The organism is Formivibrio sp. oc-25 (assembly GCF_055810895.1).
Window position 1 is genome coordinate 1 of the sequence record NZ_JBVVOL010000018.1, and the last position, 51,520, is coordinate 51,520.

Annotated in this window: 46 protein-coding genes, 1 tRNA gene and 1 pseudogene; 22 read left to right on the forward strand and 26 right to left on the reverse strand. The window is 57.7% G+C overall.

Features of this window, described 5'->3' with window-relative positions; genetic code table 11:
- Nucleotides 1-435 precede the first annotated feature (435 nt).
- The 4 genes from AC0KVQ_RS11870 to AC0KVQ_RS11885 all read right to left on the reverse strand — a co-directional run bounded on the left by AC0KVQ_RS11870 (nucleotide 436) and on the right by AC0KVQ_RS11885 (nucleotide 4,542).
- Entirely contained in the window at nucleotides 436-1,452 is a 1,017-nt protein-coding gene (locus AC0KVQ_RS11870) for a zinc-binding alcohol dehydrogenase family protein (protein ID WP_473421374.1), read from the reverse strand.
- A gap of 92 nt (nucleotides 1,453-1,544) precedes the next feature.
- On the reverse strand, nucleotides 1,545-2,822 hold the full coding sequence (locus AC0KVQ_RS11875) for a TRAP transporter large permease (RefSeq protein WP_473421375.1): 1,278 nt from the start codon (nucleotides 2,820-2,822) through the stop codon (nucleotides 1,545-1,547).
- Nucleotides 2,819-3,322, reverse strand: a complete 504-nt coding sequence (locus AC0KVQ_RS11880; RefSeq protein WP_473421376.1) for a TRAP transporter small permease — start codon at nucleotides 3,320-3,322, stop codon at nucleotides 2,819-2,821. The genes AC0KVQ_RS11875 and AC0KVQ_RS11880 overlap by 4 nt, the downstream gene beginning before the upstream one ends.
- Before the next feature lie 212 nt (nucleotides 3,323-3,534).
- Nucleotides 3,535-4,542, reverse strand: a complete 1,008-nt coding sequence (locus tag AC0KVQ_RS11885) for a C4-dicarboxylate TRAP transporter substrate-binding protein (protein WP_473421377.1) — start codon at nucleotides 4,540-4,542, stop codon at nucleotides 3,535-3,537.
- A gap of 478 nt (nucleotides 4,543-5,020) precedes the next feature.
- Between AC0KVQ_RS11885 and AC0KVQ_RS11890 the strand changes: the two genes are divergently transcribed.
- Entirely contained in the window at nucleotides 5,021-6,868 is a 1,848-nt protein-coding gene (locus AC0KVQ_RS11890) for a sigma 54-interacting transcriptional regulator (protein ID WP_473421378.1), read from the forward strand.
- A 55-nt stretch (nucleotides 6,869-6,923) separates the two neighbouring features.
- On the opposite strand, the gene uxaC is transcribed toward AC0KVQ_RS11890, so the two are convergent.
- Nucleotides 6,924-8,324 (reverse strand): glucuronate isomerase, encoded by a 1,401-nt coding sequence (uxaC, locus tag AC0KVQ_RS11895; RefSeq protein WP_473421379.1) that lies wholly within the window; start codon nucleotides 8,322-8,324, stop codon nucleotides 6,924-6,926.
- A 316-nt stretch (nucleotides 8,325-8,640) separates the two neighbouring features.
- On the opposite strand from uxaC, the gene glyA reads away from it, so the two are divergent.
- From glyA to AC0KVQ_RS11935, 8 genes are all read left to right on the forward strand, one after another.
- Nucleotides 8,641-9,888, forward strand: a complete 1,248-nt coding sequence (glyA, locus tag AC0KVQ_RS11900; protein ID WP_473421380.1) for a serine hydroxymethyltransferase — start codon at nucleotides 8,641-8,643, stop codon at nucleotides 9,886-9,888.
- Between the two features lie 123 nt (nucleotides 9,889-10,011).
- Entirely contained in the window at nucleotides 10,012-10,464 is a 453-nt protein-coding gene (nrdR, locus tag AC0KVQ_RS11905; RefSeq protein WP_473421381.1) for a transcriptional regulator NrdR, read from the forward strand.
- Between the two features lie 23 nt (nucleotides 10,465-10,487).
- Entirely contained in the window at nucleotides 10,488-11,606 is a 1,119-nt protein-coding gene (gene ribD, locus AC0KVQ_RS11910) for a bifunctional diaminohydroxyphosphoribosylaminopyrimidine deaminase/5-amino-6-(5-phosphoribosylamino)uracil reductase RibD (protein ID WP_473421382.1), read from the forward strand.
- A gap of 10 nt (nucleotides 11,607-11,616) precedes the next feature.
- Nucleotides 11,617-12,219 (forward strand): riboflavin synthase, encoded by a 603-nt coding sequence (locus AC0KVQ_RS11915; protein WP_473421383.1) that lies wholly within the window; start codon nucleotides 11,617-11,619, stop codon nucleotides 12,217-12,219.
- A 183-nt stretch (nucleotides 12,220-12,402) separates the two neighbouring features.
- The gene (locus AC0KVQ_RS11920; protein ID WP_473421384.1) at nucleotides 12,403-14,421 is read left to right on the forward strand and encodes a SpoIIE family protein phosphatase; all 2,019 of its coding nucleotides are present in this window, start codon (nucleotides 12,403-12,405) and stop codon (nucleotides 14,419-14,421) included.
- Nucleotides 14,408-14,956: a SiaB family protein kinase gene (locus AC0KVQ_RS11925; protein WP_473421385.1), complete on the forward strand. Its 549-nt coding sequence runs from the start codon at nucleotides 14,408-14,410 to the stop codon at nucleotides 14,954-14,956. Before AC0KVQ_RS11920 ends, AC0KVQ_RS11925 begins: the two co-directional genes overlap by 14 nt.
- Before the next feature lie 10 nt (nucleotides 14,957-14,966).
- Nucleotides 14,967-15,350 carry a biofilm regulation phosphoprotein SiaC gene (siaC, locus tag AC0KVQ_RS11930; RefSeq protein WP_473421386.1) on the forward strand — a complete coding sequence of 128 codons (384 nt, stop codon included), beginning with the start codon at nucleotides 14,967-14,969 and terminating at the stop codon, nucleotides 15,348-15,350.
- On the forward strand, nucleotides 15,343-16,059 hold the full coding sequence (locus AC0KVQ_RS11935; protein ID WP_473421387.1) for a diguanylate cyclase domain-containing protein: 717 nt from the start codon (nucleotides 15,343-15,345) through the stop codon (nucleotides 16,057-16,059). Before siaC ends, AC0KVQ_RS11935 begins: the two co-directional genes overlap by 8 nt.
- Nucleotides 16,060-16,063: 4 nt before the next feature.
- Here the strand turns inward: AC0KVQ_RS11935 and clsB are convergent, their stop codons facing one another.
- The 16 genes from clsB to norR form a co-directional block, all read right to left on the reverse strand.
- Nucleotides 16,064-17,233, reverse strand: a complete 1,170-nt coding sequence (gene clsB / locus AC0KVQ_RS11940) for a cardiolipin synthase ClsB (protein ID WP_473421388.1) — start codon at nucleotides 17,231-17,233, stop codon at nucleotides 16,064-16,066.
- Entirely contained in the window at nucleotides 17,233-17,994 is a 762-nt protein-coding gene (locus tag AC0KVQ_RS11945) for an endonuclease/exonuclease/phosphatase family protein (RefSeq protein ID WP_473421389.1), read from the reverse strand. The genes clsB and AC0KVQ_RS11945 overlap by 1 nt, the downstream gene beginning before the upstream one ends.
- Nucleotides 17,995-18,004: 10 nt before the next feature.
- Complete coding sequence (gene nudB, locus AC0KVQ_RS11950; RefSeq protein WP_473421390.1) at nucleotides 18,005-18,448, reverse strand: dihydroneopterin triphosphate diphosphatase; 444 nt, start codon at nucleotides 18,446-18,448, stop codon at nucleotides 18,005-18,007.
- Between the two features lie 76 nt (nucleotides 18,449-18,524).
- Nucleotides 18,525-19,190 (reverse strand): response regulator, encoded by a 666-nt coding sequence (locus AC0KVQ_RS11955; protein WP_473421391.1) that lies wholly within the window; start codon nucleotides 19,188-19,190, stop codon nucleotides 18,525-18,527.
- Nucleotides 19,190-21,115: a type IV pili methyl-accepting chemotaxis transducer N-terminal domain-containing protein gene (locus AC0KVQ_RS11960; RefSeq protein WP_473421392.1), complete on the reverse strand. Its 1,926-nt coding sequence runs from the start codon at nucleotides 21,113-21,115 to the stop codon at nucleotides 19,190-19,192. Before AC0KVQ_RS11960 ends, AC0KVQ_RS11955 begins: the two co-directional genes overlap by 1 nt.
- Nucleotides 21,116-21,154: 39 nt before the next feature.
- Nucleotides 21,155-22,138: a GTP 3',8-cyclase MoaA gene (moaA, locus tag AC0KVQ_RS11965; protein ID WP_473421393.1), complete on the reverse strand. Its 984-nt coding sequence runs from the start codon at nucleotides 22,136-22,138 to the stop codon at nucleotides 21,155-21,157.
- Between the two features lie 10 nt (nucleotides 22,139-22,148).
- Complete coding sequence (locus AC0KVQ_RS11970) at nucleotides 22,149-22,424, reverse strand: DUF2249 domain-containing protein (RefSeq protein ID WP_473421394.1); 276 nt, start codon at nucleotides 22,422-22,424, stop codon at nucleotides 22,149-22,151.
- Between the two features lie 154 nt (nucleotides 22,425-22,578).
- On the reverse strand, nucleotides 22,579-24,147 hold the full coding sequence (locus AC0KVQ_RS11975) for a diguanylate cyclase (RefSeq protein WP_473421395.1): 1,569 nt from the start codon (nucleotides 24,145-24,147) through the stop codon (nucleotides 22,579-22,581).
- 182 nt (nucleotides 24,148-24,329) lie between these two features.
- On the reverse strand, nucleotides 24,330-24,527 hold the full coding sequence (locus tag AC0KVQ_RS11980) for a DUF3079 domain-containing protein (protein ID WP_473421396.1): 198 nt from the start codon (nucleotides 24,525-24,527) through the stop codon (nucleotides 24,330-24,332).
- 171 nt (nucleotides 24,528-24,698) lie between these two features.
- Nucleotides 24,699-25,382, reverse strand: a complete 684-nt coding sequence (gene narI, locus AC0KVQ_RS11985) for a respiratory nitrate reductase subunit gamma (protein WP_473421397.1) — start codon at nucleotides 25,380-25,382, stop codon at nucleotides 24,699-24,701.
- A 23-nt stretch (nucleotides 25,383-25,405) separates the two neighbouring features.
- Nucleotides 25,406-26,050: a nitrate reductase molybdenum cofactor assembly chaperone gene (gene narJ / locus AC0KVQ_RS11990; RefSeq protein WP_473421417.1), complete on the reverse strand. Its 645-nt coding sequence runs from the start codon at nucleotides 26,048-26,050 to the stop codon at nucleotides 25,406-25,408.
- Nucleotides 26,050-27,600 carry a nitrate reductase subunit beta gene (gene narH, locus AC0KVQ_RS11995; RefSeq protein ID WP_473421398.1) on the reverse strand — a complete coding sequence of 517 codons (1,551 nt, stop codon included), beginning with the start codon at nucleotides 27,598-27,600 and terminating at the stop codon, nucleotides 26,050-26,052. Before narH ends, narJ begins: the two co-directional genes overlap by 1 nt.
- Before the next feature lie 135 nt (nucleotides 27,601-27,735).
- The gene (locus AC0KVQ_RS12000; RefSeq protein WP_473421399.1) at nucleotides 27,736-31,458 is read right to left on the reverse strand and encodes a nitrate reductase subunit alpha; all 3,723 of its coding nucleotides are present in this window, start codon (nucleotides 31,456-31,458) and stop codon (nucleotides 27,736-27,738) included.
- 185 nt (nucleotides 31,459-31,643) lie between these two features.
- Complete coding sequence (locus AC0KVQ_RS12005) at nucleotides 31,644-33,029, reverse strand: NarK family nitrate/nitrite MFS transporter (RefSeq protein ID WP_473421400.1); 1,386 nt, start codon at nucleotides 33,027-33,029, stop codon at nucleotides 31,644-31,646.
- 24 nt (nucleotides 33,030-33,053) lie between these two features.
- Entirely contained in the window at nucleotides 33,054-34,310 is a 1,257-nt protein-coding gene (locus AC0KVQ_RS12010; protein ID WP_473421401.1) for an MFS transporter, read from the reverse strand.
- A 310-nt stretch (nucleotides 34,311-34,620) separates the two neighbouring features.
- Complete coding sequence (gene norR, locus AC0KVQ_RS12015) at nucleotides 34,621-36,165, reverse strand: nitric oxide reductase transcriptional regulator NorR (RefSeq protein ID WP_473421402.1); 1,545 nt, start codon at nucleotides 36,163-36,165, stop codon at nucleotides 34,621-34,623.
- Between the two features lie 155 nt (nucleotides 36,166-36,320).
- On the opposite strand from norR, the gene ytfE reads away from it, so the two are divergent.
- The 7 genes and pseudogenes from ytfE to AC0KVQ_RS12050 all read left to right on the forward strand — a co-directional run bounded on the left by ytfE (nucleotide 36,321) and on the right by AC0KVQ_RS12050 (nucleotide 42,044).
- A complete protein-coding gene (gene ytfE, locus AC0KVQ_RS12020; protein ID WP_473421403.1) occupies nucleotides 36,321-36,998 on the forward strand; it encodes an iron-sulfur cluster repair protein YtfE in 678 nt (225 codons plus the stop codon).
- A 451-nt stretch (nucleotides 36,999-37,449) separates the two neighbouring features.
- Nucleotides 37,450-37,737 (forward strand): annotated as a pseudogene (locus AC0KVQ_RS12025) (methyl-accepting chemotaxis protein); the annotation flags it as partial.
- A gap of 21 nt (nucleotides 37,738-37,758) precedes the next feature.
- On the forward strand, nucleotides 37,759-38,133 hold the full coding sequence (locus tag AC0KVQ_RS12030) for a CZB domain-containing protein (protein WP_473421418.1): 375 nt from the start codon (nucleotides 37,759-37,761) through the stop codon (nucleotides 38,131-38,133).
- 370 nt (nucleotides 38,134-38,503) lie between these two features.
- A complete protein-coding gene (locus AC0KVQ_RS12035) occupies nucleotides 38,504-39,439 on the forward strand; it encodes a malate dehydrogenase (protein WP_473421404.1) in 936 nt (311 codons plus the stop codon).
- Between the two features lie 18 nt (nucleotides 39,440-39,457).
- Nucleotides 39,458-40,702 carry an aminotransferase class V-fold PLP-dependent enzyme gene (locus AC0KVQ_RS12040; protein WP_473421405.1) on the forward strand — a complete coding sequence of 415 codons (1,245 nt, stop codon included), beginning with the start codon at nucleotides 39,458-39,460 and terminating at the stop codon, nucleotides 40,700-40,702.
- Nucleotides 40,690-41,112 carry a SufE family protein gene (locus tag AC0KVQ_RS12045; RefSeq protein ID WP_473421406.1) on the forward strand — a complete coding sequence of 141 codons (423 nt, stop codon included), beginning with the start codon at nucleotides 40,690-40,692 and terminating at the stop codon, nucleotides 41,110-41,112. The genes AC0KVQ_RS12040 and AC0KVQ_RS12045 overlap by 13 nt, the downstream gene beginning before the upstream one ends.
- Before the next feature lie 77 nt (nucleotides 41,113-41,189).
- The gene (locus tag AC0KVQ_RS12050) at nucleotides 41,190-42,044 is read left to right on the forward strand and encodes an HDOD domain-containing protein (protein WP_473421407.1); all 855 of its coding nucleotides are present in this window, start codon (nucleotides 41,190-41,192) and stop codon (nucleotides 42,042-42,044) included.
- 60 nt (nucleotides 42,045-42,104) lie between these two features.
- On the opposite strand, the gene cysN is transcribed toward AC0KVQ_RS12050, so the two are convergent.
- The 4 genes from cysN to AC0KVQ_RS12070 form a co-directional block, all read right to left on the reverse strand.
- Complete coding sequence (cysN, locus tag AC0KVQ_RS12055; protein WP_473421408.1) at nucleotides 42,105-43,541, reverse strand: sulfate adenylyltransferase subunit CysN; 1,437 nt, start codon at nucleotides 43,539-43,541, stop codon at nucleotides 42,105-42,107.
- A gap of 5 nt (nucleotides 43,542-43,546) precedes the next feature.
- Nucleotides 43,547-43,678, reverse strand: coding sequence for a hypothetical protein (locus tag AC0KVQ_RS12060; protein ID WP_473421409.1), 132 nt, complete (start codon nucleotides 43,676-43,678; stop codon nucleotides 43,547-43,549).
- A 60-nt stretch (nucleotides 43,679-43,738) separates the two neighbouring features.
- Complete coding sequence (cysD, locus tag AC0KVQ_RS12065; protein ID WP_473421419.1) at nucleotides 43,739-44,659, reverse strand: sulfate adenylyltransferase subunit CysD; 921 nt, start codon at nucleotides 44,657-44,659, stop codon at nucleotides 43,739-43,741.
- A 178-nt stretch (nucleotides 44,660-44,837) separates the two neighbouring features.
- The gene (locus tag AC0KVQ_RS12070) at nucleotides 44,838-45,572 is read right to left on the reverse strand and encodes a c-type cytochrome (RefSeq protein WP_473421410.1); all 735 of its coding nucleotides are present in this window, start codon (nucleotides 45,570-45,572) and stop codon (nucleotides 44,838-44,840) included.
- Between the two features lie 127 nt (nucleotides 45,573-45,699).
- Between AC0KVQ_RS12070 and AC0KVQ_RS12075 the strand changes: the two genes are divergently transcribed.
- The 6 genes from AC0KVQ_RS12075 (at nucleotide 45,700) to AC0KVQ_RS12100 (ending at nucleotide 50,734) form a co-directional block, all read left to right on the forward strand.
- A tRNA-Arg gene (locus AC0KVQ_RS12075) sits at nucleotides 45,700-45,776 on the forward strand.
- 401 nt (nucleotides 45,777-46,177) lie between these two features.
- On the forward strand, nucleotides 46,178-46,741 hold the full coding sequence (locus AC0KVQ_RS12080) for a restriction endonuclease (protein ID WP_473421411.1): 564 nt from the start codon (nucleotides 46,178-46,180) through the stop codon (nucleotides 46,739-46,741).
- 217 nt (nucleotides 46,742-46,958) lie between these two features.
- Nucleotides 46,959-48,416 carry a sensor histidine kinase gene (locus AC0KVQ_RS12085; RefSeq protein WP_473421412.1) on the forward strand — a complete coding sequence of 486 codons (1,458 nt, stop codon included), beginning with the start codon at nucleotides 46,959-46,961 and terminating at the stop codon, nucleotides 48,414-48,416.
- Nucleotides 48,413-49,039, forward strand: a complete 627-nt coding sequence (locus AC0KVQ_RS12090) for a response regulator transcription factor (protein ID WP_473421413.1) — start codon at nucleotides 48,413-48,415, stop codon at nucleotides 49,037-49,039. Before AC0KVQ_RS12085 ends, AC0KVQ_RS12090 begins: the two co-directional genes overlap by 4 nt.
- Before the next feature lie 156 nt (nucleotides 49,040-49,195).
- Nucleotides 49,196-49,687 carry a GlcG/HbpS family heme-binding protein gene (locus tag AC0KVQ_RS12095; RefSeq protein ID WP_473421414.1) on the forward strand — a complete coding sequence of 164 codons (492 nt, stop codon included), beginning with the start codon at nucleotides 49,196-49,198 and terminating at the stop codon, nucleotides 49,685-49,687.
- A 333-nt stretch (nucleotides 49,688-50,020) separates the two neighbouring features.
- Nucleotides 50,021-50,734 (forward strand): ankyrin repeat domain-containing protein, encoded by a 714-nt coding sequence (locus AC0KVQ_RS12100; protein ID WP_473421415.1) that lies wholly within the window; start codon nucleotides 50,021-50,023, stop codon nucleotides 50,732-50,734.
- Nucleotides 50,735-50,745: 11 nt separating this feature from the next.
- Here AC0KVQ_RS12100 and AC0KVQ_RS12105 read toward each other — a convergent pair whose 3' ends face one another.
- Nucleotides 50,746-51,420 carry a hypothetical protein gene (locus AC0KVQ_RS12105; RefSeq protein WP_473421416.1) on the reverse strand — a complete coding sequence of 225 codons (675 nt, stop codon included), beginning with the start codon at nucleotides 51,418-51,420 and terminating at the stop codon, nucleotides 50,746-50,748.
- Nucleotides 51,421-51,520 lie beyond the last annotated feature (100 nt).

The following is a 51,520-nucleotide window of genomic DNA, read 5'->3' on the forward strand; positions in this document are numbered from 1 at the left end:
CAGTCCACGAAGCCGCGCAGGAAGTTGCCTTCGCCTATCTGCAGAATATTGATCGGGCCTGATGATAGCGGACCGTGTTCGACATTGAGCGTGGCCAGGGTTTCGCGGGTAAGTGCCTGCATGGGGTTCTCCGTAATTTCAAATCAGGTTATCGATCAAAAGAAAAAAGCGTTGATGAAAACCGCTTTCCCAGGGCAACTGGAGGAGGAGGACAGTTGCCAAGGGGAAGCAATCTCCAAGTTAGGCTATTTCACTAGGCGGCTGCACCTTCGCATCTGGCAGTCGCGCGGTGCTCGGAATCCTCATGTACTTACGTGTACATTCCGGTTCCTGCGCGCCGGCCTCCTGCCACCTGCTTTGGCTCGCTCGCCTATTGAAACAGCCTTTGGATTGAGTGATCCATCCATTCTGTCGAGACGCACTCAGATGGCGTGGTTACTCGAATACGCCAACCACTTTCAGGTATTTGTCCGGATGGTCGGAAATATCCTTGACCGTCACCGGCAGATCGAGGAACGGCACGGTCTTGGTCAAGAGTGCAGCGACGTTGACCTTGCCTTCAGCGATCAGACGCAGGCTTTCCGGGAACTGGCCGACGCTGTTGCGCGAACCACGGATGGTGAGTTCCTTCTTGGTGAACAGCGCGGTCGGCAGCGGAATGTCGTTCTTGGGCCAGCCCACCAGCGAGATATGGCCGGCGTACGAAACATAATCGATCGCGGCACGAATCGCCGGTGCGGCGCCGGAGGCCTCGATTACCACTTCAGCCATGCGGCCGCTGGTGATGCGCTTGATTTCTTCGACCACATCCACGGCGGTCGGATTGATGGTGTGCGTTACGCCGAGCTTGCGCGACAACTCCAGGCGTTCTTCCACCGGGTCGATCACGATAGGAATCGCGCCGATCACCAGCGCGTATTGCGCCGCCAGCAGACCAATCTGACCAGCACCGGTAATGGCAACGTGCTGGCCTGCCTTGGTTTCGGATTGCTTGATGGCGTGCATGGAAATCACCAGCGGCTCAGCCATCGGGATCAGATGCCAGGGCAGGTTTTCCGGCACCTTGTGCATCAGATGACGCGGGTGCGAAACGTATTCGGCCATGCCGCCTTCGATATGCACACCGCGCACGGTCAGGTTTTCACAGCAATTGGTGTGACCGATCGAGCAGGGGTAGCACTTGCCGCAGTACACGTACGGTTCGAGCAGGACGCGATCGCCCACCTTGAGTTCGGTTTCGTTTTCCGGCAGTTCCAGCACTTCGCCAGCGATTTCATGGCCAATCACGCGCGGGTAAGTCACCAGCGGGTTGACGCCGCGGTAGGCACCAATGTCGGAACCGCAGATGCCCATGCTGTGGACCTTGATCAGGACCTCGCCAGGCTTGCGTTCGGTTTTGGGAATTTCGGCGATCTTGATGTCGCCGGGCGATTGAAGCAGGACGGATTTCATCGCAGCTGACTCCTGTTGTGCATGTTTTAAGGTTGAGCGAGACCTGCCGGCCATCAATGGAGATGGCCGAGTCTCTTACAGGTTGTTGTTAGTTAGAAATTTGGCAGGAAGGTCGAGATCGCCGGAATGAAGGTCACCAGCATGAGGGTGGCCATCAAGGCCCAGAATGATGGCCACATTTCCTTGACGAATTCCCGTACCGACAGACCGGTGATCTGGGTCGAGATAAACATCACGGTACCCATTGGCGGTGTCAGGCAACCGATGGCCAAGTTAAGGATGATCACGATACCGAAGTGAATCGGATCGATACCCAGTTGACGCACTGTCGGCATCAACAATGGCACCAGTACGATAATGGCTGCATTGCCTTCGATGAACATCCCCAGAATCAGCAGGAAGACGTTCAGGATCATCAGGAACATCCATGGATTTTCCGAGAACATGATCAGGGCTTCAGCCACGCTTTGAGCCACTTGTTCCCAGGTCAGCAGCCAGGCAAAAGCCGAGCAGGCCATGATGATCAGCATGATGCCAGCAGTGGAGCGGACTGTTTCCAGCAAGGCTACCTTGATGTCGTTGAAGGTCATTTCCTTGTAGACGAACATGCCGACGATGATTGCGTAGACAACGGCCACGGCACCGGCTTCGGTCGGGGTGAACATGCCCATGCGGATACCGCCGATGATCACGACCACCAGCAACAGCCCCCAGAAGCATTCTTTAAATGCAACCAGGAATTCTTTCAGGGTAGGGCCGTGGGCGCGGGCGGGCTTGTAGCCACGCTTCTTGGAGACGATAGCGATTGAAACCAGCAGCATCACGCAGCAGAGCAAACCCGGAATCACGCCCGCCATGAACATCTTGCCGATGGATACATCTGCAACGTAACCGTAGATGATCAGAGCAATACCTGGCGGGATGATCGGGGTGATCAACGAACCGGCAGCCGTAATCGCAGCGGAGTAGGCCTTGTTATAGCCAAGGCGTTGCATTTCCGGCACCAGCATCTTGGTGAGCATGGCACAGTCGGCCAGGTTGGAAGCCGACATGCCGCCCATCATGGTACTGAGCAAAACGTTGGCGTGCGCCAGACCGCCGGCAAAGTGCCCCATCAGTACTTCTGCCAGCTTCAGCATGCGGCGGGTAATACCGGTGTGGTTCAGCAAGTGGCCCAACATCACGAAGAACGGGATCGCGAGCAGGGTGATATTTTCACCCGCACCGATCACGCGCTGTACCGCGATCATCGGCGAAACATCGGCGACCAAAAAGAAATAGGAAAGAATGGCCGTCAGAACACTGATGAATACGGGCAGATTGATGGCAAAACCTGCCAGCAAAACGCCACAGGCGATGGCTACGTTCATTGTTGCACCTCGTGCGATTTGCAGTCGTTCTTGATGGCACGAATATCCTTGTAGATATTGCGAACCACATGCAGTGCCATCCAGCAGGCACCTACCGGTACAGCGATATCGATGTACTTGTAGCTGATTTGCAGGATCGGGGTGATCTTGTCGGTAGCGCCCATCGCCAGTTGGTACCCTAGCACCGCAAAGGCGATCAGCACTGCAATCGTTACAAGGTCGTTGAATAATTGGATGACATGCTGAACTTTGCGCGGTAGATAGACCACGAACGCATCAATCGATACATGTCCACGATTCTTCATGGCCGATGCGGCACCGAGCATGATGGCCCACAGGAACAGGGCCACCAGAATTTCTTCGATCCATTGCAACGGATCATTCAGCGCATAGCGCATGAATACAGCAACAACGGTGATGCCCATGATGGCCAGCATGCAGCCTTTGGCCATCCAGTCATCGAGCGTGTCGAGCACCTTGAACAAGGTATGGGCTGACATATTTTTTCCCTCGTTGGTCAGGCATTCCGCTCAGATCAAAAACTGGTTCGCTGTCTTGTTGCGAGATCCAGCCAAGGATTTTCGCCACAGACTTTGAACAAGCCCTAAGAACAAAGCGGAAGGTAACCAGTAAATTTTCTTTTTTGAGACTGCTGCTGGATTAAGCCAGCCCGTAACCTGCAATGCGTCACAGGCTGGCAATCGTCAGCGACTTACTTCAGATAGCCTTGAACCTTCTCATACAGGCCTGGAGTCCATTCCGGGAACTGCTTGTAGGTGCCTGCAGCAGCTTGGCGGAACAGGTTGCGATCGACTTCGACCACGGTCACGCCTTCCTTCTTCATCTTCTCGATGGTGTCGGCTTCGGCCTTGGCCACGCTGTTGGTCATGAAATCGCCTGCCTCGTTACCGGCATCCACCAGTGCCTTCTGGATGTTGGCAGGCAGCTTGGCAAAGTACGATTGACCAATTACCCACTGGCTAACGTTGTCGAGGTGACCAGTCTTGATCAGGTACTTGGCCGGTTCGTGGTGCTTGAGGCCATACAGCACGGTGATCGGGTTTTCAGCGCCATCGATCGCACCTTGCGTAAGGGCCGGATACACTTCAGCCAGCGGCATCGGCGTCGGGGTGGCGCCCATCTGCTTCATGGCTTCAATCTGGATACGGTTGTTCGGCACGCGAATCTTCACGCCCTTCAGATCTGCCGGGGTCTTGACCGGCTTGCGCACCACCATGTGACGAACGCCATACAGCCAGTTGGACGTCACGATATGCAGACCCTTGGCATCGAGCTTGGTCGACAGATCCTTGAACCAGTCGGTCTTGGTCAGCTTGAAGATATCCTTGTAGTCCTTGCCCAGGTACGGCCCCATCAGGATGCCGAAATCAGGAACGTAGTCAGCAAAGAAGCCACCGTCGGCGATGGTGATGATGTTGCTGCCGAGCTTCATTTGCTCGATCACATCCTTCTTCGAACCCAGCATCGAGCTCGGGAACAGTTGCAGCTCACCGGCACCGTTGGTTTTTTGCTTGAACAGGCGCGCCCATTCCTTGACGGCCAGATCGAGCGGTTCACCCGGGTTATTTTCGTAAGCGATCTTGATCTTGACGACATCGGCAGCCTGAACCAGGCCGCCACAAGCCAACATGGCTGCGGCAACACCGGTGAGGCACATGCGGGAGATGAAAGTGCGCTTGCTCATTGCGGTATTAGGCATAACTTTTCCCTCTTCCTTATTGAGTGTGAGTAGATTTTGATGAACACCTGCTTGCCAATCTGGCCTGCTTGTCAGATGGCTTTTGCCAATATAGATCGGGCGATCAGATTGTGCCGGGCGTTCATTCGGGCCATTTCAGGTAACCAATCTGGCCTGACTACGTATAAGCAATTGGTATGCCAGCTCTAAAATCTCGATTTTCCGTAGCTTGATCCTGATATTTATTTCATATTTGAAATTATTTTATTTCAATAATGAAATTTGAAACGAAGTGGTTAGCGGCTACCTGTGGATTTGCCGAGAGTTGCTGTGTACTATGCCGAGGAAAGCAACATGACCATTATTGTGAGATGGGATGAAAGCGGTATTCGCTGATATGCCAAATCTGTGGGTGTGTCGGATTCGCGTATGACTGTGTTATGTATGATTGTCGGGCGTGCGGGCGATGCATCGCCCTGGTAAGCGGGAAGGATAAATAATGGCTTCGATACTTTTTCTGGCACCCTTTGGCGCATTGGCTGAGACTGCGCTGAAACTTGCCGAGGGCATGGGGATTGCGCTGGCGGTTGAAACCACAGATGACGCGCATGCCGTGGAAACTGTCAGCCGATATCCCGAAATTGAAGTGGTGGTCAGTCGCGGCGGGGTGGCCGAGCGCATCAAGGAAATGCCCCGTGTCAGCGTGGTGCAGGTCACCATGACCGTCGATGAATTCATGGAGGCGATCAGCCGCTTTGCACGTCTGGGGATGCGCAATATCGGCTTTGTCGGTCGGGCCAATATTTTCGGTGGGGCTTCCGGGGATTTTTGCATTGCCGAAACCAGCGTCTATTTCCGCTCCTGTGTCAAAGAGGAGGAAATCGAACCCAATATTCTGGCGCTCAAAGCCATCGGCGTAGAGGCCATCATTGGCTGTCGTTTGGGATTTGAGCAGGCGCAGAAACACGGCATCGTGGCTGAACGTCTGAACACCAGCGCCTTGTCGATCAAGAATGCGCTGGAAGAGGCAGTGCGGCTGGTGCGCGCCAAGGAGAGCGAGCGCTTGCAGGCAGCGCAGCTGATGGCGATCATCAATAACGTGGAAGAGGGCGTGATCGCCATCGGGCCTGATCACCGCGTCAATTTCTGCAACAACGTGGCACGCAAGATTTGTCCGCAGAAAAATGGCGAACTCGACGACGGCGTGATTGCCGAGCTGCTCTACCATGGGCGGCAGGAAAAAATTGCCAGTATCAATGGCAGCCATGTTTTGACCAAGTCCATCCCGCTGGATCTCAATGGCAAGCGTTTCGGCGAAGTCATCACTTTCCAGGAAACCAGCAGCATTCAGACGCACGAGCGCAAAATCCGTCTGTCGCTCTACCAGAAGGGCTTGTATGCCAAAAAGTTTTTCACCGACATCCTGGGTGAATCACCGGTCATGCAGTCCCTGACCGAAAAGGCGAAAAAATACGCAGCGCATGATTCCAACCTGCTGATTTATGGCGAAACAGGAACGGGCAAGGAGGTGCTGGCGCAGAGCGTGCACAATGCCAGCCGGCGTCGCAACGGGCCGTTTGTTTCGGTCAACACCGCATCGTTGCCGCCCAATCTGCTGGAAAGCGAACTGTTTGGCTATGCCGATGGCGCTTTTACAGGCGCCAAGAAAGGCGGCAAACCCGGTCTGTTCGAGCTGGCGCATGGCGGCACTATTTTCCTGGATGAAATCGGTGAACTCACGCCGGATATTCAGAGCCGGCTACTGCGGGTGCTGCAGGAAAAGGAAATCATGCGTATCGGCGATGACCGCATCATTCCGGTCGATGTGCGCATCATCTCCGCCACCAACCGCGATCTGTTCGATCTGGTGCAAAAGGGCAAATTCCGCGAGGATTTGTATTACCGCATCTATGTGCTGGGTCTGCGGCTGCCACCCTTGCGTGACAGGCAGGAGGATATCCCTCTGCTGTTTGAGGCGTGTGTCAGCGAGATTGCTGCGCGCGAAGGCCGCAGTATTGCGTTGACCGATGCCGCCATGAATGTACTCAAGGCATATTCATGGCCTGGCAACATTCGCCAGCTCAAGAATATTGCCGAAGTGGTGGCCTACTGCGGGCCGGATAGCGTTGATGAAATCTATGTTCAGGAGATTCTGTCCGAACAGGAAACCAAGATGGACAGGAAGCCCTCGCAAGAGGCGCAAAAACCTTTTGTTTCCATGAAGGATATGGAGGCGGATGTGTTGCGCGGGCTGCTGGCGGCGCATTCGCCCGATGAGGTGTGCAAAAAGCTCGGCATTAGCCGGGTGACGTTGTGGCGCAGGAAAAAGGCACTTGCTCTGGAATAGAAGCGATAAAAAATGGCCCGCATCAAAGCGGGCCATTTCAATGCAGCAGTCTCTATCAGAACTTGAAGTAGGCTTCTGCGTTCTTGTAGCTGATGCCTTCGACGATCTGCTTGAGCGCAGCCCAATCCTGCGGGTATTCGCCGTTTTCCACCCAGTTGCCAAGCAGGTTGCACATGATGCGACGGAAGTATTCGTGACGGGTGTAGGACAGGAACGAGCGCGAATCGGTCAGCATGCCCACGAAAGCACCCAGGTTGCCCAGTGCGGCCAGTGCGGTCATCTGCTTGATCATGCCATCCTTCTGGTCCAGGAACCACCAGCCGGAACCGAACTGCATCTTGCCGGCGATCTTGCCGTCCTGGAAGTTGCCCAGCATGGTACCAAGCACTTCGTTGTCCTTCGGGTTCAGCGTGTAGAGGATGGTCTTGGGTAGCAAGTCATCGCTATCGAGCGCATCGAGGTAACGCGACAGCTTGGCAGCCACCTGGCCGTCCGCGATCGAATCCCAGCCGGTATCCGGGCCGATTTTCTTGAACATGCGCGTGTTGTTGTTGCGCTGGGCGCTGATGTGCAACTGCGATGCCCAGCCGCGCTTGGCGTATTCGCGACCCAGGTACAGCATGACGGCAGTCTTGTACTTGTCGGCTTCCAGCTGGCTGAGTGCAGCGCCCGACATGGCTTTGGCCAGGATGCCATCGAGTTCGGCGTCGCTGGCTTCTTCAAAGAAGACGTTGTCGATGGCGTGGTCGGAAACCTTGCAGCCGTTGGCAGCAAAGTGATCCAGGCGCAGGCCCAGTGCCTTGGTGACATCGGCAAAGCGGTTGATCTGCACGCCGCTGACTTCAGCCAGCTTGACGATGTATTCAGCAAAACCGGCGATATCGATCTTCACGGCCTTGTCCGGACGGAAGGTCGGCAACACTTTGACTTCAAAACCGCTTTGCTTCACTGCTGCGTGATGGGCCAGATCGTCGATCGGATCATCGGTGGTGCAAACAGCCTTGACGTTGGAACCGGTCATCAGGCCGCGAGCCGACAGGGCCGGCAGGCCGATTTTGGCATTGCAGGCTTCCCAGATGGCATCGGCATTCTGTTCGTTGATGATCAGGTCCACGCCGAAATAGCGGCGCAGTTCCAGATGGCTCCAGTGATAGAGCGGGTTGCCAATGCCCAGCGGCAAAACGCGGCAGAAGGCGCGGAATTTTTCCTGGTCCGGCGCATCGCCGGAGCAGAATTCTTCGGCCACGCCGGAGCTGCGCATGAAGCGCCACTTGTAGTGGTCGCCACCCAGCCAGATTTCAGCAATATTCTTGAACTGCTTGTTTTCTGCGATCTGCGCAGGGGGTAGATGGCAGTGGTAATCGATGATCGGTTGCGGTGCCGCATATTCGTGATAGAGCTTCTGTGCGGTAGCGGTTTCCAGCAGGAAATTGTCGTCCATGAACGACTTGGCCATGAGTTATCTCCTTGGTTTGACAGGGGGTGGCAAGTGCAGCCCGGAAAAATCCAGTTTAGCAGGTTCGAGCATGATGGTTGGTAGAGCAGAAGATGCGCATCTGGTCTGCTAATAAAACCAGATAATTATCTCATGGGCCGTCCGGGGCATGTCAATCGATACAGTGCGCTGGCTTGATTTGAACTGGTCCGGCCAAAATGCGGGTGACGAGAGAATGAGCCGGATTCATGCCGGCGTGCATATTTCTACCGTGAGTGTCATTCATCGATCATGGTAGAATCCCCACTTTGCAAAAAGCTCGGGAAAGTTTTTCACCATGTTCTCCAAGTCGCTGACTATTGCCAACTACGATGCCGAACTCGCAGCTGCCATTGCTGCGGAATGCACGCGTCAACAGGATCACATTGAACTGATCGCCTCCGAAAACTATGTTTCCGCCGCCGTGATGGAAGCGCAGGGTTCGCAGCTGACCAACAAATATGCTGAAGGCTACCCGGGCAAGCGTTTCTACGGTGGTTGCGAGCATGTTGACGTGGTTGAGCAGCTGGCTATCGATCGCCTGAAGCAACTGTTTGGTGCCGAATACGCCAACGTGCAGCCGCATTCCGGCTCGCAAGCCAACCAGGCTGTGTACTTCGCCTTCCTGAAGCCGGGTGATACCGTGATGGGCATGAACCTCGGTCACGGTGGCCACCTCACGCACGGCTCGCCGGCCAACCTGTCGGGCAAGCTGTTCAATATCGTTCCTTACGGCCTGAACGATAAGGAGGAGATCGATTACGACGAGATGGAGCGTATCGCGCTGGAACACAAGCCCAAGCTCCTGATCGGTGGTGCATCCGCCTACGCCCTGCGTTTTGACTGGGCCCGTATGGCCGAGATTGCCAAGAAGGTTGGCGCCTATTTCATGGTCGACATGGCCCACTATGCCGGCCTGGTTGCCGCTGGTCTGTATCCGAACCCTGTGCCGCATGCCGACTTCGTGACCTCTACTACCCACAAGACCCTGCGCGGTCCGCGCGGTGGTGTGATCATGGCCAAGGCCGAATACGAGAAACAGCTGAATTCCAGCGTTTTCCCGGCATTGCAGGGCGGCCCGCTCATGCATGTGATCGCAGCCAAGGCTGTTGCCTTCAAGGAAGCGCTGCAGCCGGAATTCAAGGAATACGCCGAACAGGTGCTGAAAAACGCTGCCGCCATGGCCAAGACGCTGTCCGAGCGTGGTCTGCGCATCATCTCCGGCCGCACCGAATCGCACGTATTCCTCGTTGACCTGCGCCCCAAGGGCCTAACTGGCAAGGCCGCTGACGCAGTACTGGGCAAGGCGCATATCACTGTTAACAAGAACTCGATCCCGAATGATCCGGAAAGTCCGTTCGTGACTTCCGGCATCCGTATCGGTTCGCCGGCAATTACCAGCCGTGGCTTCAAGGAAGAAGAAGCCATCCTGGTGGCCAACCTGATCGCCGATGTGCTCGACAAGCCGGAAGACGAAGCCAACATCGCAGCCGTGGCGGCCAAGGTGAAGGCATTGACGGCACGTTTCCCGGTTTACGGTGCGTAAACTGCGCCCGTAAAACCAGGTAAAGAATGAAAGACCAGACAGGGTGGGGCATTGCTCCACCCTGTATCATTTGTAGTATTGCATGGCTTTTCAGCTGCCGGATTGCGGCAGGGAGCAAGACTGATGAAGTGTCCTTTCTGTGGTTGTCCCGATACCCAGGTGGTCGATTCGCGCGTATCCGATGAAGGCGATGCGATTCGCCGTCGCCGTCGCTGCACTGCCTGCGACAAGCGCTTTACCACCTATGAAACCGCCGAGGTGCGTTTGCCGCAAGTGGTCAAACAAAACGGCCAGCGCGTGGAGTTCGACCAGGAAAAGATCCGGGTCAGCTTTCAGCGCGCCCTGCACAAGCGACCGGTGCCCACGCAACTGGTCGACGAGGCGATCGAGCGCATCGTGCAAAAGACGCTGACGCTGGGCGAGCGCGAAATTCCGTCGCGCCAGATCGGTGAACTGGTGATGAAGGAGCTGGCCAAGCTCGACAAGGTGGCCTATGTGCGATTTGCTTCGGTCTACCGCTCCTTCCAGGATCTGGATGATTTCCGTGATGCTATCCGAGAGGTCACCAGGGAATGACCGCTACTGCAACGCAGGTGCGAGTGTCGTTTTCTGAAGATGACTTGCGCCATATGCAGCATGCACTGGCATTGGCTGCCCAGGGCCTGAACACCACCACGCCCAATCCGCGCGTGGGCTGTGTGCTGGTCAAGGATGGGAAAGTCGTGGGCGAGGGCTGGCACGAGCGGGCCGGGGAGCCGCATGCCGAAGTGCATGCGTTGCGCGCTGCCGGCAGTCAGGCCAACGGGGCGACGGCTTATGTCACGCTGGAGCCGTGCAGTCATCATGGCCGCACGCCACCGTGCGCCGAAGCCCTAGTCGCGGCGGGCGTTGCCCGCGTGGTGGTGGCGATGCGTGATCCCAATCCGCTGGTGGCCGGACGCGGGCTGGCCATGCTGGAGCGTGCCGGTATCGCCGTAGCAAACGGATTATGCGAAGCCGAAGCGCTTGAGTTGAACAAGGGTTTTGTCAGCCGTATGACCCGAGGCCGGCCATGGCTGCGAATCAAGACGGGTTGCAGCCTGGATGGCCGCACGGCTTTGCCGGATGGGCAGTCGAAATGGATTACCAGCCCGGAATCCCGCGCCGATGTGCAGACCCTGCGCGCGCGCAGTTGCGCCATGCTCACAGGCATTGGCACCGTGCTGGCCGATGATCCGCAACTGACCGTGCGTGATTTTGCGGTTGAGCGCCAGCCATTGCGGGTGGTGCTCGATAGCAATTTGCGCACACCGGTCGATGCCGCCTTATTGCGTACACCAGGCGTACTCGTGGTCTGTGCAGTGGATAGCGCTGAATGTCGTGTGGCACTGGAGCTGGCCGCCGCCGAGATTCTTTGCCTACCTGATCACGCGGGTCAGGTTGATCTTGCTGCCTTGCTGCATGAACTGGGCAGGCGTGGTTGCAATGAAGTGACGGTTGAGGCAGGGGCCGAGTTGGCGGGTGCCTTTGCCCTGGCCGGATTGGTGGATGAATGGATCATCTATCAGGCACCCGTCATCATCGGTGATCCGGCGCGTGGCATTGCAACGCTGAATCTGACCAGTCTGGCCGATAAATTATGCCCGCTGGAGGTGGAAAAACAGGCAGTCGGGCCCGATATGAGATGGTCATTGCGCTTTACAGCTATTGCAACGCTGCTGGCAACGGCAGCGCCCTGAGGAGATTGAAATGTTTACAGGTATTGTTCAGGCAGTGGGTACCATTGAAAACGTCGAGGCATTTCCGGGAGGCGTACATCTGACCGTCCATGCCCCGGAGCTGGATATGTCTGATGTCGGCCTGGGTGACAGCATTGCGCATAACGGCGCCTGCATGACTGTGGTCAGCCTGCTTGATGCACACCGGTACCAGATTGATGTTTCGGAAGAGTCTTTGCGTTGTACTTGCGGGCTGGATGAGGTCGGTAAGCGGGTCAACCTGGAAAAAGCCATGCGACTCGGAGACATGCTGGGCGGGCATATGGTATCCGGCCATGTCGATGGTGTTGGCGAAGTGATCCGGTTCGAGCCGATAGGCGAAAACCGTGAATTGGTCATCCTCGCGCCTGCAGAGCTTGGTCGCTATCTGGCGGCCAAGGGCTCGGTTGTGGTCAACGGCGTTTCGCTCACTACCAACCGTGTGATGGATGTTGCTGGCGGTTGCGCGTTTTCCATCAATCTCATTCCGCATACCCTGAGCGTGACCACGCTGGGCGCGATCCAGGCAGGGGATCGCGTCAATCTGGAAATCGATCTGGTCGCCCGCTATGTCGAGCGCATGCTGGGCAAATAGTGAAGCAGCAAAAAATCCGATTGATTTCATTTAAATTATCCATATCTGTCCTCCTGCGTCATTAAATTAACAAGAAGCTTTGGCGGATGAAAATTCTGGCCAAGAAAGCTTGCACAGTGCTTGGCGAGATGGATGCTTATTGGCAAGATGTTGCACGTGCACAATCCGTAACCGAGTATCGCCATGGCACTGTTGCTGGGAAGTCTGCGGGGCAAGTTTGTTTTGATGATCGTGCTGGTGTTTCTCGGCACAGCTGTGTTGACGGTCTTATCGTTCAGCTGGGTTGGCAGCAATGTGGCCCGTTCACTGGGCGTACGTTTTGCCGAGAAGCAATTGCAGTATGAACAGGCACGCATCCGCGCACCGATTCTGCGCGAGATTGCACTGGCGCAAAAGCTGGCAGACTCCCCCGCACTGAAGGCCTGGACGCTGGCTGAACAAAATCCGGCGCTGCGCGAGGCCGCGCTGGCCGAACTCGAAAGCTATCGCCAGGCATTTCAGGACAAGAGCTTTTTCTTTGTTGTCGCAAATTCCCTTCATTATTACTACAACGATCGCAAGAACCAGTTTGCTGGCAAGGAATTGCGCTACGCACTGGACCCCAAAAAGCCGGAAGACAGCTGGTATTTCGCGGTTCGCAGCAGCCAGTTGCCATTTGAATTGAATGTCGATGTCAACCCGGAACTCAATGTCACCAATGTCTGGATCAACACCCTCATGCGCGCGCCCGATGGCAAGCTGCTGGGTGTGGCGGGTACGGGTCTCGATCTGTCGCGTTTTGTCGAGCAGTTCATCGCACGGGATCAATCCGGTGTCACCAATATCCTGATCAGCGACGCGAGCTTCATCCAGGCCCACCCGGATCGGCGTTATATCGATTTCAACAGCAAAGCCAAGCAGGACGGACAACGCTCGGAAATTTTCAATCTGTTGCAGAAGGAAGCCGATCGACAAGCCTTGCAGGCGGCCATGCAGCAACTGCGGCAAACCCCGGATGCTGTGCGAACGCTCTTTCTGACGCTGGATGGACGCGAGCAACTGTTCGGTATTGCCTATCTGCCGGAAATGCAGTGGTACAACGTCACGGTGATGGATCCGGAACGTATTCTGAGCATGCGCACCTTCATGCCGATCGTGGCGGTACTGGTGGTGGCACTGATCCTGTCGCTGATCGGCGTTGCCTGGGTGTTGCATCATGTCGTGCTGCGCCGGATCGACCGGCTGGATGGGGCCGCCCGCCGGGTGGCGGCTGGCAGTTATGAGGTGAGTCTGGCGGCAGACGGCAACGATGAAATGGGCCGTCTGGCCGAAGGGTTTACCCGCATGGCCGGCATGATCCGCGAGCATACCCAGCAACTCGAAACCCGTGTGGCCGAGCGCACGGCAGCCCTGCAGGAAGCCAATCTGCAGCTGGAGCTGCGCAACAAGCAGATCCTGGATTCGATTCGCTATGCCAAGCTGATTCAGACCGCGATTTTGCCCAGAGCCGATCTGCTGGCGCGTCACCTGGATCAGCACCTGATGATCTGGTTGCCGCGCGATGTAGTGGGCGGCGATTTCTATTTCCTCTATCCGACTGCACAAGGCTGTTACCTGGGGCTGGTGGATTGCACCGGGCATGGCATTCCCGGCGCCTTCATGAGCATGACTGCGCATGCCGTGATCCGCCAGGTGCTGGCTGAAGCCGAGCAGCAATCCTTGCCGGAAATTCTGGAGCGGATCGATGCTTCGCTGCGTGAAACGCTGCAACATAATCCGCATGCAGACGGGCTCAATTACGGCATGGATATCGGCTTGTGCCACTTGTCCGGCAAACAGTTGACCTATGCAGGTTGCGGCGTACCGCTGTATGTCAGCCGCCAGAACGATATCGAAATCATTCCGGCAACACGCCGTGGACTGGGTTATCGGCGCCGGCACTCGCTGCGTGCCATCCAGTCGCATGTACTGTCACTGGAAGAAGATGCGTACTGTTATCTGGCCAGCGATGGCTTGCTCGATCAGGCGGGTGGCAAAGATGGTTTCGGTTTCGGGCGAGAAAGATTTATCGAATTTTTACGGCAGTATCGTTCGCTGTCGCTGGCCGAACAGCAGGCCAGGCTGATCGATGTGCTGGAACAATACCGTGGCGATCTGCCACAACGTGATGACATCACGGTTTTGGGGTTTTCCATAAAAGGAACGACTGATGCAAAGCATTGACCTCTGGACGCTGAGACGACAATTCGAAGATGCCAATATTCAGATCTGCTTCAATGGGCCGCTTTCCCACAGCATTATCGAAGAGCTGGGTCTGGCCGTGAAACGCTATCTGGAAAATGAAACGCCGGGCTCGGACAAAATGATGGATGTGTTCTCCGTCTACATCGAACAGACCCAGAACGTGCGCAATTATGCCCAGCGAAAGATTGCTGAAGGTGCCGATGCTGCGCGTTTCAATGCGGTTACGCTGTTGATTGGACGTGTTGCAGATCACTATCTGGTGTCATCCGGCAATCTGGTCAATGTGGCGGATCTGCCGGCGTTGACCAGCAGGATAGATCATTTGCAAACGCTGGATGCCACGGGCCTGAAGGCGTTATACAAGGAAGAACGTCGCAAACCCCGTGCGGAAGATGCCCTGGGGGCAGGGCTTGGCCTGATCGATATGGCGCGCAAAACCAGCGTGCCGCTGGAATACCAGGTGCAGCCTGTTGACGGCAACACGGTTTTTTTCAATTTGAAGGCCGTGGTATAAGGAAAAACAAATGGAAAACTACACGCAGCTTGCCACTGGCTCGACGCCGGAAATTCACTTGAACCCGCTCAACGGCGAAATGCTGATTCGTGGCGAAAGTTATCCGGAAAACACGTTTGAATTCTATCGCCCGGTCATTGCCTGGATTCGGACTTTCCTGGCCGACAGCTCACAACCTGCCAGCCTGAAGCTGGAGCTGGTCTATCTCAATACCGGCAGCGTCAAATGCATGATGGATATTTTTGACCTGTTTGAAGATGCACACCAGGAGGGGCGCAAGGTGCGCGTGAACTGGCGCTATCATGCCAAGAACCCGCGTTCGCTGGAAACGGCGGAAGAGTTCAAGGAAGATCTGACTTTCCCTTTCGAGATCGAAAGCTTCGAGCATGAATAAACAGGAAAATCTGCCCGCAACCGATGCTGAAGATGATCAGCTGCAGCGGCGACTTGATTCGCTGGCCAAGGAATATGCCGAACACCCCTTGTTTGACGAATTGCATCAGCTTGCGCGCCAGTACCAGCGACTGGAGCGCAAACTGCACAAGATTGCCCGCATCAGTGACCGCATGCAGGCGCAGATCCTGGAGTTGAACCAGCAGCTTGGCGAAAAAGCCATCACGGACCCGCTGACGGGCTTGCTCAATCGGCGCGGCATGTATGAATGCCTGGAGGTGGCGGCGGGTCATCTCGACCGCGAGCAGCGCGCCTTCGGTGTATTGCTGCTCGATCTGGACTATTTCAAGCAAGTCAATGACAGCTATGGCCATCAGGTGGGAGACGAGTTGCTGGTCGAGCTCGGACGCGCATTGCGCCATAATCTGCGCGTTTATGATTGTTGTGCGCGCTGGGGCGGTGAGGAATTCCTGCTGTTGCTGCAGGATTGCACCACGGAATCACTCGCATCGGTGGCCAAAAAAATGCTGGATATGGTGCGTACCCTGGAGGTTCCTTCCATTCCGGATAGCCACTTGCTCACGGCCAGTATCGGTTGCTACCTGTGCCAGCAGGTCGAACCGCTCGATGAAGTGATCCGCAAGGCCGATGCGGCCATGTATCGCGCCAAGGAAATGGGGCGCAACGGTCTGGTGCTGTGCGCTTCCTGATCAGTTATTCAAGATAACGGCTGCCGCCGTAGCCGGATATCGCCATCAACAGGCGCGTAACACCGAATGCCATCCAGGGCAGCAAGCGCTGTACCGGATGTTGCTGATGCAGATCTTCCAGCCGAACCTGCACGGTGTCAGAAGAAAGCCGGTGACGCAGATCAGCATGCAGGATGGATGCGAATGCCATATCCAGCACCACGATATTGGCTTCACGTGCCAGCAGCAGGCTGAGCGGATCAATATTGCTGGAACCCACCGTGCACCAGTGTCCATCAATCACCGCCACTTTGGCATGCATGAAACCCTTGTGGTATTCATGGATCTCGATGCCGGCGGCCAGTAGCTGGTGATAGAAGCCGCGCGTGGCATAGTGCAGCAGGATATGGTCAACCATTCCCTGCAAAATCAACACGATACGCACGCCGCGCTGGGCTGCTCGGATCAGGGCATGGCGAAAGCGCAAACCCGGCAGGAAATAGGCATTGGCGATGATGATTTCATGCCGCGCCGATTCGATCGCCTGCAGGTATTCGTTTTCGATGCTGCGCCGATGCCGGAAGTTGTCGCGAATCACGAATTTGGCCGGAACATTGCCAGCGATTTTCCCGTGCGGATGCAGACGGCTTTTGCGCAGCCATTGCCGTTTCAGCTGCAACAGGGCACTTTGGCGCCACATGCGATCGGCGGCGGCATGCATGCGCGGCACCAGCGGGCCGTGCACCTCGACGGCATAGTCGTAACGCGGTGCCAGCCCCGGAATGCGTTCACTTTCATCGGACAGGATATTGATGCCGCCGATGAAGCCGGTTTCCCCGTCGATGATCGCCAGCTTGCGATGAAGTCGCCGCAAGCGGGTACGATCAAACAGGCGCGAGCGGATTTCCGGCCGGAAGAACAGCAATTGCACACCGCTGCCGGTGAGTCTTTCCTGCCAGAACTTCGGAAAATTGCGTGCGCCGAATCCGTCGATATGCAGACGTACCCGCACGCCGCGTTGCGCCGCGGCAATCAGTGCCTCGGCCACACGCAGCCCGACCTCATCCAGCTCATACAGGTAGGTTTCAAGATAGATTTCCTGGCATGCCGAGGCAATCTCGGCAAGCAGAGCCGTGAAATAGTCATGCCCGTTATAGAGCAGACGCAGGCGGTTGCCCCGGATAAAGCCCGGCATCAGCTGGTTTCCCGTCGTCGGTGAATAACGGTAAACAGCGGCGCATGGTCGGAAAGCCCGACCCACGGCTCATCGGCCAGTACTTCCGCGTGCTCGATGCTGAAGCCGCGCGTATAGATCCGGTCCAATTGCAACAGCGGCAGACGGGCTGGAAAACTGCGGGCATGGGCACCATGCAGGGTTTCGAAGGCTTCGGCGAGTCCCAGTTCGTGCTTCAGTGCATGCGTGGCTTCACGGGTCCAGTCATTGAAATCGCCCGCGAGAATCAGCGGATCGTGTGCCGGAATGCTGTCCATGACATATTTGGCCAGCATATTGATCTGCTTGCGCCTGTCGCGTGCGAGCAGGTTCAGATGTACGCACAGGGCATGCAACGGTACATCCCAGGCGCCGATTTCAAGCGTGCAGTGCAACAGCCCGCGCTGTTCGAACCGGTGCAGGGTCAGATCGATATTTTCGGTTTTGCTGATCGGATATTTCGACAACAGGGCATTGCCGTGGTGGCCGAGGCGGTGATTGGCGTTGCGGCCGTAAGCGGCCTTGAGGCTGTCGCCGGCCAGAAACTCATGCTGGGGGGCCTGCGGCCAGGCCGCAAAGCGCTTGGCACGCCATTGATGCTCGCCCTGAACCTCCTGCAGAAATACGATGTCCGGGTTGAGCCGGTGCAATTCACGCTGGACTTCATGCAGGACCAGGCGCTGGTTGAAGGTCGAAACTCCTTTGTGGATGTTGTACGATGCCACTCTAAGCCGTCTGTCCATGATTCTTGCCTCAGTGGCCGATACGCTCCGGCAGCATGCGAATCGCTTCCGCATTCGAGGGCGAAAACACCATTTCTGCGGCCACATGCCAATCCAGCCAGCGGTAGCGGCTATGCTCGCGTTCAGCCAGCGTCACGGCCAGGGTTTCCGGCACTTCCAGGCTGAAAACATGCTCGGTGTTGGTGGTAACGCCCGGGGCGTAACGATGGCGCCAGCGCTCGTAGATTTCAAAATCGGAACAATAATCCCAGTCCCGCAGAATGTGCTGCTGTGCATCCAGCCCGGTTTCTTCAAGGAGCTCGCGACAGGCTGTTTCAATCATGCGCTCATCGTCTTCGCGGCTGCCGGTTACCGATTGCCAGGCATCGGGAAAATCCGTGCGCTCCATCAGCAGGACTTTCAGATCAGGGGTATGGACGATGACAAGTACCGATACGGGCTGTTTGTAGGCCAATCTTGCACTTCCGGTTATTCATGACGTTGCTTGTATTTTAGCACCGGGCTGGAAATAGCACGCCGGATTGCTGCCGTCACTCTTCGACCCAGCCATGCTCGACAGCAAAAACGGCCGCCTGGACACGGCTGTTGAGGTGCAATTTCTTCAGGATATTCTGCACATGGATTTTCACCGTGCTCTCGGCCAGATCGAAGCGCCGGGCGATTTCCTTGTTGCTTTCGCCACGTGCCAGTGACTGCAGGATCTCGCGCTCGCGCGGCGTGAGTTTTTCGCGCTCACCATTGCTGGTGGCCGCAGGGGGCGCTGTGCGGTTGCGCACCTGGGCGACCAGCTTGGCGGTCATTGCTTCCGCGATGACATCTTCTCCGCGTGCGGCCTTGCGTATCGACGATGTCAGTACGTCGGCATCGATATTCTTCAGCAGATAGCCGCGCGCACCGGCTTGCAGTGCGGCAACCAGCTCTTGGGCCTCTTCGGAAACCGTCAGCACCAGGACTGCGCTGTTCGGGGCATCTTCGCCAATCAGGGGCAACGCTTCCAGGCCAGACAAACCCGGCAGGTTCAGGTCGAGCAGCACGACATCAGGCTGCAACTGCCGTGCGCGCTTGACCGCATCGAGACCATCCGCAGCTTCGCCGACGATTTCAAAGTCGGGCTGCGCCTGCAGCAACAGGCGGATGCCGGAGCGAAAAAGGGTATGGTCATCGACCAGCAACACACGAATCGGTTGGGTGTTCATCAGTTGTCCTTGGCAGATTCGGGCTTGATGCGCGCGATATGCAGGCGGATGCGGGTGCCAGCTCCTGGCTGGCTTTCAATGCTTAGCCGGCCATTGAGGCGGGCCGCCCGTTCCTGCATGATCGACAAGCCGACATGCCTTTCATTTTGCTTGTCCAGCCGGTCGAGGTCAAAACCCCGGCCATTGTCGGCGATCTCGAGCCGGTAATCCGTGTCGTTGTCGATCTGGACCGAGACCGCACTGGCCTGGGCATGCTTGCGGATGTTGGAGAGCGCTTCCTGCGCGATAAACAATACTTGCAGTTGCTGTTCGGGTAACAGCGGCGTGCCGTTGCCGGTTTGCTGCAGCCGGGTTTCAATGCCGGTTTGCTGCTTGAATCTTGCCAGGGTCTGCTGCAAGGTTTGTTCGAGCTGGCCGGATTCCAGCTTGCTGCGGAAATTCAACAGCAGCTCGCGCACATCGTTGTAGCTTTCCTCCACGCCCGCGTGCAGCAGCGGAACGATCTGGCGCGCGTTGGCGAGGCTTTCCCGGTCAAGCGCGCCTTCGAGCATCTGTACCTGCAGATTCAGAAAATTCAGACTCTGGGCAATGCTGTCGTGCAGCCCCTGCGCCACCAGATTGCGCTCTTCCAGAATGGCCAGTTGCCGCTCCTTGGCGCCAAGCTGGATGTTTTCCAGCGCCAGCCCAAGATGCTGGCCCAGCGTTTCCAGCAGTTGCACTTCCGTCGGCGACAGGATGCGCTCCTGCTTGAAATGCAGCGCGAAAGTGCCCAATGCGCCTTGTGGGGCCGCCACCGGAAACACGCTGATGCCGCGAAAACCGGCGGCCGCACAGCGCATGACCTCGCCGGCGGGCAGATGGCGAAAATCGCGAATTTCCATTACGCCATCCTTCATGGCCTGCCCGCACAGGCATTCGTGAGCTTTCATGCATTGTTCGGACTGAACCAGTTCTCCTGGCAAACCGCTCGATACCACGACGCGGATCTGTTCGGTGCCGGGATCGGCCACGCGAACGCTGCAGCCGCCGGTATCAAACCATTGCATCAACCGGGTCAGAAAGCCCTGGCACAGTTTTTCGGCCGTGGCGGGAATGCTCAGGAAAGCGGTCATTTCGTACAGGGCGGAAAGCTCGCGATTCTGCGCTGCCAGCCGTGCGGTTTTTTCGTGCACGCGCGCTTCCAGGCCGTGATACAGACTGGAAAGCTCGGCCGCCATGGTATTGAAGCCTTCGGTCAGCACGCCGAATTCGTCGCGCGTTTCCACTGGCAGGCGTACATCGAATTCGCGCGCGGCCATGCGCTCGATCCCGTTGCGCAGGCGCAATACTGGCCGGATGATCCAGAGGTAGAGCAGGAAAATCATCGCGACCGTACCGGCAATGGCGATAGCGATCAGGGTGGCCTGCGAAAAACGCAGCCACGCCGTCTTGCGTGCATTGTCGCGCTCGATCAGCAAAACCAGATCGTTGATTTCCGCCACAAACCCATCGGCTTGCTGGCGAAACAGGCCGCTGGCAGTGCGATTGCCAGAAAGAGCGGACTGCGCGTGGGCATGCAGGTGCTGCCAGTTGCTCATCACCTGCTGATGCTGGCTGCGTATGACGTTGTCGTTGGGCAAAAACAGGGGCCGTGCCGGATCGCCGCGCTGCAGCTCCTGCAGGGTGACATCCATCTTGCGCATGTCTTCGAGCGCAATGGCGGGCCCGGATGACGGGATGGATTCCAGTGCCAGCGCCAGCTTGTAGGTGCGCATGCGCAGGCTGCCGGCATCGTTGATGGCGGCAGCGCCACCTTCCAGTTGCCAGGAAAGCCAGAGCGTGCCACCCACCATGGTCAGCACCACGGCGAGCGCGATCAGCAATGCGGCAACAATGCGGGTAGAAAGGCGCTGGTGTGCCGGGATATCCGGAAATTCTGCATCCATGGGAAACACGCTTTTGTGGGAATCCAGTGCAGTATCGGACTAACCGCCGGTTTGCGCCATGAAGCGCACGATCTTTTGCGGTGCCTCGCGAAATTCGTGGCGTTCCGGTTTGCTGGCAATGCCGTCCCGGATGGCCGTGATCAGCTCTTCATCGCTGGCACCGGCACGCAGCAACGAGCCCAGTTCGACGCGTTCTTCCTGCCCCAGGCATAGCAGCAGCGTGCCATCCACCGTGAGTCGTACCCGGTTGCAACTCTCGCAGAAATGCTGCGACATGGGCGTGATCACGCCGATGCTGGTGCCGCTGGAGGGATCGACCCAGTAACGCGCCGGCCCGGCACCGCGCGGCATCAGTTGCGGAATCAGGCCATGCCGGATCGCGAGCCCGTCACCCAGCCGGGTCAGGTCGATGGCAGGCATGCGCTGGCCGGTGCTGCCCAGCGGCATCGGCTCGATCAGGCGCAGCACGAATCCTTCACGCAAGGCGAATTCCGCCATCGGTTCGATCTGGTCGAGATTCTGACCGGCCAGCACCACCATATTGAGCTTGATCGGGGCAAAACCGGCAGCCTTGGCGGCAGCGAGCCCTTCGATCACCTGGGCAAGTCCATCACGCCCGGTGATGCGGGCAAAACAATCGGGATTGAGGCTATCGAGACTCACATTCAGGCGCTGTACACCGGCATTTTTGAGTGCCCGGGCATGGCGCGCGAGCTGGGTGCCATTGGTGGATAGCGACAGGTCGGCGAGGCCGGGCAGGGCGGAAATACCTTGCACGAGGTCGGTCAGTCCGCGCCGCAACAGTGGTTCACCTCCGGTCAGCCGCACTTTGCCCACGCCCAGATGCACGAACAAACCGATCAGGCGAGTCATCTCGGCATGATTGAGCCAGTGTGCGGGTTCCTCGAAATCCTTGAAACCCTGTGGTAGGCAATAGGTGCAGCGCAGATCGCAGCGGTCGGTAACCGATACGCGCAGGTAATCGATGCGGCGATTGAACGGGTCGATCAGCTCGGTAGGCATGGTGGGCCGATCAATGTGCACCGCAACCGCAACCACGCCCGCGGGCAATCTTGTCGCTGTCGGCAATCTTGCTGATGCGCACGCGCCAGAGCGGGCCGCTTTCCAGGTATTCCCAGGCGTAGATGCCTGCCAGTTCCGCCTCGAACAGCCTGTGCAGCGGCTTGGGATCGTGATCGTTGAGAATCTGCAGTGCCTGACCGCGTTTCAGCACGGCAAAGGTCTGAAAGATGGCCGGGTGACGGTCGTAGGGTTCCAGGGTACGCACGTCGATGAGGGTGTCTTTCATGATCACTCCGGCCAGTGGGATGCTTCATTCTGTGGCGGGGAGATGCGCTTGCCAATCCGTCTGCCGGACTAGTCCGGATGGACTATGGGTACGATCCAATGAAACTTCACACTCAGAGGCATCGTATCAATCCGGCTGTTCGGTTACACCTGCTTCAGTAGGCGAGCAAGGGAAAGAACTTCCTATCCTCAATCAGCATATGCTGCGCGACGACCTCATACGCGAGGAAGTGGAACAGTTCGCCCACGCCGGCCTGATCCTTATCGAACCGGTAGGCCAACTGGTTGGCGCGTTGTACCAGATGGGCGTGAAGCTCGCGGTGGTGTTCGCTGTCCGCATAGGCAGCCTGCTGGAAAATGGCCTCCTCAACCCGGAAATGCTGATCGATTTCAGTGACCAGGACTGCGATCAATTGCGTGATTTCTGGCTTTGCCCGTTTATCCAGAATTGCTTTCAGTAGGGTATTGGCATGCTCGAACAGGGCGCGGTGCTGCGCATCGATCTGCGTATTGCCGGATTCGTAGGCCTTGCGCCAGACCAGCTGCACCAGATGCGTATCGGGCTGGGTGGTTTGGCCGGGTTCCTGTTGCAGGCATTCGGTTTCAACCCGGTTGCGACCCGCTGTCTTGGCCCGGTACAGCGCTTTATCGGCGCGATCCAGCCACGAAGCCCAGGTGTCGGTTGATTGGCACACGGCAAAACCAAAGCTGGCCGTGATCCGGTGTCCACCCGTGAACTCATGCTGTTCAACGGCAGAACGCATACGTTCAGCCAACTGGGCTGCACTGGCAAAGCTACTATTGGGCAGCAGTATCAGAAATTCCTCGCCGCCCCAGCGCCCCAAAAGATCGGTGGTACGGATACAGCCCTGTGTCACGGAACAGAACTCCTTCAGGATCTGGTCGCCGATGGTATGGCCGAATCGGTCGTTGATTTCCTTGAAGTGATCGATATCCACCATGATCAGCGATACCGGATGGCCGTAGCGTTCCAGCATGGCTATTTCCAGTTGGGCAGCCTCTTCCAGGCGAATGCGATTCCAGATACCCGTCAGCCTGTCTTTCATCGCCATCAGCCGGATGCGCTCGTCGGTACGTTCCTTGGTCATCAAGACAAAGCCATTTGAAATCAGAATGAGAGTGATGAACGTCGCCAGAAAGGTCAGTGATTGCACCGGTGTTTCGCGCATGATGCTGGAAATATTCTCGGGTGCGATAAGCGTGGTGACAATGCGCATGAGCAGTGTCGCGATCATGATAAAGAGCCCGCAGACCATCAAATGTTTTCCCCTGCCCGTGACATCGTTTTCGCGGTTGAGCAGGTTGAACAATACGATCAGGATTTGAGCCACATAGATCACGCCACCTACGATGATGCGGGCCGCGATATCAGACATAAGAAAGCTGAAAGCCAGGACAACGATCAATGGCGGCATCCAGAGCAGCATGGAAGAGACACGACGTCGCTGGAACTGGGTGATGGCGGAAAGAAAAAGGGAATAGCTGATTGAAAGGACAGTATTGCCAGCCAGCACCGAAAAAAGGTCCGGAATTTTGCCCCGTAGCGCAAACAGGATAAAAGCCAAGGTATGCACTGCCAGTGCCATGGTCCAAGTGTGCAGACCTTCATGATCTTTCGCAGGCGCCACCCACCCCACGGAAAATGCCAGGGTTGCACCTGCGGCGATGATCATCAGAAACATGGTGGGGATGTGGGTAGCCATGCTCGAATTGTGTGTTTGGTGCACTGTTTTAGCAAGAAAACGATGCACTTTTATCGGGCGGGAATGCTTGAATTTGCTGGGTTAAGAAAGATTTCTTCCGGCGTCAGGCCGGGCGAGTAAATCCATGCAGCAGGCTTGTCCATGTTGTGATTTGCAAGGGCCTGTTCAAAGCGGAAAACGCGTCAATCGCTGGCAGGTTTATTGTCTTCCGTTTGTAAATCCTGGTTCCATTCAAACCAGTCATCACCAAACATTTCCACCGGATGTTGCGTACGATCCGAGCCATTGCCACAGCGCAGGCTATCGGCCGGGCAGTACTTGTCGCAGCCCCAGCAGATGCGCTCGGGGTGCTTGGGATGGATGGGAAATTTTTTGGCCATGTGCAAAAATTGCTATCAATGGAGGCAAAAGCATGCCTGATGTTTACGCCGTTGTCGGCGTAAATAGGTCACGGGTGCGTGTGATAAAAGAACCGCCGGAATCCCGGCGGCCAGAAGGAAACGCGCTGTTTATCGGTATTTGCAAGCTGTGCATCGTCTCCAAAACATATCCTAGCGTGGCCGCACCAATTGCCATGCCCGGCTGAGATAACTGGCACTGCCAAACCCGCTCCAGACATGCACCAGCCGGCTGAACGGGAAGATCACGAACAGCGTCATGCCCATGAACATGTGCGCCTTATAGATCCACGGCACATTGACGATCAAGCTCGCTGCATCGCCCTTGAAGGTGACGATGTGCTGCGCCCAATAACCAAGCTGGACCATCACTCCCCCATCCAGATGGCCAACCGAGGTGAAGATACTGATCAACCCCAGCAACAACGTGACCAGAATCCACAGCATTACCAGCTTGTCGCCAAATGAAGTCACGGCGGCGATGCGCGGTTCGGAGAAGCGGCGGTGCAACAGAATCAGCAAGCCGATCAGGCACAGCACACCCAGCAGCGAGCCGCCGACAATTGCCATCATCTGCTTGGCTGCCGTGGTCAGGCCGAAGCTGTGATAGACCTCAACCGGGGTGAGCAGGCCGACCATATGCGTGGCAAACAGGCTGATGATGCCGATGTGAAACAGGATGCTGCCGATGCGCAGATTGCCGCGTTTCAGAAGCTGAGTCGATTCGCTGCGCCAGGTGTATTGCTCGCGCTCGAACCGGATCAGGCTGCCGAGCAGGAACACGGTCAGCGCAATGTAGGGATAAATCCCGAACAGGAATTGGTGCAAGTAAGTCATTGAGGTCTCCTTTGCCGGGTAGGTCAGGCCGCCCGGCGGCCGGGATGGAACTGGATCGTCTGCACGGCCGGTTTCAGCAGTGGTTCGGCACCATCCGGGCTCGGGCCAAACATCTCCATCGCTTCATCCATATCGCGCACCGGGGGTTCGGTCAGCGGCAACGGCATCACGTCACTCAGATCGACCAGTACATGGAAGATCGCGGCATACGGGCTTTCGTTGCGGTGCAGACGCATGCCGATAGCCGCCAGCACATGAATCGCTTCACCCAGCATTTGCTTGGCCTGATCGGACGGCAACTCGCCCAGGAATTCCAGAAACAGCGGTACGTAGTCAGGCAATTCTTCGTTGCCCGGTTCCAGGCCGTGGCGGCGGTATTCCTCCATCAGATCAACCATGGCTTGCCCGCGATCGCGCGATTCGCCGTGCACATGCTCAAAGAGGTGCAGCGAGTGCGCCGGGTTGCGGTCGAACGTGGCGACATAGTTTTCCTGCAGTTCGATCAGACTGTGCGCATCGATGAAACGGCGCAGCGCTTGCAAATCCGGGTGCAGTGCCAGCCAGGCGCTGAGCGCTTCGTCGATCTCGTTGCGCGCGGCAAGCAGGCCCGGTTCCGGGTAGGAAAGCAGTGCTGAAAGCGCACGATAGAATTGCGGTTCGGGCCACATCATTGCTCCTCCTTCTGCTTGCGCGATTTGGGCATGTCGACAAAGATCGTGCTGCCCTGCGACTTCTTGCCAAAGAGCGAGCCTTCGCTGGTTCCACCCGAGCAGCCGTTGCCGAAAGTGAAACCGCAACTGCCTTTCTCGTTGAAGCTGTCTTCAACCATTTCCTTGTGGCTGGACGGAATCACGAAACGGTCCTCGTAGTTGGCAATCGCCATGATCTGGTACATTTCCTCGACCTGCGCGGCAGTGAGTCCGACCTGATCCAGCACCTTCGCATCGCCCTTGCCATGCACCGATTCGCCGCGTTTGAAGGCGCGCATCGCCAGCATCCGGTCGAGTGCGGAGACGACCGGCGCTTCCTTGCCGGCGGTGAGCAGGTTGGCGAGGTACTTCACCGGAATGCGCAGCTGGCTGGTATCCGGAATGATGCCGTTCATTCCGAGCTGCCCGGCTTCGGCGCGCGACTGGATCGGCGAGAGCGGCGGGATATACCAGACCATCGGCAGCGTGCGGTATTCCGGGTGCAGCGGGAAGGCGACCTTCCATTCCATCGCCATCTTCCACACCGGCGATTTCTGCGCAGCATCGAGCCAGCTTTCCGGAATGCCCTGCTTGCGCGCTTCTTCCAGGATGGCGGGATCGTTCGGATCGAGGAACAGCTTGAGCTGTTCTTCGTACAGATCCTGCGTGTTCTCGACCGAGGCGGCGGCTTCGATCTGGTCGGCGTCGTACAGCATCACGCCCAGATAGCGAATGCGGCCAACGCAGGTTTCCGAGCACACGGTCGGCTGGCCCGCTTCGATACGCGGGAAACAGAACGTGCACTTCTCGGCCTTGCCCGATTCCCAGTTGAAGTAGATCTTCTTGTACGGGCAGCCCGAGATGCACATGCGCCAGCCGCGGCACTTGTCCTGATCGACCAGCACGATGCCGTCGTCCTCGCGCTTGTAGACCGAGCCCGACGGGCAGCTCGCCACGCAGGTCGGGTTCAGGCAGTGCTCGCACAGGCGCGGCAGGTACATCATGAAGGTGTTCTCGAAGGTCGAGTACATTTCCTTCTGGATGTCGTTGAAGAGCTGGTCGCGGCTGCGCGAATCAAACTCGCCACCCAGATCATCTTCCCAGTTCGGGCCCCACTCGATCTTGGGCATCTTCTTGCCGGTGATCACCGAGATGGGCCGCGCGGTCGGCGGCGTCTGCGACAGAGGCGCCTTCTGCAGGTGCTCGTAGTCGTAGGTGAACGGCTCGTAATAATCGTCGATCTCGGGCATGTTCGGGTTGGCGAAGATGTTGCTCAGAATCTTCAGCTTGCCGCCCTGCTTGGGTTCGAGCTTGCCGTCCGACGTGCGCACCCAGCCGCCTTTCCATTTTTCCTGGTTCTCCCATTCCTTGGGGAAACCGATGCCGGGCTTGGTCTCGACGTTGTTGAACCAGGCGTATTCCACGCCATCGCGGCTGGTCCAGACGTTCTTGCAGGTCACCGAACAGGTGTGGCAACCGATGCACTTGTCCAGGTTCAGCACCATGGCCACTTGGGCTCTGATTTTCATGTATTGCACTCCTTGCGTCGTGCGGTGAGGAGTGAGAGGTTAGGCGAGAGGGGTAAACCCCAGCCACACTCACTCTTCACCGGCGCATTTCTGTTTACAGATGCGGGAAGGTCTTTACTCCTGACTCCTCACGCCTTACTCCTCACCGGCGGCTTCGACGAGCGGCCCTTCCAGCCAATCCACCTTATTCATCTTGCGCACGATCACGAATTCATCGCGGTTGCTGCCGACGGTGCCGTAATAGTTGAAACCATAGGAAAGCTGCGCATAGCCGCCGATCATGTGCGTGGGCTTGGTCACCGCGCGCGTCACGCTGTTGTGGATACCGCCGCGCTTGCCGCTGGTTTCCGCGCCGGGCACGTTCACGATCTTTTCCTGCGCGTGGTACATCAGGCACATGCCCTTGGGCACGCGCTGGCTCACCACCACACGCGCGGTCAGCGTGCCGTTGACGTTGAAGACCTCTACCCAGTCGTTATCCTTGATGCCGGCTTGCTTGGCTTCGACCTCGGATACCCAGACGTGCGGGCCGCCGCGGCTCAAGGTGAGCATGCGCAGGTTGTCGGAGTAGGTCGAATGGATGCCCCATTTCTGGTGCGGGGTAATCCAGTTCAGCACCAGCTCCGTGTTACCGTTGGGCTTGTTGCCGAGCATCGGGCTGACGGTCTTGGTGTCGATCGCCGGCTTGTAGACGCACAGGCCTTCGCCGAAATCGAGCATCCAGCGGTGATCCTGGTAGAACTGCTGGCGGCCGGTCAGCGTGCGCCATGGAATCAGCTCATGCACGTTGGTGTACCCGGCGTTGTAGCTGACCTCCTCCGATTCGAGCCCCGACCAGGTCGGCGACGAGATGATCTTGCGCGGCTGCGCCTGCACATCTCTAAACCGAATCTTGTCGTGTTCGCGCCCCACAGCCAGATGGGTGTGATCGCGCCCGGTGATCTTGCCCAGCGCTTCCCACGCTTTCACCGCGACATGGCCGTTGGTTTCCGGCGCGAGGCTCAGGATCATCTCGGCGGCATCGATCGCGCTTTCCAGCTTCGGCCGGCCCTGGCTCACGCCCTCGGCCTGCACGGTCTTGTTCAGGTGCGCGAGTTCGGTGATTTCATCGCCGGTCTTCCAGCCGATACCCTTGCCGCCGTTGCCGAGCTTGTCGAGCAACGGGCCGATCGAGGTGAACTTCTTGTAGACGTCGCCGTAATTGCGTTCGACCACTGCGATGCTCGGCATGGTCTTGCCCGGAATCGGCTCGCATTCGCCGTGCTTCCAGTCCTTCGGCTCGAACGCCTGGCCCAGCTCGCCCGGGGTGTCGTGCAACAGCGGGGTCAGCACCAGGTCTTTCTGCGTACCGAGGTATGGGCCGGCGAGTTCCGAGAACTTCTTGGCGATGGCCTTGTAGATTTCCCAGTCGCTCTTCGATTGCCACAGCGGTTGCACCGCTTCCGACAGCGGATGGATGAACGGGTGCATGTCAGAGGTGTTCAGGTCGTCCTTCTCGTACCAGGTCGAGGAAGGCAGCACCACGTCGCCGTAGAGACAGGTGGTCGACATGCGGAAATCGAGCACCGTCAGCAAGTCAAGCTTGCCCTCCGGCGCTTCTTCGCGGAATTTCACTTCGGATGGGCGCAAGCAATCGTCCTCTTCGCTGAAGAGGGCATTTTGTGTGCCGAGCAGGTACTTGAGGAAATACTCGTGCCCCTTGCCCGAGCTGCCGAGAATGTTCGAGCGCCAGACGAACATATTGCGCGGGAAGTTCTTCGGGTTGTCCGGATCGTCACAGGAGAACTTGAGTCGCCCGGCCTTGATCTCGTCGACTGCAAACTTCACCGGATCGGCACCGGCCGCGCTGGCCGCGGCTGTCAGGTCGAGCGGGTTGGTTTCCAGTTGCGGAGCGGAAGGCAGCCAGCCCATGCGTTCGGACTTGGCGTTGAGATCGAGCAGCGTCTGGTGGCCATATTTGCCGCTGTCGGCGGTCGGCGCGAGGATTTCGTTCAGCGAGAGCTTTTCGTGGCGCCACTGGCTGGTGTGGTTGTAGAAGAAGCTGGTCGAATTCATCTGGCGCGGCGGGCGTACCCAGTCGGTGGCGAACGCGAGCGGCACCCAGCCGGTCTGCGGACGCAGCTTTTCCTGGCCCACGTAATGCGCCCAGCCGCCGCCGGATTGGCCGACGCAGCCGCACATCATCAGCATATTGATGATGCCGCGGTAGGTCATGTCCATGTGATACCAGTGGTTCAGCGCCGCGCCAACGATCACCATGCTCTTGCCTTGCGTGTCGTGCGCGTTCTGGGCGAATTCGCGCGCCACCTGGATCACCAGATCGCGTTTGACGCCGGTATGCTTCTCCTGCCAGGCCGGGGTGTAGGGGATGTCGAGGTTGTAATCATTGGCAACATGGCCACCACCCAGACCGCGATCGACGCCATAGTTGGCCATGGTCAGATCGAATACGGTGGCGACCAGTGCTTCGGAACCGTCCGCGAGCTGGATCTTTTTCACCGGCACGTTGCGCACCAGCAAGTCGCCGGCATCCTGGCCGCCAAAGTACGGGAAGCCGACACCGACCACGTCATCGCGGCCATTGATCAGCGAGAGTTGCGCATCGATCTCGCGCAGGCAGTTACCGTCTTTCTGTTCCAGATTCCAGCGACCGATCTTTTCGCCAGTCTCGCCCCAGCGGAAGCCGATGCTGCCGTTGGGCGCAACAATCTGGCCGGTTTTTTCGTCGATCAGCAGTGTTTTCCACTCGGGGTTATTGGCTTCATTGAGGCTGTCTGCGAGGTGCGAGGCGCGCAGGAAATGATCGGGCACATACATGCCGGCCTGATGCCTGAGCAGCACCAGCATCGGCATGTCGGTGTACTGCTTCACATACGAATTGAAATAGGCCGATTGCCCGGCGGTGTGGAATTCCTTGAGGATCACGTGGCCCATTGCCATCGCCAGCGCGGCGTCGGTACCTTGCTTGGGCGCGAGCCAGATATCGCCGAACTTGACCATTTCACCGTAATCGCTCGAAATCGCGACGGTCTTGGTGCCCTTGTAGCGCACTTCGGTGTAGAAGTGGGCATCCGGCGTGCGCGTCTGCGGCACGTTCGAGCCCCATACCATCAGGTAGGTCGAGTTGTACCAGTCGGCGCTTTCCGGCACGTCGGTCTGTTCACCCCAGATCTGCGGGCTGGACGGCGGCAGATCGCAGTACCAGTCGTAGAAGCTCATGCACACGCCGCCTATCAAGGAGAGATAACGGCTGCCGGCGGCGTAGCTGATCATGCTCATGGCCGGAATCGGCGAGAAACCAATTACTCGGTCCGGGCCGAAATTCTTCACCGTGAACGCATTGGCGGCGGCGATGATCTCGGTCGCCTCGTCCCAGCTCGCGCGCACGAAACCGCCCTGACCGCGCACGCTCTTGTAGCGCTTGGCCTTGACCGGGTCCTGGCTGATGCTTTGCCAGGCGGTGATCGGGTCCATGGTCTTGCGCGCCTCGCGCCACATCTCCATCAGGCGGCCGCGGATCAGCGGGTATTTCACGCGCTGCGCCGAGTACACGTACCAGCTATACGAGGCGCCACGCGGGCAGCCGCGCGGTTCGTGGTTGGGCAGATCCGGGCGCGTGCGCGGGTAGTCGGTCTGCTGGGTTTCCCAGGTGATCAGCCCGTTCTTTACGTAGATCTTCCATGAGCAGGAACCGGTGCAGTTCACGCCGTGGGTGGAGCGCACGATCTTGTCGTGCTGCCAGCGGCTACGGTAGGCGTTTTCCCACTGGCGATCCTCTTCGACGACCGCGCCGTGACCATTGGAAAAGGTTTCCTTGGTGCGGGACAGGAATTTCAATCGGTCCAGAAAATGGCTCATATTCTCTTCTCCATCGGTGCGGCCATTACGACAAAATCAGTTGTTCAAATTTCGCAGTTCAAATCACGTTAAGCGAGCGAGCCAAAGCAGGTTGTGGGAGCCCGGAGCACAGAAACCGGAATGTACTTATAGGTACATGAGGATTTCGAGCACCGCGCAACCACAAGATGCGAAGGCACAGCCGCTTAACAAGGCATGGGGGCGTTTTTGCGGCTGTAGAAAAACCAGGTAATCAGCACGCAGCTCACGTAAAAGGTCAGGAAGAAATACAGCGCCACTTCCGGACCGCCGGTAGTTTTCATGGATAGCCCAAAACTCTGCGGAATAAAGTAGCCACCATAGGCACCGATCGCACTGATGAAGCCTGCGGCCGCAGCCGATTCCTTCACCCCGGCCAGTTTGGCCTGGCGCTGTGCGATTTCACCTTGTCCGGCGGCACGGCGTTCGGCCAGCGTGATGAATATGGTCGGGATCATCTTGTAGGTGGAGCCATTGCCAATGCCGGCACAGGCAAACAGCGCCAGGAAACTGGCAAAGAAAACCGGCCAACTACCGGCACTGTCTGCTTGTGGCAGGGCAGAGAGCACGCCGAGCACGCCGCAGATCATGCCGACGAACACCAGCAGCGTAACCCTGGCGCCGCCGATGCGATCAGACACCATACCGCCGATGGGGCGGATCAGCGCGCCGATCAAGGGGCCGAGAAAGGCATACTTGGCAATCGGAATCAGCGGAAACAGCGTTTTGGTCAACAGGGCAAACGCACCGGCAAAGCCGATAAAGCTGCCGAAGGTGCCGATGTAGAGGTAGCACATGATCCAGTTGTGGGTGCGGCGGAAAATCACGGCCTGCTCGCTGATCGAGGACTTGGCATCCGCAATGTCGTTCATGCCAAACCATGCTGCCAGCGTTGCGATGGCGATCAGTGGCACCCACATGAAACCGGCATTTTGCAGCCACAGGCTCTGCTGTACACCATCCTTGAGGTAAGTCTGCGCATCACCACCCAGGCCACCAAAAATTGGAATGGTCACGGCCATCGGGATCAGCAACTGTGCGATCGACACGCCAAGGTTGCCAAAACCGGCATTCAGGCCATTGGCAGCACCCTTCTTCGCGGCCGGGAAGAAAAAGGCGATATTGGCCATCGAGCTGGCGAAATTGCCGCTACCCAGCCCGCACAACAGCGCGATGGCCAGCATGGTCGGGTAGGAAGTGGCCGGATCCTTGACGGCGAACCCCAGCCAGAGTGCCGGTATCAGCAGCACGCCAGTCGAGATCGTGGTCCATTTGCGTCCGCCAAAAATCGACGGCATGAATGAATAGAAAATGCGCAAGGTCGCGCCGGACAAATGGGGCAGGGCGGCCAGCAGGAAGAGCTGATCCTTGCTGAAGGCAAAGCCGGCATTGGGCAGATTCAGCGTCACCATGCTCCACATCACCGAGATAATGAAGCCAAGCATCAGGCAGGGAATCGAGATCCACAGATTGCGCCGTGCCGTGTCTTTGCCGGTTTCTTCCCAGAACTGGGCATTTTCCGGCTCCCAGCGGTGCAGAACGTGTGTGGCCATGTTGGAAACTCCTTGTTGCAAGAATCAGTGATGACTGGTTGCCAGCGCGCGTTGCCCTTCGGCCACGGCTTCCGGACGGAAGCTGAAATGCATGCAGATCAGCGAAACGCAGACCGTGCCGAACATCAGCATGAAAGAGCTCGATCGCACACCGGTCAGATCGACCGCCGCGCCGAACATGATCGGCAGGATGAAGCCACCCATCCCGCCAGCCAGACCAACCACGCCGGAAACCGCACCGATATTGGCCGGGAACTCATCGGAAATGAACTTGAATACGGATGCCTTGCCTACCGCCATGGCGATGCCGGCCACGAACAGCAGAATGGTGAACGGCACCGGTGTCAGCCCGATATGAAAGGCTTGTGGGCCGCTGACGGTCTGGATCACAAAATCGGTCTGCGGATAGGAAAGGATGAAAAAGATGCCGCCGCACAGCCACATCACCCACCAGGTCACCTTGTAGGCGCCGTAATGGTCGGAAATCCAGCCACCCAGCGCGCGCAGCACACCGCCTGGCAATGAAAAACAGGCTGCGAGCAGTGCAGCGGTCTGCATCGTGAAGCCATACTCGCTCACGTAATACTTGGTCATCCACAGCGCGAGCGCCACGTAGCCGCCGAACACCACCGAGTAGTACTGGCAATAACGCAGCACGCGCGGGTCTTTCAAAAGCTTGAGTTGATCGGCGAAACCGGTCTGACGGCTCACCAGGTGAGCGGGATCACTGGCGGAAAACAGCCAGAAAAGCAAAGCCGTGGCGAGCATGGCCACGGCATAGACCTGTGGCACTGCCTGCCACCCCCAATAGGCAATGATCACGGGGGCGACAAACTTGGTCAGCGCCGAACCGGAATTGCCAGCACCAAATACGCCCATCGCCAGCCCCTGACGATCGCGGCTGAACCAGCGCGCCACATACGGCGTGCCGACCGAGAACGAACCGCCGGCCAAGCCCAGGAACAGGCCAAGAACAAGGAAATGCCAGAATTCGGTGGCGTAGCTGATCAGCCAGATCGGAATCACAGTGGCAAGCATCAGGCAGAGAAAAACAATGCGACCGCCGTAGCGGTCAGTCCAGATACCCAGCGGTACGCGTACCAGCGAGCCGGACAAGACCGGCATGGCGGCCAGCAGCCCGAATTCGGTTTCGTTCAGGCCGAGCTTCTGCTTGATGGGAATGCCGAGCACGGCAAACACCATCCACACCGCAAAGCAGATGGTGAAGGCAAAGGTGCTGGCAAACAGCACGGATACGGCATGCTTCTTCTGGGCAGACATGGCAGGCCTCGCTCGGGTGTACTGCGACACCTGAAGACTAGACCCTGAAATGCAAAGGGGAAATTCGTCTTTGGCAGGGGGTACGACTCAGCCAAAAGAACTAGTCACCCTGTCGATTCGTCGAAAATACAGGTTCCGATGGAGTAATGCCGTTCACTTAAGTGGCTATTTACCCTCTCTCCCACAAGCGGGCGAGGGGAGTGTGTGGCTATCCACCGATTTTGCTCCCTCTCCCGCACGCGGGAGAGGGTTGGGGAGAGGGTAAGCGGCCCAAATATCCCTTAAGTGAACGGCATGAGTTCCGATGGAGTCAGTCTTTCATCCCAAGCCTGCGCGCGAGTTTGTGCAGGTTGCTGGCGTCGAGCTCCAAGGCCCGCGCCGCGCTGGCCCAGTTGCCATCGCAATTCGCCAGCGTCTGCCGGATCAACTGGCGCTGGTAGGCATCCAGCGCGGTCTTGAGCGGCAGATTGCCTGAAGTTGTCACTGGGTCGGGCAAGCCGAGCACCTCTTCGGGCGGCAGGTCGGCGGGTTGCAGGTCGAGATCGAGATGTTCCGGCTCCAGCGTCACGATCTCGGTGCGGTTCGCACCACGACTGACTGCGCGCAGCGCGGCGCGGCTGATCACGTGTTCGAGTTCGCGCACATTGCCGGGCCAGGAATAGGCACACAGTGCCAGTTCCGCTTGCGGAGACAGGCGCAGGCTGCGCACGCCTAGCCGGGTACGGTTCATTTCCAGAAAACTGCCTGCCAGCAGCAGTACATCATTGCCGCGCTCGCGCAGCGGCGGAATCTGTACCGGGTAGACGGAAAGCCGATGATAGAGATCGGCACGGAAATGGCCATCGCGCACACGATCATGCAGCTGGCGGTTGGTCGCGGCAACGATGCGTACATTGACCTTGTGCGGTTGGTCCGCGCCCAGTCGCTGGATTTCGCCATTCTGCAAGGTGCGCAGCAGTTTGGCTTGCACGGTGAGCGGCAACTCGCCAACTTCATCCAGAAACAGCGTGCCGCCATCGGCTGCTTCGATCCGGCCGGCGCGCTCGCCCACCGCGCCGGAAAACGCGCCTTTCACGTGGCCGAACAATTCGCTCTCGGCCAGCGATTCCGGCAAGGCCGCGCAGTTGACCTGTACCAGAGGGCCCTCGGCACGGCGCGAAGCGCGATGCAGTCGGCGTGCGAACAATTCCTTGCCGACGCCGGTTTCGCCTAGTAGCAGTACCGGCAGCTCCGAATCGGCGACGATATCGAGTTCGTGCAGCAGCTCCAGCAACTGCGGACTTTGCCCGATGATCTCGACCTCACCGGCCAGTGGCCGGGTCAGGGCCAGTGTTTCCTGGCTGGCGCGGCCGCTGCGCAGGCTGCGGTTTTCCTCCTCCAGCCGGGTGACCCGCACCACGGTTTCGATCACCAGTGCGAGCCGGGACAGATCATCGCGCGCGGCCTCACCAAAGACACTGTCGCTCAGCGCATCCAGCGTGAGCGCGCCCCAGGGGTTGCCATCCAGGGATAGACTGATGCCCATGCAGTCATGCACCGGCAGTGGCTCGCCCAGATGATGGTCGAGCAAGCCATCGTAGGGATCAGGCAGGGTGCTGCCGGGCGGGAAGCGTACCGGGGCGCGGCTGGCCAGGATGGCGGAAAGACGCGGGTGCTGCGCCACCACGAACCGGCGGCCGAGTGTTTCGCGCGCCAAGCCATCGACGGCAAGCGGACAGAGGCTGTCGCCCTCGTTTTTCAAAAGTCCCACAGCACCACAACCGAAGTGGGTACGGATCGCGCTGACCAGCCGTTGCAGGCGCACGGCACGCGGCAATTCAGTGACCAGATCGGCCAGCAACAAGGTTTCAATCATGGTAAATAAAACCCTATAACGGTATTTAATACCCTAAAATAATAAGGTATAAAATACCACAAATAAAATAAATATTTTAAAATCAATGCATTAAGAACTGGCACGGCACTTGCGTTATGCAGGGCGTTAACCACTGCGAACAAAGGATTGCCATCATGAGCCTGCTTGAACAACCCATCGGCCAACTTGCCTGTGCCTTGCCGGGCGCCACCCGCGTTTTCCACGCCCACAAGCTCGACTTCTGCTGCGGTGGCCACAAGACGCTGCGCGAAGCGGCGGAAAAACGCGGTGTCGATATCCAGGCACTCTTGGCCGAGCTGGAGCCGCTGCAAAACGTCGACTCGCAAGACCGCGACTGGCGCACCGCACCTTCCGATGAATTGATCGAATATATTCTGGAACGTTTCCATGAGCGGCACCGCGAACAGGTGCCGGAGCTGATCCGTCTGGCGCGGCGCGTGGAGCAGGTGCATGGCGATCGCCCGGATTGCCCGAACGGCCTGGCCGACCATCTGGAAGCCATGTATCAGGAACTGCTCAGCCACATGATGAAGGAAGAACAGATCCTGTTCCCCATGCTATTGCGCGGCAGCAACCGCATGGCGCAGGCACCGATGTCGATGATGCGGTTCGAGCATGATCAGCATGGCGATGCACTGGCCACGCTGGTTGCGCTGACCCACGACATCACCCCGCCTACCGACGCCTGCAATACCTGGCGTGCGCTCTATGCCGGCCTGAATGTGCTGCGCGAAGACCTGATGCAGCATATCCATCTGGAAAACAATGTCCTGTTCCTGAATGCGGAACAGGCTGCAACGGCGGTCAGATAACCCTTTTCCCCGGCCTTGCGCCGGGGATTTTTCTGGAAACACCATGTTCGGACTGGCAAAAAAATCAGAATTGGCGGGCGTGCGCCATGAAAAAGACACGCTGCAGGCTGAAAATGCGGCACTGCGGGCGCGATTGCAGCAACTGGAAGCAGAAAAATCCGAATTGACTCACCAGCTGGAGGAAAGCCGGACGCGGGTGCAATACCATCATGGCATGTTCGCCAGCATGACCAATTTTGGTCATTCACTCGATGGGTTGGGGCAGTCGTTTTCCGGGCTGACGCAAGCGCTGGACAGGCAAAAGCTGGCAGCTTGCGACATGGCGGCCGAGGCATCGCACAGCGGGCAATCACTGGCAAAAATGAGCGACAACCTGGGCAGCCTGTTTGATCGCATGGACAAGACTTCCGATAGCGTCAGCACCTTGCACGATCAGGCCAGCCGTATCGGCGGCATTATCCAGCTCATCAAGGAAATTGCCGATCAAACCAACCTGCTGGCACTGAACGCCGCGATCGAAGCGGCCCGTGCAGGCGAGGCCGGGCGCGGATTTGCCGTGGTCGCCGATGAAGTACGCAAGCTGGCAGAGCGCACAGCGCAGGCCACGAATGAGATCACCGGCCTGGTCGGCCAGATTCAGGATCAAACCGGTCAGGTGCGCGATCTGATCGGGCAGGGTGCGCAGGCCGCGCAGCACTGCAGCCAGGATGGCCGCAACGCCACCGCTGCCATGCAGCATGTGCTGGATACGGCCAGAAACATGGAATCTGCCATCATTCGTGCGGCGCAGGTTGCCAACGTCGAGCTGGCCAATCTGGAAGAGCTGGCATTGAAACTGGCTGTCTACAAGGTTTGCATGGGAGACAGCATCACCAGCTTGCCGCAATTGCCGGCATTTACCGACTGTCGTCTCGGACAGTGGTATTACAGCGAGGATGGCCGGCATTCCTTCTCGGCCAATCCGGCCTTCCGGGCCATGGAAACGCCGCATCGCGCCGTCCACGAGCATGCCGTGCAGGCATTGCAGCGTTTCCGCGCGGCAGATCTGCCCGGTACCCTGCAGGCGATAGCCGCCATGGAACAGGCCAACCTGGCCGTGATGGGCGAAATGCAGCGCCTGCTCGAAATTTATTGACCACGCCGATTGAAATTTTAAAGGGCTGTCATTTCGGCGCAGACCGAATCCAGGGCTTGCGCTGTCTGCGCCGGGGTGACGAGTCAAACATCACAGGGCCGGATCAATAGTTCTCCATTCATACATTCAAAATAACCTCGGAACTTGTTCTGCGTCTGCAGCAATACTTGGCAAGACCATGAACAAGTTCCCGGTTGCTTCGCCATGAAGATCGGCATGGTTCGCCTTGCTCATCGAGGTAATCGATAACTGGCTTGCTCCCGGCTTGCAGTGGCATCATTGCTTTGCACAATGAATGTATGCGGCGCATCACAAGTGCTGCCGCATCTTTGCCAACAGTCCTGATCGGACCATACCAAGGAGCATAACAATGAAAATTTCACTGATCGGCATGGGCGCCGTCGGCACCGAAATCGCCGGACTGCTTGTCAATATGGCGGATGTCTCGGAAATCGTTGCGGTGGATCGCTCGCGTGAAAAGGCCGAAGCCGAAATCTGGGATTTTTCGCATACCACGTCGTTCACCTACTCGAAGAACCCGCAGCTGATTGCCGGCGATTATCCCGATACGCAAGGCAGCGATGTGGTGGTGATCACCGCCGGGGCACAGATCACCAAGGGGCAAACGCGCGATGCGATTCTGCGCGACAACACCCTGATCATGCGCAGCATCATCGAGCAGGTCGAGAAATATTCGCCCGATGCCATCATCATCAATGTGACCAACCCGGTTGAAGTGATTACCCACGTCGCGCTGCGCCATTCTTCCTATCCGCGCAATCGGGTATTGAGCGCTGGCACGATCATCGATAGCGCGCGCTTCATGCGCATCCTTAGCGAGCACGTGCACATCGATCCCAAGAACATCTTCGGCTACATGCTGGGTGAACATGGCTCGACCGGCTTCATTCCGTGGAGCATCTGCAATGTGTGCGGGCTGGATGTCGATACCTATTGCCGGCTGAACAATATCCCGCCGGTGGACAAGGCCGCTATTCAGCAAAGCGTGCTCAGCGTGGGCTACGACATCTTCAACCGCAAGGGCAATACCAATCATGGTATCGCCGCGAGCGTATTCCGCATGATCCGCGCGATCGAAACCAATGAGCATTCCGTGTTGCCGGTCGGCGTTTGCCTGGAAAACCAGTATGGCGTGAATGACGTGGTCATGAGCGTGCCGTGCGTGATCGGGCGCAATGGCGTGGAGAAAATCCTCAATTATCCGTTTACCGAGGATGAACTGGCCGCCTTCAAGCGTTCCGAGGCGCATTTGCGCGAGATGATAGAATTGGCCCAATCCTTCTGACATGCACAATGACTGCCAATGATGATGCCACCAGGCAAGCCATGCCCCCAAGAACTGACACCTTGCCCGGTAGATCGCAGTGCGTTCCCCTTGCTGGTACGCAATCCGGGCTTGGTCTACGTCGACAATGCCGCCACGACGCACAAGCCTGTTTGCGTGCTGGAGGCCGAGCGCAATTTCTACGAAACTGCCAACGCCAACGTGCACCGCGCCGCCCACCGGCTGGCGGTGGCCGCCACCGATGCATTTGAAAACGCCCGAACCACGGTCGCACGCTTTCTGAATGCTGCCAGTCCGGATGAAATCATTTTTACGCGCGGTGCAACCGAAGCCATCAATCTGGTGGCGCAGAGCTGGGGCAGGGCGCAGATCAAGCCCGGCGATGAAATCCTGCTGACCGAACTGGAACACCACGCCAACATCGTACCGTGGCAGTTGCTGGCGCAAGAGACTGGCGCACAGATCCGGGCAGTACGCATCCGGCCGGATGGTTCGCTCGACCTCGATCATTTCCACGCCCAGTTATCCAGCCGTACCCGGCTGGTAGGCTGTACACTGGCCTCCAATGCCATTGGCACCGTGCCGCCGATTGCCGACATCATTTCGGCTGCGCATGGCCATGGTGCCCTCGTTCTGCTTGATGCCGCGCAGGCCGTGGCACACCAGTGGGTCGATATGCAGCAACTGGACGCGGATTTTTGTGTTTTTTCCGGTCACAAGGTCTACGGCCCGACCGGCATCGGTGTGCTGTGGGCGCGTGCGCAGCTGCTGTCAGCCATGCCGCCATGGCAAGGTGGCGGCGAAATGATCGACCGTGTCAGTTTTGCCGGCACCACCTTTGCCGCACCACCAGCCCGGTTTGAAGCCGGCACGCCGCCGATTGCACAGGCGGTCGGCCTGGCAGCAGCGCTGGACTGGCTGATGCGGCAAGATCGAAACGCCATCGCCCGGCACGAAACCGCGCTGCGCCAGCGACTGGAAACGGGGTTGCAGCGTATCGCCGGCGTGCGCCTGTATGGCGAAGCCGGGAACAAGGCGCCTCTCAGCGCCCTGTCGTTTACCACGGCTCATCCGTTTGACGTGGCGCAGTTTCTGGATTCGCGCGATATCGCCGTACGTGTCGGCAGTCACTGCGCGCAGCCGCTGCTGGCCGCGCTCGACGTACCAGCGCTGCTGCGCATCTCGTTCGCTGCCTACAATACCGCAGAAGAAGTAGACCGTATTCTGGCATCACTGGAGGAAATTCTCGAATGGCTGGCATGATGCCGCTGACGCGCGAAAGCGTTGCCCAACAACTCGCCGCAGCACAGGGCTGGGAGGCCAAGAATCGTACCCTGGTGCAACTTGCGCGTGAATTGCCGGCCTTGCCGCAAGCTCTCTGCGTGGAGGAAAACCGGGTAAGCGGCTGCGAAAGTCGCGTATGGCTGGTTTGCAACTGGAGCAAGGATGGGCTCGCGCTGGAAATGGCCAGCGATTCGCGCGTGGTGCAAGGGCTGCTGGCGCTCGTTTATGCCTGTTATAACGGGCGAAGCCGGCAGGATGTGCTGGATCTGGATTTTGAAGCCTGGCTGGGCGAGCTTGGCCTCAATCGCTTTCTGTCGGCATCGCGCGGCAGCGGTTTGCGCGCGATTGTCGCGCGTATACGCAGTTGTACGGAGCAAATTGGCATTTAAACCACGTTTTGTATCACTGAATTGGCATGGCATGAATTGCTTGGCTATGATGGCGCACTGTCCGTAAAGTCCCTGCCATGCTTAAAGAAATCGATTCCGCCCAAGCCGATGCCCTGCTGAAAAGCATGGTGATCCCGCCACGCCCGGCCATTCTGTTGCAACTGGAACAGGAACAGATGCGCGAAGAGCCGGATTTTGCCGCGATCGCGCAGCTTATCTCCAGCGATCTGACCCTATCCGCCGCTGTGCTGAAGACGGTGAATTCACCATTTTTCAATCTGAACAACCGCGTGTCGTCGGTTTATCAGGCGCTGCAACTGCTGGGCTTGCGCAATCTGGGCAATATCGTGCGTGGCGTATTGCTGCGCCAGGCACTGAGCCCGGAGGGCGAAGCCAAGATGGAACGCTTCTGGCTCAATTCCCTGCGCGTGGCGCTGGTTTCGGCCAAGCTGAGCGAACGCATCCATGGCATGGCGGCCGATGAAGCGTATACCTATGGTTTGTTCCAGGATTGCGGCATGCCGCTGATGCAGGCGCGCTTTTCCAGCTATCGCGCCACGCTGGATAAATGCGAAGGCGTCAGCCTGGACAAGGCGCTGGAAATCGAAGAGCAGCGCCACCAGACCAATCATGCCGTGGTCGGGTATCTGCTGGGCCGAACCTGGTTCCTGCCCGATCACATCAATCTGGCCATCCTCAACCATCAGCACATCAATATTTTTGATTCACCGGAAGATAGCCACTGGCATCAGGTGTGCAGCCTGATTGCCGTGGCCGGACTGGCCGGGCATGTGGTGCGCAAGCACTTCATCCAGCCGCCGATCCGGGATTGGCGCCTGATCGAGCCGGTTTTCCTGCGCCATCTGGGCATGGAGCGCAGCGAGTACGAGGATCTGACCGACCAGATCAACCGCTTTCTTGATGCGGTGTAAACCAGCAAAAGAAAACGGGGCGTTTGATAACGCCCCGTTTTTCCATCCTGCAGCCTGGGATTACTTGATTCGGGCCCGTACTTCTGCCGGATTCAGATCCGGGAAATGCTTGCGGATCAGATCATCCAGATCGGCTTCGAATGCTTGCCAGCGCGCGGCATCGCTGTCTCGCTCGGCCTTGGCTGCGCCTGCCAGTACGTTGCGGATCATCCCGGCACCCGATGTGGCGTTGGTCAGGCGATCAATCACGATAAAACTGCCGCTGCCACGGCAATCGCGATAGGCATCAAAAACTACCGGTGCATTGGTTTCGATGCGGCACAGGGCAATTTCGTTCAGGCCCAGACCGTTTGCCGGCAATTGCTCCAGGGTATTGACGTCAACACGGTAATCAATGGCACTGATCCGTCCGAACACCTGTTTGCCCGCCAGCTTGAACGCATACTCCTTGCCAACCGTCAGGGGCGATTCATTCATCCAGACGATATTGGCTTCGAAGGCTTGCGCCACGTTCGGGTGGGCTTCATCGGCGCGTACGATCATGTCGCCACGCGAGATATCGATTTCATCTTCCAGTGTCAGGGTGATGGCCTGGCCGGCAAAAGCCAGCGGCAGCTCGCTATCCGCCGTCACAATCGCCTTGACCTTGCTGCGCTTGCCGGAAGGCAGTGCCACGATCTGATCGCCGGGGCGAATTTCACCGCTGGCGATGGTGCCGCAGAAACCGCGAAAATCGAGATTCGGGCGGTTCACATACTGCACCGGCAGACGGAAGGCCTTGAGTGCCTGATCCTTGCTCAGCGTGACGGTTTCAAGCAGATGCATCAGGGTGGGGCCAGCATGCCAGGGCATACGCTGGCTGGCATTGACCACGTTATCGCCGCGCAGCGCGGATATCGGCACAAAGCGGATATCCGGAATATTCAATTGTTCGGCAAATGCCAGATATTCGCGCTGAATATTGGTGAAGACTTCCTCGCTGAAATCCACCAGATCCATCTTGTTGATGGCTACCAGTACATGGCGGATACCGAGCAGGCTGACGATGTAGCTGTGACGGCGTGTTTGTGTCTGTACGCCACGCCGCGCATCGATCAGGATCACGGCCAGGTCGCAAGTCGATGCACCAGTGGCCATGTTGCGCGTGTACTGTTCGTGCCCCGGGCAATCGGCGATGATGAACTTGCGCTTGTCGGTGCTGAAGTAGCGATAAGCCACATCGATGGTAATACCTTGTTCACGCTCTGCCTGCAGGCCATCGACCAGCAGGGCCAGATCGATATCTTCATCGGTCGTATTGTATTTCTTTGAATCGCGCTCAATTGCCGCCAGCTGATCTTCGAAGATCAGTTTGGAATCATGCAGCAGGCGGCCGATCAGCGTGGACTTACCGTCATCAACGCTGCCGCAGGTGATGAAACGCAGCATGTCCTTGTTTTCGTGCTGCTTCAGGTAGGCCAGGATATCGTTTTCGATCAGTTCGGATTGGTGTGCCATATTTCTCATCCTTTTTCGGTTTCATGCAAACCGAAGAAAACTTTCAATTCTGTTGTAGCAAACTCGATCAGCGCCGTAGCGAGCCAGTGCAGGGCAAGGAGCAGCACCGCAGCAACCGGAATGGACAAGGAGTCCATGAGGATTGCGAGGCGCGCACGACGCAGCAATGCGCTGGCGCAGTAGGCAGATGAACGAGTTTAGAAATAGCCTTCCATTTTCTTCTTTTCCATCGACCCCGCCTGATCGTGATCGATCACGCGCCCCTGGCGCTCGCTGGTCTTGGTCAGCAGCATTTCCTGGATGATCTCCGGCAAGGTGGTCGCACTGGATTCCACCGCCCCGGTCAACGGGTAGCAACCCAGCGTACGGAACCGTACCTGGCGCGTTTCGATTTTCTCGCCCGGGCGCAGATGCGGCAGGATGCGTTCGTCGTCGATCATGATCAGCGTGCCATCACGCTCCACCACCTGCCGTTCTGCCGCAAAGTACAGCGGCACAATCTCGATGTTTTCCAGATAGATGTATTGCCAGATATCGAGTTCGGTCCAGTTCGAGAGCGGGAAAACCCGGATGCTTTCACCCTTGTCGATTTTGGAGTTGTAGATGTTCCACAATTCCGGGCGCTGGCTCTTGGGATCCCAGCGATGGTTCTTGTCGCGGAATGAATACACGCGTTCCTTGGCCCGCGATTTCTCCTCGTCGCGGCGGGCGCCACCGAAAGCTGCATCGAACTTGTACTTGTTCAGCGCCTGCTTCAGGCCTTCCGTCTTCATGACATCGGTATGCTTGGCCGAACCGGAATCAAACGGGTTGATACCGGCCGCCACACCTTCTTCATTGATGTGGATGATCAGATCCAGCCCGTATTTCTGCGCGGTGTGATCGCGGAACGCAATCATGTCCTGAAATTTCCAGGTGGTATCCACGTGCATGAGCGGGAAGGGGGGCTTGCCCGGGTAAAAGGCTTTCAGCGCCAGATGCAGCATGACAGCAGAATCCTTGCCGATCGAATACAGCATGACCGGATTCTCGAATTCGGCCGCCACTTCGCGGATGATATGGATGGATTCGGCCTCAAGTTGCTTGAGGTGGGTCAAACGGTGTTCGTCGAGCTGAATCATGGATCGAGCTTCCCGGCAAAAGCCAACAGTTGCGAATGATTATTTAAAACATAATCTACAGGAATTAACCAAAAGATAAAAAGATGATTCGGTTATATGAATATGGCGCACTGGTTATGCTAACCAGACATGAAAAACGGCCGTTGCCGGCCGTCTTGGTCATGATGAGGGAAAGTTACTTGGAGTTGTTGATCATATACAGCGCAGCAGCCTTGAACTCTTCATCCGAGCCGGTATAACCGCCTTTGGGTGGCATGGCGTTGAGTCCCTTGATGCCGATGGCAATCGCATTTTCGATACCATCCTTCAATCGCGGCGCCCAGGCAGCCTTGTCACCAAACTTGGGCGAGTTGGCTACGCCGGTTGCATGGCAGGCCATGCAGACTGTTTGGTAGATTTCCTTGCCCTTCACATTCGGATCCACGGCAGCAGCGGCTGGCGCAGTAACTGCAGGCTCCGTAAATTTGGCACCTGCCGCATTGGCAATATAAGCAACAGCGCGCTTGATCTCATCATCAGTCAGATCAGGAGCCCCGCCACGCGCAGGCATGGCATTCAGGCCGTTGATCGCACTCTTCACCAAGGCATCATATCCCTTGGCAATGCGCGAACCCCATGCCGACGCGTCGGCAAACTTGGGTGAATTGGCAGCGCCTGTAGTATGGCAAGAGAAACAGACCGCATCGTAAACGGCTTTGCCATTGCGCGAACCGGCGGGGCCACCCTCTACCACCATTGCCTGTCCAACAGGTTGCAAGCGCGCAGCAATAGCTTCCTGCGTCATGGTCGTGCTGGAGTGGTCAATACCGCTGCCGGAAGTAAACAACTTGATCAATAGAAAGAAGAACAAAGGAACGCCAATCAGTGCCGCCAGAATGATTCCGGTAACCTGCTTCGCTTTGCTGGCCATGCCCAATCCCCTTAGGTCGTTATTGTGGTGTAGGTGTCAATGAGAATGATTATAAGGTGATTCCCGCACAGTCACCAGCTCCGGCATGGACGAAAAAAAGGAAACGCGATATGATGCTGCTCCCTTCGCGCCCATAGCTCAGTTGGATAGAGTGTCAGTTTCCGAAGCTGAAGGTCGCAGGTTCGATTCCTGCTGGGCGCGCCAATAAAATCAAGGACTTGCAGTTTCATCTTGCAAGTCCTTTTGTTTTTATGCATTTTTTTGAACAGCGCTGGCCATAACATCGCAAGCACCTGATCACGATTGCCCTGTTGTTTTTCTTCTACTTATAAGACTCCTCTGCCATCTTGCATCAACAGAAATGGCATCGCACCGACACACTCATCACCGACTCATACGTGAGCACACTGGCGATGGAACAGGCTTGCGAGCGGGATTGCAGGTCATGAGATCGTCAAATCGATGATTGACCACGATTCAATGGCTCCGGATACTCTCGGGAATTGGCATTGAAATGCCCAACCAATCGTTTTGGCGACAGCGAGTAGCCGTGCCAAGATCAAGCGGCGTCGACGCTGAAAAATTTACTTGGTGAGAGATATATCGTGCAATTGAAAGTGGCAAAAAATTCTATCTTCGCGCACTTGCTGAAATCTCCTTGGTGGGCCAGCTTGCTCATTGCCTTGATCGTCGGCACAGCCAGCCATTTATTTCTGGGCGGAATATTCGGCATGGCGGCATTTTCAACTGCAGTACCGTTTTTGATCATCAGTGCCATCGCTGGCTGGCGACAACTGCAGGCACCAAGCGCCGCACGTATTGAAGCGACTATTGCTGCGGCTTCGGCGATGTCCTGGAAAGAGTTCTCGGTTGCGGTGCAGCAAGGGTTCGAGCGTGACGGGTATGCCGTCAAACGCATCGAGGGCGCTGCTGATTTTCTCGTCATGAAAGAAGGGCGCAGTTCGCTGGTTTGTTGCAAACGCTGGAAAGCTGCCAATCACGGCGTCGAGCCGTTGCGAGAACTGCAGGCAATGCGCGAGGCTCAGGATGCGCGTGGCGCGATCTATGTAGCCTTGACCGGCCCCACCGAAGAGGCGCGGAAGTTTGCTCAGAACTGCGGCATTCAGTTGATGCTGGTGACAGATATCATGCGATGGCTGGGCAAATAGCACCTGCTGTTGCATTGCCGAAACAGGCGTTCCTGCCATGATCGAAATTCTGCAACCTTCTGCTTGGCCATACCGAAGGTTGCAGAAACACCGCTTGGTTCACCTCAAAATCCGGATACTTCATTCGCGCTGCAACGGCTGATCATGATCCATTATCAGCAAAACAACGATTATCGCCGACAGCGCCAGTTAAATCATGTGCATGCCATAATCAGGCATGCTCTCCAAACTTAAATCACTTCGCATCTGGCTGTTTCTGTGGGTATGCCTGGGCATGCTGGGCACGGTGTTGCTGGCACGTGCCGCATTGCAAGACCTTCGCACGACATTTGAGACGGATGCCCGCATCATTCACCGCCTGCTGAGTCAGCAGAGCGTGCAGCATGATGCCATTCTTGCCACGCTCGCGCTGCTGCAGCCCGAGCGCGATGCCCGGCAGCAGCGACTCTCCTCGCTCTACTCACAGATTCTGGAAGTTGTTCAGCGCGACCCCGGATCGCATTGGCCGGATATGGCGCTGGAAAAGGCTGAATCCGCCTCGCACCAGCTTGGGCGGCCTGTGCTGGCGGATGTGGACTGGCAACATGGTCGTTATCGTATGGTGCTAGCCGCCACGCCAGCCAGCCATGCGCTTACCATCGATCTGCGCAGCGCTGTTCCGTGGGATGACTGGCCTGTGTCTGCGCAAACCAGCCCGATGCGCGTGGCACTGGCGCTGGATGGGCAGCAATTTTTGCTGCAGCCGGGGCATTCGCAGGCGGGCGGATGGCGTTTCGATTTTCGCAAACAACTGGCTGCCGATAGCCAACCGTTTGAAGTTGTCGCAGAACGACAGGTTGGCTGGAATGAACTGCCGTGGGTTGCCATTTCCTTGTGGCTGAGCCTGCTGGCCGTGGCATTGACGGGTTTGCACGTCGTATTGAAGCAGCGCAGGGAACGTCGCCGGGCGGAAGAATTGCTGCGCCTGGGGCAGGTGGCTCGCTTGAATACGCTCGGAGAACTCGCTGCCGGACTTGCACACGAATTGAACCAGCCGCTGACCGCGGTGCTGGCCAGCACGCAGGCATCGCGCCGCCTGCTCGATGACGACGATCCAGATCTGCCCACCGTGCGCACGGCGCTGCAGCAGGCAGCGGAACAATCCCGACGCGCCTCGGATGTGCTGGCCCGGTTGCGCCGCACGGTAGAGCGTCCGGACCTTTCCGGCAAACTGCAGCGGGTTGACCTGCGCGCGCTGATCCGGGGCGTGCTGTATCTGCTGGAACCCGAATGCCAGAAGCAGCGCGTAATCCCTGTGCTGGAAATCCCGGCCGACCTGCCGGATATCGCGGCCGAGCCTGTGGCGCTGGAGCAGATTCTGCACAATCTGCTGATGAATGCCTTGCAGGCGCTGGAGCAGGTACCACCCAGCGAGCGCCGGCTCGTGCTTTGCGTATGCAAGCAACAGGCCCGATGGGTCCTGAATATCGAAGACAGCGGGCCCGGGATCGCGACGGAAGTGCTGCCGCACCTGTTCGAGCCGTTTTTTACCACACGCGACAACGGCCTGGGCTTGGGCTTAAGCCTGTGTGAAACGCTGGCCATGAACATGGGGGCCAGTATCACTGCGGAAAACATCGTCCCGCGAGGTGCCAGGTTCAGCCTGATTCTGCCTGACGCAAAAGGATTGCCATGACGCGCCAGCTTTCCCCGCTGATCCACCTGATAGACGATGACGAGGCCGTTCGCACCAGCCTCGCGCTACTGATCGGCACCGTTGGTCTGCGCGTGGAGTGTTGGGCCGATTCGCAGGATTTCATTGCGCAGTTCGATCGCCAGAGCATCGGCGCCATTGTGCTCGATGTCCGCATGCCCGGCATCAGCGGCCTGACGGTGCTCGAAACCCTGATGGCGCAACAGGTGGATCAGCCCGTGATCATGCTGACCGGCCATGGCACGGTCGAGATGTGTCGGCGTGCCTTCAAGGCTGGCGCCGCCGAATTCCTGGAAAAGCCGGTGGATGATGAGCTGCTGCTGGAAACCCTGCAGCAGGCCGTGCGCCAGCATGTACGCCTGCGCGAACGCAGCCAGGCGAGCCGAGAGGCGCGTGAGCGCTACCAGCAGTTATCCGAACGCGAACGCGAGGTACTCGGCCTGATCGTCGCCGGGCTGACCAACAAGGAAATCGGCCGTGCGCTCGGCCTGTCGCCGCGCACGGTCGAAACCCATCGTGCGCACCTCTTTGCCAAGCTGGAAGTTGAATCGCTGGCACAGTTGATTCGGCAGTATGCCGAACTGACGGATTCTCCAACCCGTTGATATCCATTACGACTGCGGTTGTTTCCTGCTCATTCAGTAGTTATACGGATGCCGTCGCGTAGCTGTACGAATAGTGGCACTTTCCCGTTCGCCTTAAAGTTTCCTCATGGTTTGCACTGCGCTGAACCAGCCCATCCCCCCCCTGAGGAGAACAAAATGACCAAGCTTGCTTTCAAACTTTCCGCACTGGCGCTGTTCGCTGTGACCGCCGGCGCCCAGGCCCAGATTCGCACCGAAAAGAACATGTCACTGGAACTGGCGAACCAGATTGCTGCAGCCAGCGTGGCAGCCTGCACCGCCAATGGCTACGCTGTTACCGCAACAGTGGTCGATCGTGCCGGTGGTGTGCGCGCAGTCCAGCGTGCCGACAACGCCGGCCCGCATACGCTCGCTGCCAGTCTGCAAAAGGCCTATACCGCCGCCTCTGCCAAGAACAATACCTTGGCCATGATGGAAGGTGCGCAGAAAAATCCGGGCGCAGCCAATCTCGTGCATATCCCGGAATTCCTACTGCTGGGCGGTGGCGTACCGGTCAAGGTTGGCAATGAGGTGATCGGCGCAGTGGGTATTGGCGGCGCTCCCGGCGGACACCTGGATGACCAGTGTGCAAATGCAGCGCTCGACAAGGTCAAGGATCTGCTGAAGTAATTAGGCTCTGTTGACGTTTGATTGTTTTTTACGCAAGCCCGCCAACTTGCCGGGGCGAGAAGCCAGGCGCAAGCAATACTGGTGTATTGCGAGCATTGGCGACAACGCATCCGGCAAGATTGGCGGACTTGCTCTTCGGGCGGCTGGGTCTTTTGCTCCATTACGGCGTTATTTCCCACTTGCGGTACCCGTACCGCGGCCTGGGAAATGCCTTGTACTGGAGCAAAATACCCCAGCCGCGTAAAAATTAATCAAATATCAACAGAGCCTAGTGGAAGGGGCGGGCGCCGATCATGAGGATCGTCGCCCCTCGTCAGTTTGATGGAGGTTGCGATGATGTCGATCCGTTATTTCACAATGCGCTTTGCGTTTCTCGCCCTTATTACCACTGGCAGTGGGCTGGTTGCCACTCCGGCGCAGGCCCAGGTTGCACCCACGAGTGCGGAGGTTGCTGCATATCATGGCTTGCATGCCGCAGCCCACAAGAGTGACGCGACACAGATAGCGCGTCTGCTCGCTGCGGGCGCCAATCCCAATGCAACCGACAACCATGGCCGCACGCCCGTCCACGTTGCAACCTTTGCTGCACAGCGTGCCGCGCTGCGTGCTCTGGTCAAGGGTGGCGCCAACCTCGAATTACTGGAAAATGATCGTTACGATGCGGTGACCATCGCTGCTGTCAATAACGACGAGGAAACCCTGCGCCTGCTGTTGTCGCTAGGGGCCAGTGCTCGACTGATCACCAGCCGTTACGACGGCACGGCATTGATCGCCGCCGCCCATCTTGGACATGCCGGCGTGGTCAAGCAGTTGATCGCTGCCGGCGCACCGCTCGATCATGTGAACAACCTGCACTGGACCGCACTGATCGAGGCCATTGTGCTCGGCGATGGTGGCTCACAGCACGTAGAAACCGTCCGCGCCTTAGTTCAGGCCGGCGCATCCTTGACGCTCACCGATCGGCAAGGCTTTACCCCGTTAGCGCTGGCCCGTGCGCGCGGTTACGTCGAAATCGTGAAAATTCTTGAAAGGGCAGGCGCGCGTTGAGCGACATGAGCCTAGTTCTTCGGAGTGGAAATGGATGTTGGGCAAGAGCAGATACAGATGAATTTCGCGATTTGCCGCGCGGGAGAATCGCTGCCGTCCGTAATGAATGAGATCAGCGCCTTTTGTCGATCAGGATGGACGGAGCTGAATTGCTCCTCTTCGGTCGCAGCCAGATATTCGGCGGCATCGCTGCCAAATGCCTGATGACTGCGAGCCGCCTGAATCAGTTGCGGAAGCGGGTTGATCAGATCAATGGCACTGGAAAATGTTGCACTTAGCCTGGTCACCAGACTGGACAGAAAAACCGCTGAGCCAGCGTGGCCGACATGCCACCAGGCATTGGTTTGAGGTGACAAGGCGTCAAGCACCGCAGACATCGCCTGCAAATCCGCAGTCTTGCCACCAACAATCAGCATGAAGCCATATTGTGCGGCCAGCGGCGATTCAAGTAGTGCGGCTTCGCCGTAATGAATACCGGCTTTCTCGGCAGCTGCCGCCATCTGCCTGGCAGTCTGGCGGTTGGCGGGCTGTATGAACAACAGCCCGTCTTCTGGATGAAGGGGGGGGAGGCTCTGGCCAGTATCTGTACAAACCGGAATGATTTCGTGATCCGGGGCAGACAGGATCTGGAGCCTGTCTGCAACCAGTTGCTGCAGGCGGGAGGGCAGGGCAACGACAATCCGCATGTTTACTTCCTCCCTCCACACACTAGGCTCTGTTGACGTTTGATTGTTTTTTACGCAAGCCCGCCAACTTGCCGGGGCGAGAAGCCAAGCGCAAGCAATA

What these genes read in the sequence shown, in the direction of transcription:
- AC0KVQ_RS11870 (WP_473421374.1), bottom strand. Translation starts at nt 1,452, where the DNA reads ATGAAATCCGTCCTGCTTCAATCGCCCGGCGACATCAAGATCGCCGAA.
- AC0KVQ_RS11875 (WP_473421375.1), bottom strand. Translation starts at nt 2,822, where the DNA reads ATGAACGTAGCCATCGCCTGTGGCGTTTTGCTGGCAGGTTTTGCCATC.
- AC0KVQ_RS11880 (WP_473421376.1), bottom strand. Translation starts at nt 3,322, where the DNA reads ATGTCAGCCCATACCTTGTTCAAGGTGCTCGACACGCTCGATGACTGG.
- AC0KVQ_RS11885 (WP_473421377.1), bottom strand. Translation starts at nt 4,542, where the DNA reads ATGCCTAATACCGCAATGAGCAAGCGCACTTTCATCTCCCGCATGTGC.
- AC0KVQ_RS11890 (WP_473421378.1), top strand. Translation starts at nt 5,021, where the DNA reads ATGGCTTCGATACTTTTTCTGGCACCCTTTGGCGCATTGGCTGAGACT.
- uxaC (WP_473421379.1), bottom strand. Translation starts at nt 8,324, where the DNA reads ATGGCCAAGTCGTTCATGGACGACAATTTCCTGCTGGAAACCGCTACC.
- glyA (WP_473421380.1), top strand. Translation starts at nt 8,641, where the DNA reads ATGTTCTCCAAGTCGCTGACTATTGCCAACTACGATGCCGAACTCGCA.
- nrdR (WP_473421381.1), top strand. Translation starts at nt 10,012, where the DNA reads ATGAAGTGTCCTTTCTGTGGTTGTCCCGATACCCAGGTGGTCGATTCG.
- AC0KVQ_RS11915 (WP_473421383.1), top strand. Translation starts at nt 11,617, where the DNA reads ATGTTTACAGGTATTGTTCAGGCAGTGGGTACCATTGAAAACGTCGAG.
- AC0KVQ_RS11920 (WP_473421384.1), top strand. Translation starts at nt 12,403, where the DNA reads ATGGCACTGTTGCTGGGAAGTCTGCGGGGCAAGTTTGTTTTGATGATC.
- AC0KVQ_RS11925 (WP_473421385.1), top strand. Translation starts at nt 14,408, where the DNA reads ATGCAAAGCATTGACCTCTGGACGCTGAGACGACAATTCGAAGATGCC.
- siaC (WP_473421386.1), top strand. Translation starts at nt 14,967, where the DNA reads ATGGAAAACTACACGCAGCTTGCCACTGGCTCGACGCCGGAAATTCAC.
- AC0KVQ_RS11935 (WP_473421387.1), top strand. Translation starts at nt 15,343, where the DNA reads ATGAATAAACAGGAAAATCTGCCCGCAACCGATGCTGAAGATGATCAG.
- clsB (WP_473421388.1), bottom strand. Translation starts at nt 17,233, where the DNA reads ATGCCGGGCTTTATCCGGGGCAACCGCCTGCGTCTGCTCTATAACGGG.
- AC0KVQ_RS11945 (WP_473421389.1), bottom strand. Translation starts at nt 17,994, where the DNA reads ATGGACAGACGGCTTAGAGTGGCATCGTACAACATCCACAAAGGAGTT.
- AC0KVQ_RS11955 (WP_473421391.1), bottom strand. Translation starts at nt 19,190, where the DNA reads ATGAACACCCAACCGATTCGTGTGTTGCTGGTCGATGACCATACCCTT.
- AC0KVQ_RS11960 (WP_473421392.1), bottom strand. Translation starts at nt 21,115, where the DNA reads ATGGATGCAGAATTTCCGGATATCCCGGCACACCAGCGCCTTTCTACC.
- moaA (WP_473421393.1), bottom strand. Translation starts at nt 22,138, where the DNA reads ATGCCTACCGAGCTGATCGACCCGTTCAATCGCCGCATCGATTACCTG.
- AC0KVQ_RS11970 (WP_473421394.1), bottom strand. Translation starts at nt 22,424, where the DNA reads ATGAAAGACACCCTCATCGACGTGCGTACCCTGGAACCCTACGACCGT.
- AC0KVQ_RS11975 (WP_473421395.1), bottom strand. Translation starts at nt 24,147, where the DNA reads ATGGCTACCCACATCCCCACCATGTTTCTGATGATCATCGCCGCAGGT.
- AC0KVQ_RS11980 (WP_473421396.1), bottom strand. Translation starts at nt 24,527, where the DNA reads ATGGCCAAAAAATTTCCCATCCATCCCAAGCACCCCGAGCGCATCTGC.
- narI (WP_473421397.1), bottom strand. Translation starts at nt 25,382, where the DNA reads ATGACTTACTTGCACCAATTCCTGTTCGGGATTTATCCCTACATTGCG.
- narJ (WP_473421417.1), bottom strand. Translation starts at nt 26,050, where the DNA reads ATGTGGCCCGAACCGCAATTCTATCGTGCGCTTTCAGCACTGCTTTCC.
- narH (WP_473421398.1), bottom strand. Translation starts at nt 27,600, where the DNA reads ATGAAAATCAGAGCCCAAGTGGCCATGGTGCTGAACCTGGACAAGTGC.
- AC0KVQ_RS12000 (WP_473421399.1), bottom strand. Translation starts at nt 31,458, where the DNA reads ATGAGCCATTTTCTGGACCGATTGAAATTCCTGTCCCGCACCAAGGAA.
- AC0KVQ_RS12005 (WP_473421400.1), bottom strand. Translation starts at nt 33,029, where the DNA reads ATGGCCACACACGTTCTGCACCGCTGGGAGCCGGAAAATGCCCAGTTC.
- AC0KVQ_RS12010 (WP_473421401.1), bottom strand. Translation starts at nt 34,310, where the DNA reads ATGTCTGCCCAGAAGAAGCATGCCGTATCCGTGCTGTTTGCCAGCACC.
- norR (WP_473421402.1), bottom strand. Translation starts at nt 36,165, where the DNA reads ATGATTGAAACCTTGTTGCTGGCCGATCTGGTCACTGAATTGCCGCGT.
- ytfE (WP_473421403.1), top strand. Translation starts at nt 36,321, where the DNA reads ATGAGCCTGCTTGAACAACCCATCGGCCAACTTGCCTGTGCCTTGCCG.
- AC0KVQ_RS12030 (WP_473421418.1), top strand. Translation starts at nt 37,759, where the DNA reads ATGGAATCTGCCATCATTCGTGCGGCGCAGGTTGCCAACGTCGAGCTG.
- AC0KVQ_RS12035 (WP_473421404.1), top strand. Translation starts at nt 38,504, where the DNA reads ATGAAAATTTCACTGATCGGCATGGGCGCCGTCGGCACCGAAATCGCC.
- AC0KVQ_RS12040 (WP_473421405.1), top strand. Translation starts at nt 39,458, where the DNA reads ATGATGATGCCACCAGGCAAGCCATGCCCCCAAGAACTGACACCTTGC.
- AC0KVQ_RS12045 (WP_473421406.1), top strand. Translation starts at nt 40,690, where the DNA reads ATGGCTGGCATGATGCCGCTGACGCGCGAAAGCGTTGCCCAACAACTC.
- AC0KVQ_RS12050 (WP_473421407.1), top strand. Translation starts at nt 41,190, where the DNA reads ATGCTTAAAGAAATCGATTCCGCCCAAGCCGATGCCCTGCTGAAAAGC.
- cysN (WP_473421408.1), bottom strand. Translation starts at nt 43,541, where the DNA reads ATGGCACACCAATCCGAACTGATCGAAAACGATATCCTGGCCTACCTG.
- AC0KVQ_RS12060 (WP_473421409.1), bottom strand. Translation starts at nt 43,678, where the DNA reads ATGGACTCCTTGTCCATTCCGGTTGCTGCGGTGCTGCTCCTTGCCCTG.
- AC0KVQ_RS12070 (WP_473421410.1), bottom strand. Translation starts at nt 45,572, where the DNA reads ATGGCCAGCAAAGCGAAGCAGGTTACCGGAATCATTCTGGCGGCACTG.
- AC0KVQ_RS12085 (WP_473421412.1), top strand. Translation starts at nt 46,959, where the DNA reads ATGCTCTCCAAACTTAAATCACTTCGCATCTGGCTGTTTCTGTGGGTA.
- AC0KVQ_RS12090 (WP_473421413.1), top strand. Translation starts at nt 48,413, where the DNA reads ATGACGCGCCAGCTTTCCCCGCTGATCCACCTGATAGACGATGACGAG.
- AC0KVQ_RS12095 (WP_473421414.1), top strand. Translation starts at nt 49,196, where the DNA reads ATGACCAAGCTTGCTTTCAAACTTTCCGCACTGGCGCTGTTCGCTGTG.
- AC0KVQ_RS12100 (WP_473421415.1), top strand. Translation starts at nt 50,021, where the DNA reads ATGATGTCGATCCGTTATTTCACAATGCGCTTTGCGTTTCTCGCCCTT.
- AC0KVQ_RS12105 (WP_473421416.1), bottom strand. Translation starts at nt 51,420, where the DNA reads ATGCGGATTGTCGTTGCCCTGCCCTCCCGCCTGCAGCAACTGGTTGCA.